Origin of the sequence: Gilvibacter sediminis (genome assembly GCF_028561565.1) — a bacterium.
GTDB lineage: Bacteria > Bacteroidota > Bacteroidia > Flavobacteriales > Flavobacteriaceae > Gilvibacter > Gilvibacter sediminis.
Genome location: NZ_JAQQTE010000022.1, coordinates 230,724 through 276,298 on the forward strand (window position 1 = coordinate 230,724; position 45,575 = coordinate 276,298).

A 45,575-nucleotide genomic window follows, 5' to 3' on the forward strand; every position below is an offset into this window, starting at 1 on the left:
AATTACGACAAACCTTTCGTAAAAGAAAACCCTCGCCTTAGGCGGGGGTTTTTTTATTTGTCTTCGTCAATGCGATTCTCGTTAAAAGCGGAGGGGAGTAGTTTTGGAATAAACTTGATAAAGAGCGGCAGTAATAGGCTGCCTCCCGGTAAAAGAAAAATGGTTAGGGAAGGAATGCTTTTAAACATGTCCAAGAGTTGATCCTTAACCTTGTCCTTTTCTTTTGCATCTAATTCTCGAATGGTCGATTGCCCTAACAAAACAAGCAGCTCACCACTTTCACTGAGTTCTTTGAGTAAGCGCTTTTTATTGCGCAAGATCAAACGCTCCACAGTGCTACTGGTCTGCTTGTAAAAATGCTGAACGGGATGCGTATGATTAAAGAAGTGGATGGCATTCTCATGTTCTTCCATAAAGAGCTCAAGTTCGTCTAAGGCCACCAGGGCCTCTTCTTGATCTAGGCCTAACTGAATGGCCAAATGCAAGATATATTCACGCTCAGAGGGTTCTACTTTTAAATCGTCCTTGATGGCCATACAGCATAGGTCTAACAGATACGGAGCTGTTAAGGTCATATGCGTATCGCTAAAGAACATTTCTAAAGGAGCTGCTGTGGTGCTTAAGCCAGCCATTTCAAAGAGCTCCAAGAGCAGAATATCGTACTTGTCTTGTTTGGTCTTGGACTGCAAGGCTCCGAAGCAATAGGTAGCAATAGCCTTTTCCAAGGAGGTGGCATAATTCTTCGCCAACATGGGAGAATCACAATAGATCTGATAGGTCAACAGATCGGTAGCCAATAGCACATTAGAGAATTCATAGGTCTGCTCCTTTTTGAGCGTAGCATCACTCTCAAGAATACGCGCAGAGAGGATCTTCTCTAAATTCTTACTGACCGACTTTCCTAGAGATAGCTTAGAAAGCAAGCTCATACGGCCGCGGTCAATCTCACGATAAAAGCTAATGGCGTGTTCTAAGAACTTTTTGACATCCCGAATTTGCGTCTGCTTATAATAGATCACATAAAGACTGTGCAGTAGGTTGGCCTTGTTTAATTCCGCAACAGTAAGGTTGAGCTCGCTTATGGGCTTATTGACCAGAGCAGCAACAGAATTTCCATAGACAAAGCCTGTTTTGCGTAATTGCGTGTAGAAATGCCCCTTCTTTTCAAAAGGAACCAACAGGTCTTCTTGAGAAAACTCATGAAAAAATTTATCTATCCAACCAGCTGCAGAGGGATTCATTGATTCAAATGTATAAATAAAAAACTCCTGCCGCTAACGACAGGAGTCTTTCTGTGTTATTTTTTTGTTGCTATTCGATGATTCCGCCGCAGCTTACGCGAGCTCCAGCAGCACCAGAAGGTTGTGAAGTGAAGTCATCAGCACCTTGGTGCACAATGATGGCTTTACCTAAAATGTCTTTTTTCTCATCGCCACAACCCATGCACCACTCATCGGTATCAAAGCTAATGGTGGCTTTCCCTTCCGCGTCTGCGGTAAAGTTTCCTATATCGCCTTTGTGGTAACCGGTTTCATCACCCCATTTACCATGAGACTCAAAAGTAGGGTTCCAGTGGCCTCCTGTAGACTTTCCGTCTGGAGAGCTACAATCTGCCTTTTCGTGAATATGAATCGCGTGTTCTCCTTCTGATAGCCCTTCAAGCTCTGCCATCATAAAAACTTTCCCGTCTTTAGCGGTGAACTTAACAGCTCCAGAAGCTCCACTATCACTCTTGGGTTCCAGTTTGAACTTAAGCGCCATGACTTCCTGAGTCACTTCCACTTCTTTTTCTACTGCAGTCTCTTCAGTGGTTTCTGCCTCTTCTTTTTTGGCATCGCTCTTACAAGCAGTGAAAGCAAGAGCTAAAAGCAGAAAAGGTAAAATTGAAATGCGTTTCATAATCAATAGGATTGGTTTTGTTTAAAATTACGGCTTTCTGAAAGAAATTAAAAAATAAATGGAATCACCAGCTTTAAAAAGAGGAACAACAATCCGATCGCCAAAAGATTCAGAAAGAATCCCGCGCGGACCATATCCTTGATTTTGATGTACCCACTGGCAAAGACAATGGCGTTAGGCGGAGTGGCCATAGGCAGCATAAAAGCGCAGCTTGAGGCCATGGCTACGGGAATCAGCAAATGTTCCATAGGCATGTCCAGCCCAATGGCAATACCGGCTACCACAGGTGCAAAGATGGCAACCAGTGCCACATTACTCATCAGTTCGGTCATAAAGAGCATCACAGCAATGATCAAAATAGCGATGGTGGTTGTGCTTAAACCATCCATGGCTGCTATATAGTTGGCAATGGTAGTGATGATTCCTGCTTGTGAGAGTCCCGACGCCAGGGCCAAACCGCCACCAAAGAGAATTAAGATTCCCCAGGCCAGTCTGGAGGTGTCTTCCCATTGGAGTATGAATTGTCCTTTAGAAAATCGATTCGGGATCACAAAGAGGGCAATTGCGGCATACATACTGATCTCTGTGTCGGTCAGTCCTAAGCCTGGGAATTGGGCGTTGAGTACTCCTCTAAAGATCCAAAGGCTTATCGCGACGGCAAACACAGCCAGTACTTGTTTTTCCTTCCGACTGAGTCCACCTAATTTTTTTAATTCTGAATCGATCAGATCTTTAGACGCATCAAAGCGCTTGAGTCGGTTGGGAAAGGCAACATGAACTAAAATAAAATACACCAATGCAATCATGATGATGGAAAAGGGCAGCCCCATGACCATCCAATTCAAAAAGGAAATGGTAGTGTTGTATTCGTTTTCAAGAAAGCCAATAAGCACCGAATTTGGCGGTGTCCCTATTATAGTTGCTATTCCGCCTGAGTTCGCTGCATAGGCAATTCCCAACATGACGCTCAAGGCAAAGTTTCTGTCGTTCTTTGTGAAACCATCAGCATCATCAATCAACAAATTGATCACAGAGAGTCCAATAGGAAGCATGACCAGCGCGCTGGCCGTATTGCTGATCCACATACTCAAAAGGGCAGTGGCAAGCATAAAACCCAAAACAATTCGGTTGGGCGAGGTGCCTGTTATCTTAATGATGGATAAAGCAAGGCGTTTGTGCAGATTGACTTTTTCCAAGGCCAAGGCCATTACAAATCCTCCGAAGAACAAAAAAACTATACTGCTGCCGTAATGCGGAGCCACCTCTTTTATGGGCATCACATTGGTTAGCGGAAAGAGTATTAGCGGGAGCAAGGCCGTAACCGATATTGACACGGCCTCAGTGATCCACCAACAGATCATCCAAGCGGCTACTGCAATTACTGGATCTGCAGCCTCGCTGAGTAATTGTCCTTTAAAAAACCAAAGGATCAGAAATAAAACAGGCCCCATAATGAGGCCTGCTTTTTTTGTATTGGTATAGTTACGTTCCATCAAACAGACTTCTGTTCGAATTTAGACAAATTAATTCTGCAAACTAAATTGTTTCACTTCTTTAAAGGCTGAGGTGTTGATGGCCTCGATCGCTGCGCGATAACTTGGCCACTGTTCTGTAAAGAAAGTATTCGTAGCATCAAGTCCTTCTTTTAAAGCCGTACGTGCCTGAGTCATCAAACGCGTCTCTGTGGAAGTTGTTCCGTTTGGACGGCTGGTGGCGTATTGTCTTGCCAGCCCAATGCGCTGCATGATGGTCACCTCTGGATTACGTGTAATTCCTTGGCGCTCGTCCACTTTACCCAAATAAAGCGCAATGACCTCATCAATGGACTTAATGATCTCTTTGCTTTGGTCAATGGCCTCCTTATGCGCTTCTTTATCAAGTTTACTCAGTTTGGATTTATAATCCTCCGCAATATTTTTGCTTTCAACCAATTGCTTAACAGCATCTGCGGCTGTCTGTGTCATGGCTTCTAGCGTTTTACCATTTTGGTAAGCGTTTTCAATGGCTTGCGGCGGAACGTCTAATCTTGGATCCATCTTGACGGTGATCTGGCTGTTTGCCGTTTGATCTCCGTAGATCATTTCCAGACGATAGGTTCCCGGTTTTACTTCAACGCCTCCAGGCTCACCAAAGTTGCGCGTTCTAATGCGTCGGCTTGGTCTGTCTACACCTTTCTCGTTGAGATACCAAGTGAAATTGTTCACTTTATTGTCCTTAGGTGCTTTTTGCTTAAGGGTTCTGATCAAACGCTGTCCGTCATAGATATTCAGTGTAATAGAATCCCATTTTACGGCCATCTCATCTTCTTCAGCATCCTCGGCCTTTTCTTCTTGCTCTGGCTTGTTGATCAAATAACGGATCTGCGCCCCAAAATCACGGTTCTCTCCATTGTAAAGAGCATCTCCACCAAAACGACTTCCCGTTGGTTGTTGATACGCCGCTAAGTAAGCAGTAGCAGGATCAAAAAGGGCCAAGGTAGATTTAGACTTGCTCGCATCCGCAGCTAGAGCTCTTAACGGACGAATATCGTCCAATACCCATGCTGCACGCCCAAAAGTACCGATCACCAAATCGTGCTCTCTTGGGTGAATCACTAAGTCCTTTACAGGAACCGTTGGGAATCCGTTGGTCCATTTTACCCAATCGCCTCCAGCGTTGATAGAAACATAAAGACCGTCATCCGTTCCCATAAAGAGCAGGTTATCTTCCTCAGGGTCTTCAACTATACACAAAGTATAACTGATCACATCATTGTCATCTACGATACGCTGCCAAGTCTTTCCGTAGTCCTTGGTGCGGTATACATAAGCACTGTAGTTGTATCTTCTGTAGTCATTGGCAACCAACAGCGCTTCTCCTTTACGCTTGTTAGAAGCTTTGATCTGAACGATCCAGCTTCCTGCTGGTAGGCCTTTGATATTTTTTGAAACGTCTGTCCAACTGCCGCCACCGTTAGTGGTGTAGTGCACACGTCCGTCATCTGTTCCTGCCCAAAGCATGTTCTGCTCTAGCGGAGAAGGTTCAATGACCAATACCGTAGTGTGGTTTTCAGCGCCGGTAGCATCCATCGTAAGTCCGCCACTTTCGCCTTGTTTCTGTTTCTCCGGATCATTAGTGGTCAAGTCTGGAGATATGATCTCCCAAGTCAAACCTTTGTCTGTGGATTTGTGTACAAATTGAGATCCAAAGTAAATCGTACCGTTGTCAAAAGGATCAATATTGATCGCAGAATTCCAATTAAAACGGAGTTGTACGTCTGGGTCTGGATGCGTAGGACGCACCGAATAGTTATTTCCAGTTTGCCAGTCGTAACGCGATACATAGCCTTGCTGACTCATAGACCAACCAAAGCGGGAATCATCGCGGTCTGGAACCACGTCAAATCCGTCTCCAAAGCTGATCTCTTGCCAATAAGAATTACGGATCCCTTGAGCACGCCATACATAAGCTGGGCCTCTCCAAGAACCGTTGTCTTGCATTCCTCCGTATACGTTATACGGGAACTCATTATCTACTGCGATGTGGTAGAATTGCGCCACAGGGATATTCCCCACAAAGCGCCAGTTCTTTCCACCGTCATGAGTAATGTTTAGTCCTCCGTCATTACCGTCTATCATAAAGTTGCCGTTCTCTGGGTGAATCCACCAGGCATGGTGGTCTGGGTGTACTCCGTTAGAGACTCCATAGGCCGGCATAAGCTGGTTGAAGTTCTTTCCGCCGTCTTCAGAGACATTGACATAAGTAAAGATGCTGTAAACGCGGTTCTCGTTCTGCGGATCCACATAGATCTCAGAATAGTAGAACGGACGGTTACCAATATCGCTCTTATTGTTGATCATAGTCCAAGACTCTCCACCGTCGGTACTTTTGTACAAGGCGTTCTTTTTGGCTTCCACTAAGGCGTAAACCACATTCGGCTTATTTCTGGCAATAGCAATACCAATACGGCCTAAATCTCCCGCAGGCAGGCCGTCTTCGTCTGTTTTTTCAGTCCAGTTTTCTCCACCGTCATAGGTGATGAAAAGGCCAGACCCTTCCCCTCCAGATTTAAAGAACCAAGGGTCACGCTTGTGTTCCCAAAGCGCTACGATCAATTTATTGGGATTGGACGGATCCATAACCATATCGGCTACTCCCGTCTTATTATTCGCACTCAATACCTTTTCCCAAGACTTTCCGCCATCAGTCGTTTTGAAAACGCCTCGCTGCGGATGCTCTCCCCAAGGACTTCCAATGGCACCGACATAAACAGTGTTTGGATCGTCTGGGTGAATGATGATGCGGTGAATGTGACGCGTTTCTTCCAAGCCCATGGATTCCCAGCTCTTTCCGCCGTCTAGGGAACGATACACTCCAAATCCGCCGTTGAGACTGTTTCTAGGGTTTCCTTCTCCGGTTCCTACCCAGATCACACTTGGGTTGGATTGCTGGATGGCTACGGCTCCAATAGAAGCGGTGGGCTGATCGTCAAAGATCGGTTCCCAATCAATCCCTCCGGAATCAGACATCCAAAGGCCACCGGAAGCGGTTCCGGCATACATCATTTGCGGATTGTCGTGTACAACATCAATGGCAGTTACACGCCCGCTCATACCCCCCGGTCCGATGTTTCGGGGTTCCATGTTTTCAAATTGTTCTAAGTCTACTGTTTGGCTCCATCCTCCGAGTGAGAATAGGATGGCAACGCCTAATAAAAGGTGTTTCATGGTCAGGTTGGTTTTCAGAAAGCTTAAAGGTACTACATAAGATGTATACAATTCTTAAAGCAGTGTTAACACCTAGCTATTGGCCTGAGAATGTCTTAATTTTATACAATGAAGAATCCAAAGCGTTCCATAGGGTTTGCTTTTACCCGTCACGAAGCAGAAGAGCAGTCTCCCTTTGACCGATTGTTCGAAGTTTTCCAAGAGTTGATCACTCATACTTCTGGGGATTTTGACGAGGCCATGGATTGGCTCGAGCAACTCGATCAAGAATACCAACTCACCACAGAGGATTACACCTTAGACGATTTTGTTGAAGACCTCAAGAAGAAGGGGTACATCCGCGAGGAGATCAAACCAGATGGTTCCGGAGGAGTTGCACTTACAGAAAAGACCGAGCGCGCGCTTCGCAAAAGAGCCTTAGAGCAGATCTTTGGTCGCTTAAAAAGAAGCGGAGCAGGAAACCACAAAACAAAATATACCGGCAACGGCGATGAAATGGCCGGAGAATTCCGCAACTATCAATTTGGAGATGCCTTGGATCGTATTTCCATGACGGAAAGCCTGCGCAATGCACAGATCAATAATGGTTTGGATGGATTCCACTTAACAGAGAATGATTTAGTGGTGGAAGAGTCCATGTATAAGGCGCAGATGAGCACGGTACTTATGATCGATATTAGCCACAGCATGATTCTTTACGGAGAGGATAGAATCACTCCAGCTAAGAAAGTGGCCATGGCGCTTTCTGAACTCATCATGACCCGCTATCCAAAAGACACCTTAGATATTTTAGTGTTTGGTAATGATGCTTGGCCCATCAAGGTCAAAGATTTGCCTTATCTGCAAGTAGGGCCTTATCATACCAACACAGTAGCTGGGCTACAGCTCGCTATGGATATGCTCCGCAGAAAAAGAAATACCAACAAACAGATCTTTATGATCACCGATGGGAAGCCAAGTTGTCTGCAATTGCCTGACGGACGTTACTACAAGAACAGTAATGGATTGGATCCGCATATTGTGAGCAAATGCTACACTATGGCGGCACAGGCCCGAAAGTTGCATATTCCCATCACCACTTTTATGATCGCTCAAGACCCCTATTTAATGCAGTTTGTAGATCATTTTACGGCTGCTAATCAAGGAAAGGCCTTCTACACAGGGCTTAAAGGTTTGGGCGAGATGATTTTTACCGATTACGAAGCCAATCGCAAAAAGCGAATTAAAGGATAAAAGAGCTATGAATACAGAGAAGATTAAAACGCTTAAAGAACTCAAGGCTGCAGGATATACCTATCAGTCTGTCAAAGATGAATTGCGCAAGAACTTAATAGCCAAATTACAGGCCAAAGAAACCGTTTTTGAAGGCATCCATGGTTATGAATATTCCGTGATCCCAGAACTGGAGCGCGCCATCTTAAGTAAACACAACATAAATTTATTAGGCCTAAGAGGGCAGGCTAAAACGCGTTTGGCGCGTCAAATGATCAGCCTTTTGGATGAATACATTCCTGTAGTTGCTGGTAGTGAGATCAATGATGATCCTTTTGCGCCAGTTTCGCGCTATGCTCGTGAATTATTAGCTGAGAAAGGAGATGATACTCCGATCAGCTGGTTGCACCGAGAGGATCGCTTTGCAGAGAAGCTTGCCACTCCAGACGTGACTGTTGCAGATCTTATTGGTGATGTGGATCCAATAAAAGCGGCCAATCTAAAATTGACCTATGCAGATGATCGCGTGATCCACTTTGGGATGATCCCAAGAGCCAATCGTTGCATCTTTGTGATCAACGAATTGCCGGATCTTCAAGCGCGAATTCAAGTGGCGCTGTTCAATATCCTTCAGGAAGGAGATGTACAGATCCGCGGCTTCAAACTGCGTTTGCCACTAGACATACAATTTGTCTTTACCGCAAACCCGGAGGATTATACCAATCGCGGGAGCATAGTCACGCCGCTTAAGGACCGTATTGGTTCGCAGATCTTAACGCACTATCCAGACAGTTTGGAGATCGCCAGAAAGATCACTCAGCAAGAAACAGAGGCTGCCGCTGCAGAAAAGGCCAATATCTATGTGCCAGATTTGGCCAAAGATATTTTGGAACAGATCAGTTTTGAAGCGCGGAAAAGCGAGTTCATTGATGCCAAGAGTGGCGTTAGTGCGCGTATGAGTATTACGGCTTATCAAAACCTACTCAGTACTGCAGAGCGCCGTGCCTTGATCAATAATGAATCGGAGACCACGGTGCGTTTGGGAGACTTTATGGGAGTGATTCCTGCCATTACTGGTAAAGTAGAACTCGTTTATGAAGGCGAACAAGAAGGAGCGGCTCAAGTGGCTCAACAACTCATAGCTGATGCCGTTTTGGCCAGCTTTGAAAAGCATTTCCCTAAAGTAGAAAAGCTGCAACGAGACGGAGACAAAGATCCTTATGCTGAGGTTGTCGCTTGGTTCTTTGAAGAACCTGGATTTGAACTCTTAGATAATCTCTCTGATGCTGAATACACCAGCGCGTTGAATCGAATTCATCCGCTAGACGATTTGGTACGTGAATACACGCCAGATCTGGCCAAGGAAGATCGCGCCTTCTATAAAGAGAGCATCTTATGGGCGCTAGCCGAGTATAAAAAGCTCAGCAAACACCCAATGGGAGATGGTCTACACTTTAAAGATCTCTACGGAAGCTATATCAGCGGACTTTAAGAGCGCGGTTCAAATACCCAATAGGCTTTTCCACTTTGTGGGTTGAAGCTTACTTTATGAATTCCAAGAGGGCTGTAGATCAAATATTTTCCTTTGATCTCCAGCTCTTTTCCGTTTAAGGTCGCCTTGTAATCTCCATCCATATAGGTGAAAACAACACCATTGCTAAAGTTTAGGGTTACATTTTGCAAGCCGTAATTACGCTTGGAAGCACTCAAGGTCTTGGTGACCGAAATACCGTTAGAGGTGTAACCCCAATTGCTATCGGATTGTGTTACCTGTAACCTTTTTGCCGGATTTAAGGTGAGTTTACCGCTGGTTAAAGTATAGGTTTCGGGTTTGTCTCTATAGCTTGGATAGAGAGTAAGCTCATAAGTGGAACGGATCTCAAATTGTTTAGCATCACTTTTATCTGAAAAAACAACGGCTCCGGTCTCATCCGTGAGTTCAAAAGGAGTATTGGGCGGATAGCTGATTTGATCAGAAGATTGGCCTGAGCGATAGATCGTCAGATATTCATCTTGAGCTTGAGATAACCAAGCACTGAGTAAAAGACTTATGGTAAGTATAGTTTTCATAATTCTGTATTGGATTTAATTTTTGAGGTTTATTTTAAGATTTTCCCGCCTTTGATTTTTAAATGGATCTTTTTATCAAAATCTCTATCGTTATAAGGATTAGTCCCGATCACTAAAAAATCGGCATCAAATGATTCGGTTATACTCCCGATTTTTCTTTCGGGATAGATATACTGCGGGGTATAAATTGCTAATATTCTGAATATCTCGTGAGCGCGAAAATCCGTCCAATCTCTGAGCGCTTCAATTTCTGGTGCTAAGGTCTTATTGAATCGATCTGAACCGATCAAGACCTTACCACCAGCTTCATAATAGCGTCTCAAAAAGTCTGATGTCATTGCCTTACGCGCTTCCATCTCAGCGCCTGCAGCGCCGTCCATGTGCCATTGTATGGTTGTGATCACTGCAAGGTCTGCAGCCACAGCTTTTGTGATCAATTCGTCAGAAACGTAATAATTTTGCTGTTCTCCAGGATCTCCAGTAAAGCCTATGCTCGGTTGATGTGCAACGGCATCCACGCCAATAGATACAGCTAATTCAAAATCGCTTTTGTTCTCAATATGTGCGAAGACGCGTTTGCCTTTTTTATGTGCTTCTTTCACAACGTAAGCAGCGACTTCTGGACTTAATCCACTATTGCCAGCAATAGTATCTGAGGCGTTTTGCTCATAATTCGCTGCGTCTAAAAGAAAGATCTTGACCACGTAAGGTTGGCCCTCAAAGAAGAACGGGAGTTTCTCTTCTGCATCTTTTATATTGTCCATGAATATATAACTGTTGTTCTCGTCCAATCGACTGGACTTGATCTCCTTTTCTTTGGATTTCCAAGTGCTGGCATCACTGAGGCCCATAGCAAAGGGCTCATAGGCCATAAAGGGATGACCTAATGTACTGGTGAGTCCCTGAAGCGAGAACTTTACCTCCGGTGTATCATAAGTAGTGTACTTATCGCCAATTTTTTCAACGAGGTCTTTTTTGCTCGTAAGATTCAAGACGTAATAGCAACCTTCATTTAAATATTGCTGTGGTAGGAATCCCAGCTGCCATTCACGATCCAAATTATGAGTATGGGCATCTGCGAAGGCTGGGATTACAAATTTGCCACTGATATCAATAATGGAGTCTATCCGAGCAGGTTCTTCAAAGGTTATTTTACCATTGACGGTGAAGAAGTTTAACTCCAGAAAGGTGTTGTAACGCTGTTGGTCTTCTGCTTTAAATACTTTTCCTCCTTGGAATAGATAGTTTTGTGCACACACCGTAAGGACGCTGGTCAGAAAGGTGAGTATGAGTAATGGTAGTTTCATGATTTTTAATTTTCGATTCGGCCGGATTCGTCTTCTATGGCCGTTTTTCTTTTTCGTGCTTTTTTCACCTCGTCAGATCCGAAGTTGTAATTCAAACTCATTCGGAACTGTCTGCTGTCGGATCCACCGCTTCCGTCAATGATCAGATCACCGAACTCCGTAACTCCTTGCCAGGGCGAGGTAAAAAGGATATCACTCCCTGCTAAGCGTAAGGTGAGTTTGTCGTTAAAGAATTTTTTCTGCAGCGCCACATCTAGGGATCCAAGACTTTGGGTCTGATAGGTTCCTCCCCAAATAGAAGGCGATTGGAACCAACCCGAGACCTCAAAGGTGAAATCCGCAGGCAACTTAAAAGTATTCTGTCCGTAGAAACTCAGAGTGTTTTGACTCACGGCCAAGAAATCTTCTGAGGTGGCTTCATATTCGCTTCTAAAGGCATTAATACTGAAGTAAATGCTCCACCAGTCGTTGATACGCGTCGGGTAGGACACTCCCAGATTATACACTCTTTGGTTGGCCACGTTGCGTTGATTGATGAAGTTTTGATCTTCCCCAAGGGCCTCGGTAACCTGAGCAAAAAAGTCAGAGATATAGGTATAGGTAAAAGAGGTGGTCAAACGGTAATTATAGGTGTGTGATAGTTTGATGTTGTTGGTGTACTGTGGTTGTAGAAAAGGATTTCCTTGTCTAAAGGTCAGCTCGTCAATTTTGAATTGGAAAGGATTCAAACTCTGATAGGTTGGGCGTTGAATCCTGCGACTGTAGGTCAAGGCCAAGCTGTTCTTTCTGTTGAGTTGGTAGGTCAATCCACCACTGGGAAACCAATCGGTATAGTTGCGCTCCACCAGGTCATTGGCGTTGTCTTGGGCTGAGGTCAAATCTCCTTCAGAGATGGTTTGTTCTACTCTTAGCCCTAATTGCAAGTTCCATTTGTCCCAACGGATGTTGTAATTCAAATAAGCGGCGTTGATCTGCTCGGTATAATCAAAGGTGTTCGTTTGCTCTAGGTTGAGGATCTCTTGTCCATCCACCACATCAAAGAAGTCAAAGACATTATTGGTCTTTACGTAAGAATAGCGAATTCCAGCGGCGAGTTTTCCGCTCATCAGCGGTTGTTCGTAATCTACCTGTCCTGCAATGATATCGATCTGAATCGGAGTGATGAATCGAGCAATGGATTCGCTCAGGGTGTCTTCTTCAGCGCCGTTGAGGTAGAAGTTAGGCTGAAAGTTGTTGCGGTCGCTGTAAAAGTTTCCGTAGTTGAGATCTACTGTAAATTCTCTGCCAATGGTGTCTTTGTATTTGTAGTTGAGGTTTCCGTTGAGGTTTGATGAGACGTTGTCTGAGTTGCTCTGAGCGATCAATACCTCTACGGGCGTGGTTTCGCCTCCAGGGATAATAGGGGTACGGCTGTTGGTTCTGTTGATCACATTACTGAAGTTGGCATTGAAAAGTGCCCCCAGGGTATGTTTATCGTTGATGTAGTAGTCAAAACCTGTTTTGATGTTGTGATTGTTGATGTCTAGAACCGTAGTGCTCCGCTGATCAAAGGTGGTTCCGTTTTGACGTCTAAACAGATCAATAAAACCAAAACCGTCTCCAAAGCGGTTGCTGTAAGTTCCGTAGAGGTTGGTCTTTTTACCGCGGTTGTTCAGATTGATGGAACTGTTCACCCGTGGAAATTTACCTTGGATATATCCTAGGGTCAAAGAACCGTTGGTTCCCAAGCTCTTGTTGCGCTTAAGAATGATATTGATGATCCCAGCGTTTCCAGCAGCCTCGTATTTAGAGGAGGGTTGGGTGATGATTTCTATAGATTCAATATCTGTGGATTGCAGCGTCTCTAAGTAGTTGATCAAATCCTGACCAGCAAGCACAGAAGGTCTTCCATCAATATAGATTTGCACGCCAGCTTTCCCTTCTACTATAATACTGTTGTTATTATCTATAAGTACGCCCGGGGCTTTTCTGAGCAATTCAAAACCAGTACTTCCTGTAGCATTGATGGTCTTATCTACATTAAAGACCGTTTTATCCGCTAAGACTTCTACAATCGGTTTTTCTGCAATGATGGTAACCTCATCTAAGGCTTCGGCAGCCTCTTTTAAAGTAATTGTAGGAAGCTTCAAGTTCTCAGTTAGCGTAAAGGCTTCGGACTCGTAGGGAGCAAAACCCAAACTGTTCAGCGCAATATAATAACGGTCACTTTGCAGTTCTTTGATCACAAAGTATCCATTATCATCACTAATTGTTGCTTTGACCAAGGTGCTGTCTTGTACCTTGTATAAATAGGTGGTGGCAAAGGCGACGGGTTGATTGTTAGGATCTACCAATTGCCCACTGAGCTCTAAGTTTTGGGCCGTTATTAAACTACTGCTGAGCAGCAGTATTAATAAACTGATTCGTATTTTGATTGCAATGTTCATAAAGCTGATGTTTGATTGATAAGGCAAATATGAAACGGCTTTAAGACATATAAAAGAACTATCCGACCAGTGGCCCTATGAGCCGATGAACGTGCCCGGACCATTCATCGGGCTATAGGCCCATTCGTCTGATGGAGCTATTCGAATCAAATTCAGGTTCTTAAATTTGAGTAAATTTCATCATCATGACTAAACGAACACAGATTTTCCTAAGCCTTTTTTTAACGGTTACAAGCCTTTTCCACGCCCAGCAAATTGACCAATCGGCCTTAAAATCCTTAATAGATCAACAGATCGGTGATGACACCCCTGGTGTAGCCGTAGGTGTTGTATATAAAGGGGATGTGGTTTTTGAGCACTATGCGGGCTTTGCGAATTTGGAGTACCAAATTCCCGTTGACGATAAGTCGGTTTTCAATATTGCTTCGGTAGCCAAACAATTCACTGCAGCCATGGTTGTAGATCTTAGTTTGCAAGGTAAAATCAACCTTCAAGACGATCTGAGAACCTACTTGCCGGACTTATACACGGCTATTAAAGAACCCATTACACTAGAACAAATTCTAACACATACTAGTGGCATTAGAGATTATTGTGATCTGATGGCTGTACAGCGCAATCCTTGGTGGAGGCGTGAAGGTTTGAGCAATAAGACGGTTTTGAAGATCCTTCAAAAACAACAAACGCTCAACTTTGAACCGGGCACGGATTATACCTACAGCAATAGTGGATATATCGTTTTAGCCGCGGTCATCGCAAAGGTTACCGGAGAATCCTTTGCAGACTATTCCAAAAGCTGGTTCAAATCCATAGGACTCAATCACACCCAATTCTCTGACAACTATATGGAAGTGATTCCTAATAAGACCACGGCCTACGCCAATTGGGGAGACGGTCGCTGGCAGATCTATCCTATGATCACAGATCTACACGGAGACGGTTTTCTATATACCACACTAGCCGATATGCTCAATTATGAGAAGCAGATCCAGGCGGCCGTGCTTGCAGATCAAGATTCTTGGCAAGCTAAAACGCAACAAGCGTTAAATTTATCTCCAACAGGATACAGTTATGGTTTGGAGCAAGGTAGTTTTAGCGGACAACCCATGATCTATCATTCTGGAGCAACGGGAGCTTACGGAGCTCATGTAGCGCGTTTGCCACAAGATGAAATAGCTGTGTTTGTCATGAACAACGGTATTGTAGATGCCAGTTATTTGGCAACGCAAGTATTAGAAACCATTTACGGAGCGCAAGAGCAAGGTGTAGCTTCACCAAGTATGCCAGAGACTTTAGGGCCTAAACCAAAGGAAAGTTCAATTTTAGGCACCTATTTGCTGGAATCGAGCACGGAAGTTGCTATTGTAAAACGTAACGACACTTTGTTTAGAGAGATCAAAGGCGCCAACCCGGTGGCCCTGGAACACTTTAAAGGCAATGTCTACAAGTACACTAACGGTTCGGGATTAGCCTTGGCCTTTGTGCCGAGTGAAAAGAGCCCAGGTAAAATGGACTTTGAAATGTATCATCCGCAGATACCCACGCGCAAGGCAGGCTGGCTGCCACCGCTTGAGATCATCCCAGAAGAACTTCAGAAGCTGTCAGGAGATTTTTCCAACACAGAATTGGATTCTGATATGCTAGTGCGTTATCTAGGCGAAAATCAGTTTACGGTGCAATTAAAGGACAGACCTTTAGATGCGGAACTCATACGGGCCAATACCATTAGGGTCAATGGCGGCTATATTTTGACTCCGCAGTTCAACGCAGACAACAGCCTTAAAGGATTTTCACTAAATTATGGTCGCGTGCAAAATGTGATCTACACGCCATCAGCTAAAAACTAATTATGGAAACCAACAAAACAGCCTGGCATGACAGAACCATAGCCAGTGTGCGGATCAAAGACATCTTGATCACCTTTGGGCTTTATATGCTCTTTGCGCTGATGTACCATATTACCCTTTGGGTGAATCGCGCGGGTTATAACGATCCAGAAGACGCCATTTTTCAATTGGTGCCTTTCATTCGCCGCGGAGGGATGCAGTACACGATTTTCTTTTTATTAACGATTCCCGTATGGCTGCTGATCTTTAGAGGACTCAAGGACTGGAAACTCTATCAACGCCTACTGGTACATCTTGTAACACTGCCCATCTTTGTGTTTGGGTCTAAGTTTATATACTACGAGCTCAGCGAAGCCTGGGGCATGTGGCATTTGCAAGGAGGCGCTGAAGTCTGGGATGTGTATATTCCAGCGCTGTTCTATATGATTCAATTCGGATTCTTTCATGCTTATGAATACTTTAGAAAGAATCAGGAGAAACTAAAATTAGAGGGGGAATTGCGTCAAGCTGCTTTAAAGAGTGAGCTCTCCGCGATCAAAGCGCAATTGAATCCACACTTCTTATACAACGTATTCAATACCATCAACGCCTCAGTCCCACCAGGACAAGAGAAGACGCGAACCATGATCGCGCAGCTGTCTGATTTGTTTAGATATCAACTCCGCGCTTCTCAAGAAGAACTGGTGACTTTAGGGGAGGAGCTGGAATTTGTAACCAAATACCTCGACTTAGAAAAGGCGCGTTACGGTGAACGTTTGTCTTTGAATTTTAATGTCGATGAGGCATTGTACGATGAAAAGATTCCGCCCATGCTCTTGCAACCTTTGGTTGAGAATTCCATAAAACACGGCCTTTCTAGCATTATTGAAGGGGGTTCCATCAGCATCAGCATCTTTAAAAAAGGAGAGAAACTCATGTTTGAGGTAGCCGATACCGGCGTGGGAATAGCAGACAAAGAAGCCGCTTTTACCAAAGGAATTGGATTAGCCAATACACATCTGCGCTTACAAAAGATGTATCAATCGCAATTGGAGATCTTTGACAATCAGCCTCAAGGAGCCATCATAAAATTTGCCATTTAATGCAGAAGGTTATTATTGTTGATGACGAGCAGGCAGGACGCTCATTGATTCGGGAGTACTTGGAGGACTATCCAGAGCTTATCGTAATGGCAGAAGTCAACAACGGCGTAGATGCGGTAAAAGAGATCAATCGCTTTAAACCTGACTTAGTTTTTCTAGACATTCAAATGCCCGGTTTGACCGGTTTTGAAGTGATCACTCGCTTGGATGAGCTGCCACAGATCATTTTCTCCACCGCCTACGACAAATACGCTTTAAAAGCCTTTGAGGTGCATGCGGTGGATTATTTATTGAAGCCGTATACCAAAGACCGTTTTCGAGTTGCAGTAGAACGCCTGAGTAAGTCAGATTCGCAGCAAGCCTTGGCACCATTGACCAATACCTTATTGATGGACACGGCACATTATCCCGAGCGGGTCTTGGTTTCCTCCAACAAAAAGCTCATTACCATTGAGGTGGCGCAAATTCAGTGGATTGAAGCCTATGGTGATTATTCCAAATTGCATACCGCAGCTGGAAGTTTTGTGAGTAATTACGGAATCAGTGCTTTGGCAGATAAGTTGGATCCCAAGCTATTCTTGCGCGTCCACCGATCTTCTTTGGTCAATCTTCAAGCCATTAAAGAAGTAACTAAATACGGCAAAACCTATAATATCACCGTGAGTAGCGGAGATAGCGTTCGGGTAAGTCGCGGTTATGTTGAGGCCGTTAAAAAGCTCATCGTATAGCAATAAAAAAACCGCCAATTGGCGGTTTTTTAAGTTTTCAAGTGTCAATTACAGGTTAGGGATAACCAATTCTTGTCCTGGGTGGATCATATCAGGATTCTTAAGGATGTCTGTATTGGCCTCAAAAATGGCTTGATACTTCATCGGGTCCTTGTAGTAGTGCTTAGCGATCTTGCTTAAAGATTCTCCACTGGCTACAGTATGACGGTGGTAAACAGAATCATCAGCTACTTTGATGTCGGCCATAATGTCTGCAGGGCTTTCTCCGCCTACTTTTTTGATCTCATCCCACAAGAGGTTTTTCTCATAAGGAGTCGCTGCTGTACCCCATACTTTGAGTTGTCCGCCTTCTTCACGAACGTCTCCGTCCTGAATGTTTAGTTTTTCCCCTAAATCCAGTACACTTTGATATTTTGCTTTGATCATGTCTCTTAATGTTTAGTATTACTTGTTTAAAGATACGAATCAATGACAATACCTGATAGTCGCTAAGCTAAATTTAATGACTGATTCCGTTTAAAGACGATTTTTGCATCTTATCGGATGTAGCCCAAACGTTTAAGATCTTCTTCTGTGCTGGTCTCATAAAGTTTTCCCTGCTGCAAAACTTTGATCTCACTGCAAAGCTCCATGACATCGTGGTAGTAGTGGTCGGTGATCAGCACCGCTTTGTGTTTGGCCGTTTCTTCTAACAGGATTTTGATCTGTTCTATGGTCTTTGGATCGGTCATGGAAAAGGGTTCGTCCAGAAGTAAAACCGAATGCGGCATATAACATGATAGCACTACACCCAAATACGTCCGTTGACCTTCAGAAAGCGAACTTACCCATTTCTTAGTGAGCTCATGAATACCCGGGGTATAGAAGATACGGTCTTGAACAGCTCCTTCCGGGCAAGCCATAGGAATTAGATCCTTTACTTTGAGTTGCCGCGGATACATGCCGTCTTGGGCCAAATAGGCGACCTTTTGCTGCCTAAAATTGTGATAGGGTTCGTAAGTCTCTTGATTGAGGTAGAAGGAGCCTGTATCGGCTTTAAGACTTCCAAAGAGTATTTTTAAAAGCGTGGACTTTCCGCAGCCATTGCGACCCAACAATCCAAAAATGCCACCGGCATTGATCTGTAGGGAAACGTCCTCTAGTATTTTATTGGCGCCATATGACTTGGTGATATTGAGTCCGACAAGTTTCAAAACAACACCCACAGAATTAATGATATCAGTGCTGCCAAAACCAACAAAAGCAACAGGTTGATATAAAAGACGTTCAGCAGTAAGCGTCCTGTGGTAAAACCCAGATTATTATAGAAATTGAGCTGTTCCGCGTAGAAGGACCTAAACGCGAGATAGCCTACCACATGCGCTAAGAGGATGTAAATACCCATAGCCCAAATCAGATCAATAAAGGCCCAACTCAAAAAGAATAAGGCCAATCCCGGGATCAGTTGACTCAAATAATAGTGGAGTAGGGCTCTCCAGTATTTCATGTGCTCCTCTTAGTTTGTTTGATGTCCAATATGGCAACCACAGCCAGGCCTTAAGAAGCTGTTACTTTCTTGATGCCAAGGAAACGCCTGATTGTAGCCTGGTTGTTCCCAGTAGAACGGCAATCTCTTTTTAGGGGAATTACCAACTTCATCCATAGTTGAGGTGTCGTACAAACGGCCGTTAACCATAGTGTACAATACGCTGTTGGTATTTTGAATGTCCTCCAAAGGATTTTTATCCAGAATAACCAGATCCGCAAGCTTTCCAACTTTCAATGAGCCTATATCATTCCCAGCACCGATATATTCCGCGCCGTTAATTGTTGCCGACTGTAAGGCTTGTAAAGGAGTCATTCCTCCTTGAGCCAGCATCCAGGTTTCCCAATGAGCTCCCATTCCTTGTAATTGTCCATGAGCACCCATATTTACTTTGACTCCAGCGTTTGCCAAGGCGGTCGTGGTCTGTGAATTCAAGATATGTCCATTGGTATACTCTTCCATAGGAATCATAGTACGGTGTCTGGAACGCGCGTCAATGACACTTCTCGGGGTGTATTTCAGCAGTTTTTCATTCTCCCAAACGTTGGTGGTTTGATACCAGTAGTATTCACCGCTCATACTGGAATAGTTTACAATATGTGTTGGGGTGTATCCCGTTCCTGAATTCTTCCAAAGCTCAATGACATCTTTGTAAACTGGAGCAATAGGAATGTTGTGTTCTACACCGGTATGCCCGTCCATCACCATAGTAAGGTTATGGAAAAAGGTGGATCCGCCTTCTGGAACTACATTGATGCCCAACTCACGTGCCGCTTGCATGACCTGCTGTCGCTGTTCACGTCTGGGTTGGTTGTAACTCTTCACAGAAGTGGCTCCAAAAGCTTTAGTTCTTTTTATGGCCGATCTGGCATCGTCTAAACTGTTGATCACTGCCTTAAAATCTCCATCGGCTCCATAAAGGATAAAACCGGTGGAGTAGATGCGTGGTCCAACAAGATTACCCGCTTTTACCATTTCAGATAAGGTAAAGACCGTCTCCGTATTTGCTGAAGGGTCATGCGCTGTGGTTACACCAAAGGCCAAGTTGGCTGTTAGTTGCCAGTTTTGTTGCGTAGTGAGTCCGTAACGGAAGGCTCCCAAATGGGCGTGTGCATCAACCATTCCTGGCATTATGGTCTTGCCACTCATATCCATGACCTTAGAGCCGCTTGGAACGCTTATATCATCAGCCGCTCCAACAGCAGCAATACGATTGGCCTTGATGACTATGGTTCCATTTTCTATGACCTCGTCTCCTTCCATGGTAATAATACGAGCATTGGTAAAGGCAATAACACCGCTGGGTTTATCCACGGCCGGTTGTAAACCAATTTTTATGCCCGATTCACTCATGTCGGTAGCCTCATCTTTTCCGCCAGGAATAAAGCCAAACTTATCGGTCAGATCGTTTTTAAAATATTCATCACCAAGCGTCCACATCATGGCTTTGCTATCTGAAGACCAATGTATATTGATCCCAGCATCCTTGCTTACTTGAACTACAGGGACATTTGTGCTGCTTGGAGTCAGGTCTTGCGTTTTTCCATTGAGCACCAAAGGGGCAATATAAGCGCGGTGCAAGTTGCTAAACCCGATCCATTGGTCGTCGGGACTCGGCACCAAGCGGTTGGCGTATTTTGAGCTCACGTGGGTATGTTTGTCCTGCCCGTTGAGATCAACACTGTGCAAGCTTTTGGTATTGTTTCCAAAGTAGGTACCTCCAGTTTGGTAATAGATCCGGCTGTCTGTGCTGTTGTAGCTTGGATATTCACCTTCTGTGGTGAGTTTCTTCATTCCGCTTCCATCGGCATTCATACTGTAAAGACCACTGTCTTTGGTGTAAGTAAAGCCTTGATCAGTATTTCCACCTTCTCGTCTAAAAGCGATCTGTGTTCCAGCTCTGTTGTAAGCCGGGGTTCTATAAATGGCTTTTTCTGAGGTCAATTTGGTCGCTGATCCACCTGTGGTTGGGATGGAAAAAACGGCACCTTTTTCTAAGTCGTTCCAAGTAACGAAAACGATCCTGTTTCCGTTTGGGGAGAAGCTTGGCTCAAACTCGAAATCGGTGCCTTGAGTTAATCTCTTTGGTGTGCCGTTGGGTAAGGACTTGGTCCATAAATATCCTAAGGCGTGGAAAACAAGCGTTTTGCCATCGGGTGAGGTCACGGCTTGTCGAATAGCTTTACTGGTAAAGTCAGTATCAGAAATGGGCGTATTGAAATGCACGGTTTCTGCAAGTTCAACTTTTACATCCGCCTCAAAAGGAATCACAGAAAGGCTTAGGTCTGCAATATTGAGCTTGTGGATCTTTCCTTGCGCCCAAAAGACCAAATGCTTGTTGTCTGGCATCCAGTCAAAGTTTGGATAAACGCCAAAGATGGCCCAAGCCTCTTGCTGGTCTTTGTTCAGCGCATCAAATACAGGGTATTCTACTCCGGTCTCTAAGTTGTGGATGTATAAGGTTGATTTAGTGCGGACCCGTTTTACAAAGGCCATCATAGTTCCATCCGGAGAAAGCTGCGGACGCGCCGCTCCACCAGGACCTCCGGTCAATTGTGTGGTTTTCCCTGTAGCACACTCATATCGTTTTATGACGTAGATCTGCTTGTTCGGGTCTTTATTGTATTGAAAGAAGCCTCCAGGATAAACGTCCTCGCTGTAGTAGAGGTACTTTCCGTCAGGACTGATCACTGGCTCATTCACGTCTTGCTGATCGTTCTTGCGTTTGGTCAATTGAATTCCGCTTCCACCAGTAATGTGGTATTGCCACATTTCTCCAGCGCCTAAGGAACGCCCAGAAGTAAAGTGTTTACGAGCTACAAATGAAAATCCGTCTGGCATCCAAGCGGCATTGTTGAGCAGTCTAAAATTCTCTTTGGTGATCTGTTTGGCGTTGGAACCATCCGCATCCATAACCCAAATATTATCACCGCCACCAGCGTCACTGGTAAAGAGAATCTTGGTGCCGTCTGGGCTGAATCGGGGTTGAATTTCAAAAGGAATACCACTGCGCAACACTTTGGCCTTCCCGCCACTGGTTGAGAGGCTGTAAATATCACCCAGCATATCAAAGACAATGGTCTTGCCATCAGGACTCACGTCCAGATTCATCCAAGTACCTTCGGTAGTCGTAAAGCGGTGGGTTTTGTAGTTGAAATCGTCTCCGGGAGCGGTAACGTCCCATGAAGCATCCTCTTTTTGTGCAAAGGTGAATGATACGCACAAGAGGCAAATTAGCGTGAATGATCGCGTCATGTTAGTGAATTTTATTAAAGATACTCTTTTAGCGGGATTTTATGTTGGATGCGCACAATTCAATGATCTCCGCAATGCGCTTTTGTCGCGTTTCTTCGCGTTTGGCACTGTGCAGCCAACTTAGATAACTCTTCCTATACCCACGGCTAAAGTTGTTGTAATTCTCAAAGGCCTGGGGATTGGCGTCAAATGCCTTTTGCAGATCAGGGGGGATGATGCCGTTTTCCACATCGTCCATGGCGGTCCAGGTGCCGGTCTCTTTAGCCAGATTGATCATTTTATAACCTGCTTCATGAATGAGGCCAACCGCTTCTAGTTCCGCAATGTATTTTTTATTCAGTGCAGACCAGTTGCTTTTAGGATTGCGCGGACAAAAGTATTGCCGTCGTTTACCGCCGCCAAGACTCTTTACAGTAGAATCGATCCAGCCATAGCACAAGGCCACACGCACGGCTTCTTCCCAACGCATGGTGGGAATGTTGTTCTCCAGCTTATAAAAGATGAGGTAGATGCCCTTGGGATACTGTCCGTGATTGATCTCCAGCCAATCGCGCCATTCCACATCGCGTGGAAAATACAACTCTGGGCGTTCTTCCATCAGTCTTCTACCATTACCGGTTCTACATAAAAGTCGCGCTTAACACCTACAAAGTTGATAGTGTCCGTCCATTTTTCTGACTGCCAGTCTTTATTGGGGAAGATCCACTTTTCTTGATCATTCAGCATCATGATCACTGGCATGTCAAAACCATCCACAATATTGGTGTAGCGATACTTCAATTGATTCCCGTCTATGGCCAATTCCAGATTTGGAATCATGGTGGTGCGCAAATACTGATTGAAGAAGGCTGAAAAGTCTTTGCCAGTGGCTTTGCTAATATAATCTTCTACCTGCTTACTGCTCACGGTTTGATGTCTGAAATCTTCATTCAAACCTCTGAGGATCTCACGCCAGAGTTCATCATCTTCTATAAGCATACGCAAATTGTGAAGCATATTGGCACCTTTGTAGTACATATCACTACTACCTTCATTACGCACGCCGTAATCGCCTATAATTGGGATATCATTGTAAATGTTTTTTCGACATCCGATCACATAGTCTGCTGCTGCCTTGGTTCCAAAATGATAGTCCAGATATAAATTCTCACTATAATTGGTAAACCCTTCGTGCACCCACAAATCCGCTACATCAGAGTGGGTAATGTTGTTGGCAAACCATTCGTGTCCCGCCTCATGGATGATAATGAAATCGAATTTCAGGCCCCAACCTGTACCTGAAAGGTCAGATCCTCTAAACCCATTCTTATAGCCGTTCCCATAGGTGACCGAACTTTGATGTTCCATCCCCAAGTAAGGAGCTTCCACCAGCTTGAATCCGTCTTCATAAAAAGGGTAGGGGCCAAACCAATGTTCAAAAGCCTCTAGCATGCCTGTGGTTTGCTCAAACTGCTTACGAGCCTTAGCTTCATTTTCTCTGAGGACATAGTAGTCTATATCCAATTTGCCAGCTTCTCCGGCATAGTCTTCTCCAAAATGAACATAATCTCCAATATTGATGTTGATTCCGTAGTTGTTGATAGGATTCACCACTTGCCAAGTCCAGGTCTTGGTTGTCGCTGTGCTGTCCACTTTGATCAATCGGCCGTTAGAAACGTCCATAAGGTCTTTAGGTGTAATGACACTGATCACGGTTCCTTGATCGGGCTCATCATAAGGGTGATCCTTATTGGGCCACCAAATACTGGCGCCAATTCCTTGATTGGCGTTGGCCACAAAAGGCTTTCCGTTGCTGTCTTGGGTAAAGACAAAACCGCCGTCCCAGGGTGCATTTTTGGCGATTCTTGGTTTACCGCTAAAGTAAACGGTGAGCTTTTCCTCTTTGCCGGGCTTCATTTTCTTTTGAAGCTGAATGTAATGCGCAATACCTTCTGAGGTCCATTTGAGCTCTTTTCCATTTTGAACCACCTTATCGATGCGCATGGGTTCTTGCAGGTCAAGTTGTAATCGATCTGCGTTTTCCAACACTTTATACGTGATAGTATTGGAGCCCGAAAGGCTTTTATTGTCAATGTCTACGGTGACATCTAGCTGGTAATGCTGTAAGTCCCACCAAGCGCGCTCGGCAGTGATCTGTCCTCTTAGAGAATCTTGACGGGTATAATTTTGAGCAAAAGAAATGCTGCAGATCAGCAGTAAAAAAAGAAACCGATACTTCATCTAACGAATGATTTTATTTGGAAATACAACCTCACTTTCATGCCCATCGGCACCCACGGCTGCAACTCCGAAGAAATAATTGTCAATAACAATGCCATCTAAGGTTGCACTGTTGCCATCTGTAACAATTCGGGCGTTGTCCCATGTCGGTGAGGTAGTGTCTCGCCAATAGATCTTATAGGCCACAGCGCCTTCTACTGCAGACCATTCCAAACGCGCACTGGCCTCTACAATACCGCCAATACCTACTTCTTTAGGCGCAGGAGGCGCCCATGCTAGGTTGGCCAAAGTAATTGCGTTCACTGCAGTGAGTTTTTTAGCGTAAGGGAAGTTCACATGCTCAAAGGTATCGCCATAGGCAATGCCGTCTTCCACGCGAATGTCTTGGTGCTGTTGGGTGTAATTCTCATGCGCTTCCATGATACGGATACCCGCAAAGCCAGCGTCATTAAAGGGTCGGTGATGTCCACCACGGCCAAAACGATCCAAACGGTAGACCATCATCGGATTCATTTCTGGCATATAAGTCTTCGTGGTTTTATGTACGTATCGAGCAAGCTGACGAGAGATCCCATCAACTTCTCCACCGTAAAAACGCATAGCGCGTAATCGACGCGCGTCTGGCTCTGGTGGATAAGGTTCACTAAAGATTCTGAAGGTTCTATTGTCAACCACGCCGTCAACTCCAGTGATGTTTCCGATCATATCGTTATTGAGAATACCAATGATCTCCCAACCTTGCTTTTGAGCGTAAGCGGCCAGACCTTTTCCTCCGTAGAGGCCTTGTTCTTCTCCGCTTAAACCGACATAGATAATACTGTTTTCAAATTGGTATTTGGAAAGCACGCGCGCCGCTTCCAAGGCTCCAGCCATCCCAGTGGCATTGTCATTGGCTCCAGGAGAGTCTGAGGTATAGTCAGTAGGGTCGCTTACACGAGAATCGATATCACCACTCATAATGATGAAACGGTTAGGGTATTTAGTACCGCGTTGAATCGCTACCACATTAACCACGTTGACGTCTTTTACAATGCGTTGATTGTCTCCTTTGGGGACAAAATCGCTCTGATAAAATACTTCTAAACAACCGCTACAACCCGCAGAAGTTTTTTCAAACTCGCTTTTGATCCAGCGCCTGGCAGCACCAATCCCGCGCGTATCAGAAAGAGTGTCGCTCAGGGTGTGACGTGTGCCAAAACCGGCTAGGGTTTTGACATCTTGCCGTATTCTGTCTTCAGATACAGCGTCAATGATATCATAAATTCTTGGGTCCGTTTGGGCGTGAGAAATGCTGCCTATCAGCAGTAGTAAAAGAATAAAATTCCGCATGTTGGTCTTTTTGCCTAAAATTAGCCAAAAAGTTTCAGAAAAGATGTTAATACGGTTCTGCTCTGTACATAATTCCGCTGGTCAATCGGGTTGGGTTTGGGTCAGTATTTCTAAAGTTCACGGGAAGCCCAAGGTAGGGGAAGGTCCAACCTCCACCAGTGACAATGAAATGTAAATGTGGATAACCTGCTAAACCCGTGGATCCGCTAAAGCCAATGGAGTCGCCTTGAACCACAAGATCATTCAGCTCTACAATAGCTCCATTTTGAGTGAGATGCATATACTGCGCAAAGGTGTTGTCACTGTGTTGAACCACCACCAAATTGTTAGGGAAATTGCCGTCTTTGCCACTTTCTTCTATGTGGATCACACGGCCGGCTCTGGCTGCGGTGACCAAGGTGCCAATATTCATATCAAAATCTACAGCAAACTGATCTGGTTCACCATCGGCATGAAAACTGCTGCTGCAATGCGTCAATCCAATATTATAGGACTTCCCCACAGGATAAGGCAGCACATAGGGTGATGTGGACCATTCCGGGTAATTGGCTTGGCCGCAAGAGGTGAGCTCAAAATCAACTTCTGGTATTCTGACCTCTCGTACAGGGTCTCTTTTGCTACAACTCAGCAGCAAAAGGCCTAAAAGTGAAAAGCTTAGTTTTTGGATCATTGTTAGTTAGTTTCTGATGAAACAAAGCTCAAACAATAACCGCAGTTGCTGGTTAACAGTTATAATTATTTACTATTTGGGAATTCCCACCAAAGCGATTCTTTTGCCAGAAGGGCTGATGGCGATTCGACTGATGTCTGTAATTACATTAGCGTCGAGATCCGCGAATTTTTCCCAATCCTTTTTATCAAAGGTGTCGTAAACAAATAAACTGCTGTTGCTACCTACGATCAACTCTGAGTCATTGAGCCAAGCATAATCATTCACGCCTATAGGTAGTTGGGTCACAAAAAAGCTTTCCAAACTGTCCATATCCAAGAGGTATACATCTTGTTGTCCTTGTTCATTGGTGGCGGTATAGCTGACCGAGTTTTGTCCAGGAACTTTATGGAAGCTACGGCCTACATCTTTGAGCAGGGTATAGGTCTTGGCCTCGTCCAATTTGTGCACAAACAGGTTTAAAGTTTCGTCTTCAATATAGCAGCCCACTATCTGATTGGCATCGTAAAAGGTAAAATAAGCCACCATGAGATCGGGGATCAAGACCGTGGACTTTCCGCTGCGCTCATAACGATACAAACGCTGCAGACCTGTGGTGTCTAGTCGTACTGCAGCAATACCGCTTTCATCGGGCATAAGCTGAGGTGAATACTCTCCACCAGCGAGTGAGCCCCCGGCACGCATTTTACGTCCCATTCGCGAGTGCATCTGGAAAATATCAGTTTGCCCGTCATTGTTACCGGCATAAAGCAATAGATTGTCCGTGCCAAAGCTCGGCTGATTGTCATAACCCGGATCGTTAGAAAGGTTTTGTAAACCACTGATGGTGGTGCCTTCTTCATCAGTATCAATACTGGCAATAAAAACGTCCGGATTGGTTTGTCCAAAGGCCAGACTTCCGCAGAGTAGTGTGAGTAGGTATAGTAAGCGATTCATGAGTGTTGTTTGCATAAAGATAGCAAAAACGAAGCCAAAAAAAAGCCGCCCCAACAGGGCGGCTCTATCACAATAATTAAAACCCTAATTTAAAAACTGTAATCGTTATCCTTGGCAACGCGAGCAGCGATCTGCTTGCGCAAAGCCACTACGTTAGGATTGTTTTGGTATTTAGTGAAACGTTTAAGTCCCATAAGCATCATGCGTTGTTCGTCGCCTTCTGCAAAAGAGATGATTCCCTCTTTGGCCTTATCGTTAACAATGTTCACGGCATCGTATAAATACAATTGCGTCATTGCGATCTGTTCCGCTTGAGAATCCAAACCAAAACGCTCAATGTTCTTCTCGGTGCGCAATACAGCAGATTCTGCCATATAGATCTCGATCAAGATATCTGCAGCAGCCATTAACAGTTGTTGATGCTCTTCGAGTTGCGGTCCAAATTTTTGAACAGCGCTTCCAGCGACCATCAGGAATACTTTTTTCAACTTCGCGATCATGGCTTTTTCCTCGCTCATTGGCGCGCTGTAGTCTGGCGTTTCAAAAGATGGAATTCCAGTCAGCTCATTAGCCACAGCCATAGCTGGGTTTAGTAGGTCTACATGTCCTTTCATGGCCTTTTTGACCAACATTCCAACAGCCAACATACGGTTGATCTCGTTAGTTCCCTCATAAATTCTAGAGATACGAGCGTCTCTCCAAGCAGATTCCATAGGAGTATCGGCGCTAAAGCCCATTCCCCCAAAGACTTGGATGCCTTCATCCGTACAGTTCTGAACATCCTCAGAAACGGCAACTTTCAAAATAGAACACTCAATGGCAAATTCTTCCACACCTTTAAGCTCAGCTTCTTGGTGCGTATTCCCGTCTTCTAGGCGGATGTTGATTCGGTTTTCAATATCCTTGGCAGCACGGTAACTTGCAGACTCTCCAACATAACAGCTGGTAGCCATATTAGCGATCTTAGCTTGAATAGCTCCGAAGTTCATAATAGGAGTCTTGAACTGCACACGCTCGTTGGCGTATTTCACAGCTTCTCCAATCACACGACGTTGTGCATCCAAACAAGCAGCAGCCAATTTGATACGCCCTACGTTCAAGGCGTTCATGGCAATCTTGAAACCGTCGCCTCGGTTCGATAACATATTCTCAACAGGCACCTTGGTCTCGTTAAAGAAAACCTGACGGGTAGAGGAGGAGTGGATTCCGAGTTTGTGCTCTTCTTCACCCAAGGTCATTCCGTTTGGATTCTCCGGATCGTATTCTACGATGAAACCAGTAATGTTTTTATCGTCTTCAATTCTAGCAAACACAATAAAGGTAGAAGCAAAGCCAGCGTTGGAGATCCACATCTTTTGTCCAGAGATCAAATAGTGTGATCCGTCTTCTGAAAGTACAGCTTTGGTTTTACCCGAGTTGGCATCAGAACCCGCTCCTGGCTCGGTCAAACAGTACGCACCAAAAACTTCTCCCATGGCCAATTGCGGCACATATTTTTGTTTTTGCTCTTCGGTTCCGTAAAGGGTAATTGGCATAGTCCCGATTCCGGTATGCGCTCCAAAGGCAGTTGCAATGGATCCTGTAGCTCCTGAGATATAATCACAAACCAGCATGGTAGACACAAATCCCATCCCTAAGCCGCCGTACTCTTCTGGTACTGCTACTCCAAGGAAACCGAGTTCTCCCGCTTTACGCATGATCTCTTCGGTAAGAGCGTAGTCTTTCTTCTCAAACTTTTCTTTCTTTGGCCAGATCTCACGATCCACAAATTCCTTTACAGATTCTTTCATCATCTGTTGCTCCTCAGAAAAATCCTCTGGAGTGAACACGTCCTGGCTGGCGGTCTCTTTTACGATAAACTGACCTCCTCGAATAATATCTTGCTTGTCTACTGTTTCCATGCCTTCTTAGTTTAAAAATTCGTAAATACCTGCAGCACCTTGTCCGGTTCCCACACACATGGTTACCATTCCGTACTTGCCTTTCATATCGCGTTTGCGCATCTCATCAAAGAGTTGCACACTCAGTTTAGCTCCTGTACATCCAAGTGGGTGTCCTAGAGAGATAGCTCCACCGTTCACATTGATGATCTCTTGATTCAATCCCAGCTCGCGAATCACAGCCAAAGATTGTGAAGCAAAGGCTTCATTGAGTTCAATGAGATCAATGTCTTCTTGCTTTAAGCCTGCTTGCTTTAAAGCCTTTGGAATGGCCTTAACCGGGCCAATTCCCATAATTCTCGGTTCCACACCCGCAGCGGCAAAATTCACCATGCGCGCAATCGGTTCCAAGTTTAATTCCTTCACCATTTCCTCGCTCATCACCATTACAAAAGCGGCACCGTCACTCATTTGCGAAGAGTTACCAGCAGTAACGCTTCCTCCGTCCGCAAATACAGGGCGCAGTTTGTTCAATACCGCTAAAGAAGTATCAGCACGCGGCCCTTCGTCCTTATTTACCGTATAACTTTTTGTTTCTTTTTTACCAGCAGCGTTCACAAAAGTGTGATTCACTTCTATGGGAACGATCTGATCGTCAAAACGCCCTTCAGCTTGTGCTTTCAAAGCTTTCTGATGCGAATTGTAAGCAAACTCATCCTGATCCTCTCGAGATACTTTAAACTGATCGGCCACAGCCTCAGCAGTCAATCCCATACCCCAATAGTAATCTTCGTTTCCGTTTTTAGCCAGACCGTAATCTGGAGTGGGTTTGTATCCGCCCATTGGAATATAGCTCATGCTTTCCGCTCCACCGGCAATGATGCAATCGGCCATGCCACTTTGGATCTTAGCCGTAGCCATGGCAATGGTTTCAATTCCAGAAGCACAGTAACGGTTTACGGTCACTCCAGGAACATCTTCTACTTTCAATCCCATCAAAGAGATCAGACGCGCCATGTTCAAGCCTTGTTCTGCCTCTGGCATCGCGTTCCCGACAATTACGTCGTCAATGCGGGTTTTGTCCAGTTCCGGCAGCTCCTTCATCATGTACTCAATCGTTTCTGCTGCCAGCTCGTCCGGACGCTTAAATCGGAACAGTCCGCGAGGCGCTTTCCCCACGGCGGTTCTATATGCTTTTACTATATATGCTGTTTTCATCTTCTAGTTTCTTAATGGTTTACCCTTTTTCAACATATGCTCAATACGCTCCAACGTTTTGCGCTCAGTACAAAGAGATAGGAAGGCTTCACGTTCTAGATCGAGCAGGTATTGCTCGCTAACACGTTGTGGTTCCGAAAGATCTCCACCGGCCATCACATAGGCCAATTTGTTGGCGATCTTCTTATCGTGCTCACTGATGTAACGTCCTGCTTCCATAGAATCCGTACCAACCAAGAACATACCTAAGGCTTGTTTTCCAAGTACTTTTACATCTGTGCGTTGGATCGGCTTGGTATAACCGCGATCTGCCATAATACGGGCATAAGCTTTAGCGGTTGCCAATTGACGGTCTTTGTTAACCACTACAATATCCTTTCCTTTTTGAAGGATTCCGGTATCGTAGGCTTCATAAGCAGAGGTTGCCACTTTAGCCATACCGATGGTTAAGAAGTATTCTTGCAGTACGTTAAGCTCCACGTCATTTTTGTGGAAGGTATCTGCTGCGCGAAGCGCCATTTCTTTACTACCACCACCTCCAGGGATCACACCAACACCAAACTCAACGAGTCCAATATAGGTTTCTGCAGCTGCCACGACCATATCAGCGTGCAAGGACAATTCACAACCTCCACCAAGGGTCATTCCGTGAGGAGCAACTACCGTTGGGATAGAAGAATAGCGCATGCGCATCACCGTGTCTTGGAAGTATTTAATAGCAGCGTTGAGCTCGTCATATTCCTGCTCTACGGCCATCATAAAGATCATTCCAATGTTGGCTCCAACAGAGAAGTTTGCCGCTTGGTTTCCAACTACCAAACCGTCAAAATCCTTTTCTGCAATGTCTACGGCCTTGTTTAGTCCGGCTAGAACATCACCACCAATGGTGTTCATCTTGCTTTGGAATTCTACGTTCAGGATTCCATCGCCTAGATCTTCAACAACAACACCGCTGTTTTTAAAGACCTCTTTAGATTTTCTGATGTTGTCCAAGATGATAAAGGCATCTTGTCCAGGAATTTTTTGCTGTGACTTTTGGTCACGATCATAGCTGTAGGTAGCTCCGTCAACTACGGAGTAGAAGCTGTCACTACCGCTATCTCGCATTTCTTGAACCCAAGCAGCTGCTTCTAATCCTTCTGCTGCGATGAATTCTAAACCTTTGTCTACACCAATGGCATCCCAGATCTGGAAAGGACCGTGTTCCCATCCGAATCCTGCCTTCATGGCGTCATCAATTTTATAAAGCTGATCGGTGATCTCTGGTACGCGGTGAGAAACATAGGCAAAAAGTGCCGCCAAGGTCCTGCGGTAAAACTCACCGGCCTTGTCCTTTCCACCGACCAATACTGGCCAACGATCAATTACTTTATCAATGCTTTTAGTCAACTCTAGCGTACCAAAGGAAGCGCGTTTTTTAGCGCGGTACTCCAAAGAATTTAGATCCAAAGAAAGAATCTCACTAGAACCGTCTTCTTTCTTTACTTTTTTATAGAAGCCTTGTCCGGACTTGCTTCCTAGCCACTGATTCTCCATCATAGTATTGATGAAATCTGGCAAAACGAATAGTGGTTTGCGCTCATCATCCGGGCAGTTGTCTGCAATTCCGTTGGCTACGTGTACCAAAGTATCCAGCCCTACAACGTCTACAGTTCTAAAAGTGGCAGACTTTGGACGACCAATGACCGGTCCACTCAATTTGTCCACTTCTTCAATGGTCAGGTCCATTTCCTTAACCATATGGAACAAGCTCATAATGCTGAAGATCCCAATACGGTTCCCGATAAAGGCTGGGGTGTCTTTAGCAATTACTGATGTCTTTCCTAAATACTGTTCTCCATATCCGTTCAGGAATTCCAAAACCTCTGGATTGGTCTTTGGCCCAGGAATGATCTCAAAGAGTTTCAAGTAACGGGCAGGGTTAAAGAAGTGCGTTCCACAAAAGTGTGCTTGGAAGTCTTCACTGCGTCCTTCACTCATGAATTTGATCGGGATACCTGAAGTATTTGATGTAATCAGCGTTCCTGGTTTTCTGTATTTCTCCAGATTCTCAAAAACTTGCTTTTTGATGTCCAGACGTTCTACAACCACCTCAATGATCCAATCGACCTCGCTTACTTTAGCGATATCGTCTTCCAGGTTACCGGTGGTGATTCTGCTGGCGAAGCTTTTGTGGTAAAGCGGAGCTGGTTTAGACTTGATAGCCTTAGTCAAGGCATCATTAACCATGCGGTTTCTAACTACCTTGTCTTCTAGGGTTAGGCCTTTGGCTTGTTCTTTTTCGGTGAGTTCACGAGGAACTATGTCTAAAAGCAGAACCTCAACTCCGATGTTGGCAAAATGACAAGCGATTCCGCTTCCCATGATCCCGGAGCCAATGACTGCTACTTTATTAATGGTACGTTTTGCCATTTAGGATACAATTTTTTTGTCGTTGTATATTTTCTTTGATTGAATGAGTTCTAGGATGTTATTGGCCACGCGCATGAAGGTTGCAAAGTCTTCCTTGTTCACCGTTTCTTTTACAGCCTCATCAAAAGTGATCACAACTTGTTTTGAGTAATCGCGCATTTCGCGTCCAAAATCCGTCAAATGAATTAAAACACCACGGCCGTCCAATGGGTTGGGTCTGCGTTCTATCAAACCTTTTTCTTCCATGGTTTTTAAGGTGCGAGAAAGGCTAGTGGCTTCCATGCCCATCTTAGGCCCTAGGGCCGTAGAGGGAGTTCCTTCTTCAGGATCAATGCTGATTAGCGCAAATCCTGTGGCCATAGTCGAACCCTTTTTTCCGGCTTCTTCATTATACATTTTGGCAACCGCCATCCAGGTGGCACGCAAAATATAGTCAATGGTCTTTTCCTTCATTTGGATATAATTTCATTCCAAAGATAAGGAAAAATACTATGCATGCATAATAAATATTTCTAAAAGTATTTGAGCAAGCCGTTGGTCAAGCTTACAAGGAGTATATGCGCTTTAGGTCGAGGAATTCTGTTTTGAAAGAATTTTCAGATCGATTCTCTTTGGCGATGGTTTTGTTTTTAATAAGCTCTAACCAACGTTCCTGCGAAGGGCTTAAGATATAGGTGGGATCTACTCCTTGCCCAATTAAGCTGTTGATCTTGGTGCGCTGTACTTCACTTAAAGGCAAATAACGATACAAAGAACGTTGCAAATAATAGTCTTCATCATTGAGCGCTGCGCGGAATTTGGCATTTCCAATGATTGGGCTAATGCTGTTGCGTTGGGCAAAAGCGTCAATGGTTTCTTTGGAGATCTCGTCCTTATTATAGGTAACCTTTACCACCTCACGTCCGCCTGAAAATCCGGCCTCGGTCTTTACCACTCCGGCTAAAGATCCAAGAGCTTTTTCTCCAGACCAAAAGCAATACATACTGTAAACCGCTTGTTTGGTATTGTCTGGGCGCAGTTGTAATTCTTCTGCTAGGATCTCCATATATGCTGGCGGTGTAATTTGTTCTTTAAGCAATGCTTTTTGCATTCCTTGATACAGCCCCAAAGCTGTATAATTCCCAGCAATACGATTTACTAGATTCTCTCCGCTCGCATTTACAATACGAACCACCGGATTGTTCCAACTGGGTTCGCGGTATTTTTTAAGCACGGCAGCATCTTTTCCGCCTTTGTTATTAAAGATGGCTAAAGGAATGAATTCATTTTCTATAGCTTCTGAAAGCAGCGGATGAGAAAGCACATTATTGCCATAGTTTCTGCAGGTGGTACAACCAGGTACTTCTTGGAATAGTATTAAAACCGGCTTGTGCTCTGCTTTGGACGCGGCCAGTGCTTCATCGTAATCGCGGTACCAGCTGATGGCGCCGAGTTCTACATTCTGATTAAAGGCTTCGGTTCGAGTTTGACTAAAGCTATAGGGGAGACTGCTCAGACTCATCAGCAGTACAAAAAAGATCTTTCTCATAGTTAAAAAAATAAAGGTGCAGAACGTTCTACACCTTTATTGAGTCTTTAATAAGGAGCAAGTCCTTACACGACAATTTAAATTTATGCTTTGTCGTAGATCTTATTATATAGGTCCATATATTTTTCTTTGATCACTTTTCGGCGCATTTTCATGGTAGGCGTAAGGTGACCTTCTTCGATACTCCAAACTTCTGGGGTAAGCTCGAACTTCTTTATCATCTCCCATTTCCCAAAGCGTTGGTTGTATTTGTCTACTTCTTTTTGGATGCGCTTGATCAGTTTTGGATCTTTAATGAGTTCAGCCGGGTCAGACGATAGGCCTTTTTCTTTGCGCTCGTTCCAATCGGCAATGAATTCAAAATTCGGCTGAATGAAGGCAGCAGGCATCTTCTCTCCGTCACCAATAACCATGATCTGCTCAATGAAGCGGGATTGCTTCATCACATTTTCAATTAGCTGAGGCGCAATGTATTTTCCTCCGGATGTTTTGAACATTTCCTTTTTACGATCCGTGATCTTTAGGAATCCGTCTGCATCTACTTCTCCGATATCACCGGTGTGGAAGTAGCCGTTTTTCAAAACTTCTGCAGATTTCTCTGGGTCCTTATAATATCCCATCATCACCTGAGGTCCTTTAACCAGTATCTCTCCGTCTTCTGCGATCTTCACTTCAGTGTCTGGCAATACTTTACCAACGGTTCCTATTCTAAGTCCGCCGTTGCGCATATCGTTCACGGAAACTACTGGAGAGGTCTCAGTAAGTCCGTAGCCTTCAAAAACAGGGCAGCCGGCAGCGTTGAACACACGTGCTAAACGCGGTTGCAAAGCGGCAGAACCTGAGGCAATGGCTTGCAAGTTTCCTCCAAGAGCTTCTTGCCATTTACTGAAGATGAGTTTGCGGGCAATTCCCAATTTAAACTCATACCATCCGCCGTTAGCGCGATAAGGCTTCCATTGAAGACCCAGTGAAACGGCCCAGAAGAACAATTTCTTCTTCACTCCAGTAAGGTCGGTTCCTTTAGCAATGATCTTGTCGTATACTTTTTCTAACAGACGCGGAACGGCAGACATTACTTGTGGCTGCACTTCCTTTAAATTATCACTGATGGTTTCCAGCGACTCTGCAAAATAAATTCCCGTACCCGTGTACTGATACATATACATGAGCATACGCTCGTAGATGTGACAAACCGGTAGAAAACTCAAGGCTTTAGCAGATCCTTGAACTATCGGTAAGCGGGTTGAACTATTGATGGCGTTGCTCACAATATTGCTGTGACTCAACATCACTCCCTTAGGTTTTCCGGTAGTTCCTGAAGTATAAATTAAGGTGGCCAAATCTGATTCTTTTACCGCATCCATACGTTTTTGTACTTCTGCCTGATTCGAATCATCAGCACCGAGTTCTAAAACTTGGGTCCAATTGTCACAACCGTCAATGCTGTCAAAAGAGTAAACTCCTTTTAGGGTAGGGACTTGATCTTTGATCTTATTGATCTTCTCCAAAACCTCTTGACAAGAGACAAAACAGTATTTGGATTCACTGTGATTGAGTACGTACGCGTAATCTTCTTCTGAGATGGTTGGGTAGATCGGTACATCCTGAGCCCCGAGTTGTAAGATTCCAATATCGCAAATATTCCATTCAGTTCGATTGGTCATGGAGATGAGTGCGACTTTATCACCACTGTCTACTCCCAAACGCAGCAAACCGCGGCTTATCGCATTGGCTTGATCTACGTATTTTTGGGTTGATGTTTTTGTCCAGTTGCCGGCTTTTTTGGTCACTAGCGCATCCTCGCGCGGCAGGTTTTCCAGTTGGTAATAGGGGAAGTCAAAGAGTCTCTTAATTTCTGTCATAGTTCGTTTCTGCTAGATTTCTCGCAAATTACAAAAAAATACAGCCATTTTTTGCCATACCCTCAAATGCGCCTTTCTAAGGCGTGGGTAAATTGACGATCCTCTAAAAACTAGGGAATTAGCCCTCCATATTTTGCTCCAACCACTCGTGAGCATTCACAAAGGCTTGTAGCCATGGAGTCACTTTGTCGTCTCTATCTGCAGGGTAGTGCCCCCAGTTCCACGGGAAGGTTGAGCGTTCCAAGTGAGGCATCATCACTAAGTGGCGTCCGCTGTCATCGCACATCATGGCCGTGTTATAATCAGAGCCGTTTGGATTTGCAGGGAGTCCTTCATAAGCGTATTTGGCAACGATATTGTAGGCGGACTCTGCTTTAGGCAAAGCAAATTTACCTTCACCGTGAGCCGCCCAGATTCCTAAAGTACTACCTGCAAGTCCTGCAAGCATCACGGATGGGTTTTCCTGAATGGTTACCGAAGTAAAGCTACATTCAAACTTACCCGTCTCATTGTGAAGCATCTTAGGTTTTTCATCGTGGTCTGGATTGATCACGCCGAGTTCCACGAATAACTGGCATCCGTTACACACTCCTAAAGACAAGGTGTCTTTTCTGGCGAAGAAGTTATCTAAAGCAGCTTTGGCCTTTTCGTTGTAAAGGAAGGCACCGGCCCATCCTTTGGCAGAACCTAATACGTCACTGTTAGAGAAGCCTCCTACTGCGCCAATGAATTGAATGTCTTCTAAGGTTTCGCGGCCGCTAATCAAGTCGGTCATGTGAACGTCCTTTACGTCAAAACCTGCCAAGTACATGGCATTGGCCATTTCACGCTCACTGTTGGAACCTTTTTCACGAATGATGGCTGCTTTGATTCTAGGCTTCGTCGGATCGATCTCAGGAAGCGCTCCGGTGTAATCCACTGGGAATTTAAAATTCAGCGGTTGATTTTTATAATTGTCAAAACGTGCCTTAGCGTTGTCTGCACCACTTTGTTTACGGTCTAAAAGGTAAGAGGTTTCATACCAAGCATCGCGTAATTCGTCTACCTTAAAACTTAAGTAATCTCCCTTAAATTTCACGTCCAATTCTGCAGTTTGACGAACTGACCCAAGATTCACAAAAGAAACGCCAGCTGCATTCAAGGCGCTCTCAACAGCGTCGTCCTGTGCAGCTTGGATAACAACCCCGCAGTTTTCAGCAAAGAGAGCTGTGGCAAAATCAGCAGCGTTTAAACCGCTCAAGTCTAGATCAGCTCCCAAATCACGATCGGCAAAACACATTTCTGCCAGCGTTGTGATCAATCCACCAGAACCAATATCGTGGCCCGCAGCAATCTGGTTCGCTCTAATCAACTCTTGTAGGGTGTTGAAGGCTGTTTTTACATAAGCCGCGTCGGCTACATCAGCAGGAGTGTTTCCTAAAGCAGAACGTGTCTGAGCAAAGGAAGAACCGCCCAAGGCAGCCGCAGTTTTAGAAAAGTCGATATAATACACACTGCCCCCATTTTTTTGCAAGACAGGCTCCACAACTTTAGTAATATCATCACAATGACCCGCGGCAGAGATGATCACCGTTCCTGGTGACAATACTTCGCGGTCTTTGTATTTCTGTTTCATGGAAAGGGAGTCCTTTCCAGTAGGTACGTTGATTCCCAATTCAATGGCAAAATCAGAAACCGCTTTAACGGCTTCATACAAGCGTGCATCTTCGCCCGGGTTGTTACATGGCCACATCCAGTTTGCGGAAAGTGATACTCCGCTAAGACCATCTTGGATAGGCGCCCAAAGTATGTTGGTCAATGACTCAGTAATGGAGTTGCGGCTTCCTGCAGCAGGGTTTAATAAACCACTCACTGGGGAATGTCCAATAGCAGTAGCTACACCTTCTTTGCCTTTGTAGTCTAAGGCCATAACTCCGCAGTTGTTCAAAGGCAGCTGCAAAGGACCTGCACATTGCTGTTTGGCTACGCGTCCGCTTACACAGCGGTCTACTTTATTGGTTAGCCAATCTTTACAAGCAACCGCTTCTAAGCGCATTAGCTCAAAGACGTATTGTTTTAAAGCCGACGGGTCATAGGTGATCGCGTTGAAATCTTGATCGATGCGTTGATCTTCCATAATGGTCTTTGGTGAGCTTCCAAACATATCGCTCAGCATGAAGTCCATCGGTTTTTGGCCCGACTTACTGCCTTCAAATTTAAAGCGATGGTCGTCGGTAACTTTCCCCACCTTATACATTGGAGATCGCTCGCGATCCGCAACTTGTTTTAGTATATCGGCATCTTCACTACCAATCACCAAGCCCATACGTTCTTGAGACTCGTTTCCGATGAGTTCCTTAGCCGATAGGGTAGGGTCTCCTACAGGCAGTGCGTCAAGATCAATATGACCTCCAGTTTCTTCTACCAATTCAGAGAGACAGTTCAGGTGTCCACCAGCTCCGTGATCGTGAATAGATACGATCGGATTGTCTTTGCTTTCGATCATACCGCGAATGGCATTAGCCGCCCGCTTTTGCATTTCTGGGTTAGAGCGTTGAATGGCGTTGAGTTCAATACCACTGCTAAAGGCTCCGGTGTCTGCAGATGAAACTGCCGCACCTCCCATACCAATGCGGTAATTCTCTCCTCCTAGAATAACGATCTCGTCGTCTTTAGACGGAGTGGCTTTTATGGCCTGTGATTTCTTTCCATACCCGATACCACCGGCTAGCATGATCACTTTGTCAAAACCGAGAATGTGAGCATCTTCTTCATGCTCAAAAGTCAGGACAGACCCGGCGATAAGGGGTTGACCAAACTTATTTCCAAAGTCTGAAGCTCCGTTAGAAGCTTTGATCAAAATATCCAATGGCGTTTGATACAACCAGTTTCTGGCATCAATCTCTTGCTCCCAAGGGCGTGTTTCATTCAGGCGAGAGTAAGCCGTCATATAAACTGCGGTTCCAGCTAATGGCAATGATCCTTGCCCTCCGGCCAAACGGTCGCGAATCTCTCCACCAGAACCTGTAGCAGCTCCGTTAAAAGGCTCTACTGTAGTTGGGAAGTTGTGCGTCTCGGCTTTCAGCGAGATCACAGATTCAAAATCTTCCTGTTGGTAAAAAGAAGGTACCTCTGGACGCTCTGGCGCAAATTGGGTGACTTTTGGTCCCTCAATAAAGGCCACGTTGTCCTTGTAAGCAGAAACGATCTTGTTTGGATGCGTTTCTGAAGTCTTTTTGATCAGTTTGAATAAACTGCTGTCTTGCTCTTGGCCGTCAATTACAAAAGTACCGTTAAAGATCTTGTGGCGGCAGTGTTCACTGTTTACTTGTGAGAACCCAAAGACCTCGCTGTCAGTAAGCGGTCTGCCCAAACGATCAGCCAATTCTTCTAAGTATTGGATCTCGTCATCACTCAAGGCCAAACCTTCGCTGGCATTGAAAGCAGCTATGTCTGTGATCTCTTTGATGGATTCCGGTTGGATGTCAATGGTAAAAAGCTCTTGATCCAAACTGTTGAACTTTTGACTCAGCATAGGGTCAAAGTCTTCAAAATTGTCTGCTACCGCTTCATATTGTTCAATGCGAATGATGCCTGAGAGGCCCATATTTTGGGTGATCTCTACAGCGTTGGTGCTCCACGGGCTTACCATGGCAGCTCTTGGACCAATAAAATTACCGCTAACGGCAGCACCCTCGATACGAGATCGGTTGCCAAAAAGCCAGGTTAATTTTTGCAGGTCAGATTCTTGAAAGTCAGAAGTAGCTTGAACGGCGAAAACGGTGGTAGCATCGCCAAAAAAATGAATCATAATACGGCCGGATTAACGTACAATTGCAATGCAAAGGTACGTCAATTCCCGAAAATTTTTCGTCTCTAAACCCAGAAGATTTAGTGAATAATTAACCGTTTTACTAACTGTTTTTCAGCTTCGGTCAATCGTACCAAATAGACACCAGAATTAAGGGCAGAAACATCTAATGTGCTTCCTTGAAAATCATCTTGAGATAACACCAATTGCCCGCTTACAGAATACACCTGAATTGCAGTTACAGGCAGTGTACTGCTGATGTTCAAGGTTCCGTTGTAATTCGGGTTCGGGTAGAACGCCAAAGGATCGGTGCTCAATTCTGCAGTGCTCAGCAATCCCCAACGATCTTCTGCGGTATCACCACCCCAAATGATCGTTGCCAAGACTGGGTTGTCAATAAAAGGGTTTCTGTTGCCATATGCAGACTCTAAAAAGTCATTGCGCTGATCTTCATAAAAGCTCACTGGGTCTTCAATATTCCACTGCAAATAGAGTTGCAGCATTTGAGTGCTGCCTTCTGTAGGACCGGTACCCATTAAAGAAGGTAAACATCTACTGCCGTAACGCGTGTACATATACATCATCATACGGGCTACATCACCTTTCCATTCGTCTCCAGGATACCAATTTCCGCCGCTGATCACCCCAGCGTTTCCGCTGCCATCTCCAAAACGACGGTTGCCTTTGTTGTTATTCATTTGCTGATCGGAAGCGCGCAGGTTGTGCGGGTCAGCACCAATTCCAGTAGTGGTACTGCCTACGTCTCCCATGGTGGGGTCGGCATTAGAACGTGCAAAAACGTGCTCGCGATTGTATTCACAAGACATACCCCCAAAGAGACTCTTATTTCTGGTTCGATCCGTAGTACAGCTACCGTCAGAATCATTGTATCCATAAACCAACAAAACTTGGCTACTGTTGGACGGGTTCTCATCAGTATCTAACAAAGCGTCACGCGCATCGGAATAATCAAAGGTGCTGCTGGCATTGCTGATCTTGGTTTGTAACTCATTGTATAAAGCCGTTCCCGTTAAAGTCAGATTTACATCGTCATAATAGGGTTGCTGTGCAATTGCAAGATGGGCTACAAATAAAAAGGCTAGGCTTAAAATGGATCTCATTTTAGTTCGATTTGGTAAGCAGGCACATATAAAAACCATCGAAACCGGTTTTGCTTGGCCATAAAGTTTTGTCTTCTACTTTTTTGAAATCAGCACCCGCCTCAGAAGCGAGGAATTTTTCAATTTGCAACTGATTTTCTGCAGGCAAGATGGAACAAGTGGCATAAACCAATTTTCCTCCAGGCTTTACAATACGTGAATAGCGGCTCAGAATATCTGCCTGCAACTCTTGGACCTCCTCCATAAATTCTGGAGACAGTTTCCACTTGCTGTCCGGGTTGCGTTTGAGTACTCCCAATCCACTACAGGGTGCATCAATAAGCACGCGATCGGCTTTACCGTAAAGCTTTTTGATCACTTTTGGCGAGTCAATAAGACGCGTCTCAATATTGTGAGCTCCCGCTCTGCGAGCGCGACGTTTGAGTTCCGCCAATTTAAAATCGTATATATCCGTAGCAATGATCTGCCCTTTGTTCTCCATCAAGGCTGCTAGGTGCAAGGTTTTTCCACCAGCCCCAGCACAGGCGTCAACCACACGCATTCCTGGTTTTACATCCAATAGTGGAGCTACTTGTTGGGAAGAAATATCTTGTACCTCAAACCAACCGTCTTTAAAGATCGGTAAGGAGAACACATTGGTGCGCTCTTCTAAAACTAAAGCGTCTGCTGCTATTTTTTTAGATTGAGTGCGGATCTCTGCATCCTCTAAAGCGTCTTTGAGTTTGTTTTTATTCGTCTTTAATGTATTGGTACGTAAGACCACATCAGCTTGCTGATTGAGTGCCTTGATCTCCTCTTCCCATTGTCCTCCTAATTGGTCAAGGCCCATAGCGTCTAACCAATCCGGGATGGATTCGCGGTAAACGCGTTCGTTTTTGAGTTCGTCAAACTTCCCACGGATCCTGCGTACAGGCGTACCTTCCAACTGAGGCCAATTAGGTAAGGAATGTCCTTTATGCACAGCCCATACCGCAAAGAGTCTAAAGAGGTCTTCACGGGAATAAGGCGCTTTAACATCGGCTGCCTTGGCATACAAACGCTGCCAACGCACAATGTCATAAGTTGTTTCTGCGATAAACCCTCGGTCTCGCGACCCCCAACGCTTGTCGCGCTTCAAGGTTTGCTTGAGGACTTTATCGGCTTGTTTTTGCTCGTTGAAGATCAGCTTTAAGCTGTCTAAGGTGGCGAAAACCAGATTTCTATGGAATCGTACTTCTGTATTCATTATCGCTGCAAAAGTAGCCTTATTTATGAACAAGCCTACTACAGCATCGCTTAAATTATCATTATTAATCGTGCAATGCATTCTTCTATATTTGCACTTAAATCCTTTTGATCCATGATTAGAACCTTGCTCAGCCTGTCAATCTTTTGTATTGTGTTTATTTCATGTACAGATTCCAGCGCGCCAGAATTTACCAGTGTTCAAGCCAGCGCTGTTTTTAGAGACAGTATAAGTATTCGAGCCATTGCCGCGGTTAATGATTCTACAGTTTGGTTTGCGGCCAATAATGGGAAGATCGGGGTGGTGGAAGGGCAGGTGCCCAAATTGGCGACAGTGAGCTATCAGGATTCGCTTTTAGCCTTTAGATCCATTGCTAAGACGAGTGATGCTGTGTTTGTGCTTTCTATTGCAAACCCAGCAGTTTTGTATAAGATCGGCTTAGAAGGAACCAATCCCACTTTTATTGAAGATGTTTACACAGAAACGCATCCAAAAGTATTCTATGACGCTATGGCCTTTTGGGATGATCAAAACGGGATTGCTATGGGAGACCCAACAGAGGGTTGTTTGTCTGTAATATTAACGACAGACGGAGGCAATACTTGGAATAAAATACCATGTGATAACCTGCCAGAGACTGCAGAAGGAGAAGCGGCCTTTGCTGCGAGCAATACCAATATAGCGGTATATGGTGACACCGCTTGGTTGGTCTCTGGAGGCAAGCGCGCCCGTGTTTTTAAAACTACAGATCGAGGAAATTCTTGGGAGGTCTATGAAACGCCTATTGTGGAAGGGCAGGCCATGACGGGAATTTATTCGGTCTCATTTTTAGATGAGAAAAACGGAATTATTTTCGGAGGGAATTGGGAAGCCAAAACTGAGAACGGAGGCAATAAAGCGGTTACTACGGACGGGGGAAAGACCTGGAAACTGATCAGTGATCAAGCGGGACCGGGTTACCGTTCATGCGTGCGTTATGTGCCCAACACCAAAGGGCAGGGGATAGTGGCCGTTGGAATTCCAGGGATATCGTATTCTAATGACGGTGGCGATTCTTGGATCGACCTCACTGACGAATCCTACTACAACATTCAGTTTGTCAACGATACCACGGCTTTTGCCAGTGGTTACGGCAAGATCGATAAGCTCGTTTTCAAATAAAAAAAAAGCGAACCGTTGAGGTCCACTTTTGTTTTAATTCTTTCTACGATTTTGCATGGCTTGCAAGAGGCGTCTTTTAAATTCTTCTTCAGCGCGCTTCAGGCGAAGGATCTGTTGAGGCGAGACCACTCCTTTTAAATTAGCCACGAGTTTTTTGCGTTCATTGAGCATCTCTTGTTCCCAATTCATCAAATTCTCGATCAAGGCATAGGCATCATCGTCTGAAATAGATCCGCCACCAAGCCTAACTTGACGCAGGGCTTCTCTTTGTTGGCGTCTGATGTTTTCCATGGCCTTTTCGGACTGATTGTAGATGGGCCAAAATTTTTGAGCCTGTTCTGCACTCAAGTCTAATGCATTGGTGATAAAAGCTGTTTTCTGCGCTTCAATCTCCCCGGGATTGGGCCGTTGCCGCTGCGCATCGGCAGAGAAACTGCTCAGCAGTAAACAAAAGATAAATATGTAGTATAGTTTTTTCATAGTGTCTGTCTTCAAAAACGGAAACAATTATTCCTCGTAGGTGGTTATTAAATCAATATCGTCTAAGTTGTCCAAGAGATAGGTCTCTATAGTTTCATCGGTAAGGGATTCATCACTGAACAAGCTGCTTTCTAGATCGGCTTCAGAAACAAAATCCATAAGCTCGTCATCTGTAAAAGCAATAGCGTCACTGTTCACGTAAGCCTCAAGAGTATCTGTATCTATAGTGTCAAAGGCGAGCGTATCTGTAGCGCTGCCGCCACCGTTGTTGACCAAACTTACAATAAGTAGAACTGCTGCAGCAACCGAAGCAACGGCGTACAAGGTGCGTCTGCTAAAGATCGAAATGACCTTAGGTGCAGACCTATTGAGTTGCGCGCTGACCTTGGGTTCCACCGTTTCAAAATAAGCCTCTGGAGCCACAAAGCCTGAATCAGAAACCAACTCCCGAAGCTCTTCTTCTGCGATACGGGCTTGCACGCTGGCTTCAAAGCCTTCAAAATAGCCTTCTGGGATTCCGTAGGGATTTGAGTTGTTATGTGCGTTTTCCAAATTCATGATACTGCTCTTATGACTGTTTTTGTCACTAAAGGTTTAATCGGCTTTCAATTGGGCGGTTATTTTTTTAACGGCGATGTGATAGGAACTCTTTAAGGCCCCCACAGAGGTGCCTAAGATCTGTGACATATCGTCGTATTTCATGTCGTCAAAATACTTCATATTAAAAACCAATTGCTGCTTTTGCGGCAACTGGGCAATTGCTTCTTGTAATTTAAGCTGAATTTCATTGCCTTCAAAATAAGGATCGGCAGCTAAGTTGGCCACAGCCTGCTGCTGAACTTCTTCATTGCCGGTCTCCATACGCTTGGCTTTTTTGTTGAGAAAAGTAATGGCCTCATTGGTTGCAATACGATACATCCACGTGTAGAGCTTACTCTCTTCTTTAAAGGAGTCTATGCTTCGGTATACTTTAATGAAGGTGTTTTGTAGTACGTCGTCCGTATCATCATGAGAATAAACCATTTTGCGAATGTGCCAATACAAGCGCTCCTTATATTGTTTCATAAGGGTGCTGAAGGCGGCCTCCCGGGTTTCGGGAGCTTTTAATTCCGATACTAAAGTAGATTCAGCGATCAATGGTAGTGGTTTACCCTTAAGACTACAAGGTATCAAAAAGGTTTAATCTGAGGTTTAAAATATCTTTTCGGGACCTTAAATGATCCTTAAAAGAGGTGAATGCTGTAGTCACAATTAAGGGAAACACATAAAAAAGCAGATAAAACGTTAAAAAACATCGATAAAATGCATTAAAAATTTTTTTGTAGGAAAAATATTTCTACATTAGCCCTCAAGAACATTCTTCTGTTCACTAAATGTAGCCCCAACTACTTTAGTTATTTTACGAAAACGGGCTTACCGCGGGGGTTTGCCCGTTTTTATTTGCGCATTATCCAGCTGTCTCTTTTAATTTTTACTGCATAGTAAATTGTAGGAAATTCATCTTTGTTAAAACTAAAACATCGATGAAATGCATAAAAAACAAGATAAAATGCAATATTTTTTTGGAAAATTAAATACAGCTTCCTACATTTACACTGTTGTTAATTAAATCATACTGCTGTTGTGAGCCCCAAATACGGCAGCAGTTAAAAAAAAGAGCAGATCGTAGGATCTGCTTTTTTTTTT

General features: G+C 44.7%; 35 protein-coding genes (1 of these 35 only partly in view). 7 read left to right on the forward strand and 28 right to left on the reverse strand.

What is annotated here, in order from left to right:
- Window positions 1-2 carry a 2-nt sliver of a M36 family metallopeptidase gene (locus POW22_RS13325; RefSeq protein ID WP_272833246.1) on the forward strand. 3,457 nt of this gene lie to the left of the window's left edge, so a 2-nt sliver of its 3,459-nt coding sequence is all that appears in the window; its start codon lies off the left edge, out of view; only part of the stop codon is in view: it crosses the left edge, with 2 bases visible at window positions 1-2.
- 51 nt (window positions 3-53) lie between these two features.
- Here POW22_RS13325 and POW22_RS13330 read toward each other — a convergent pair whose 3' ends face one another.
- The 4 genes from POW22_RS13330 to POW22_RS13345 all read right to left on the reverse strand — a co-directional run bounded on the left by POW22_RS13330 (window position 54) and on the right by POW22_RS13345 (window position 6,605).
- On the reverse strand, window positions 54-1,241 hold the full coding sequence (locus POW22_RS13330; protein WP_272833247.1) for an LETM1-related biofilm-associated protein: 1,188 nt from the start codon (window positions 1,239-1,241) through the stop codon (window positions 54-56).
- A 70-nt stretch (window positions 1,242-1,311) separates the two neighbouring features.
- Window positions 1,312-1,899, reverse strand: coding sequence for a superoxide dismutase family protein (locus tag POW22_RS13335; RefSeq protein WP_272833248.1), 588 nt, complete (start codon window positions 1,897-1,899; stop codon window positions 1,312-1,314).
- Between the two features lie 47 nt (window positions 1,900-1,946).
- Complete coding sequence (locus POW22_RS13340) at window positions 1,947-3,392, reverse strand: SLC13 family permease (protein WP_272833249.1); 1,446 nt, start codon at window positions 3,390-3,392, stop codon at window positions 1,947-1,949.
- A 30-nt stretch (window positions 3,393-3,422) separates the two neighbouring features.
- Complete coding sequence (locus POW22_RS13345; RefSeq protein WP_272833250.1) at window positions 3,423-6,605, reverse strand: WD40/YVTN/BNR-like repeat-containing protein; 3,183 nt, start codon at window positions 6,603-6,605, stop codon at window positions 3,423-3,425.
- A gap of 108 nt (window positions 6,606-6,713) precedes the next feature.
- Here POW22_RS13345 and POW22_RS13350 point away from each other — a divergent pair, with 108 nt between their 5' ends.
- Window positions 6,714-7,838 (forward strand): vWA domain-containing protein, encoded by a 1,125-nt coding sequence (locus POW22_RS13350; RefSeq protein WP_272833251.1) that lies wholly within the window; start codon window positions 6,714-6,716, stop codon window positions 7,836-7,838.
- 7 nt (window positions 7,839-7,845) lie between these two features.
- A complete protein-coding gene (locus POW22_RS13355) occupies window positions 7,846-9,309 on the forward strand; it encodes a magnesium chelatase (protein ID WP_272833252.1) in 1,464 nt (487 codons plus the stop codon).
- Here the strand turns inward: POW22_RS13355 and POW22_RS13360 are convergent.
- Genes POW22_RS13360 through POW22_RS13370 form a run of 3 tightly spaced genes read right to left on the reverse strand, consistent with a single transcriptional unit; the run spans window position 9,306 to window position 13,620 of the window.
- Entirely contained in the window at window positions 9,306-9,887 is a 582-nt protein-coding gene (locus tag POW22_RS13360; RefSeq protein WP_272833253.1) for a hypothetical protein, read from the reverse strand. The genes POW22_RS13355 and POW22_RS13360 overlap by 4 nt on opposite strands.
- Before the next feature lie 29 nt (window positions 9,888-9,916).
- On the reverse strand, window positions 9,917-11,194 hold the full coding sequence (locus tag POW22_RS13365; protein WP_272833254.1) for an amidohydrolase family protein: 1,278 nt from the start codon (window positions 11,192-11,194) through the stop codon (window positions 9,917-9,919).
- Between the two features lie 5 nt (window positions 11,195-11,199).
- Entirely contained in the window at window positions 11,200-13,620 is a 2,421-nt protein-coding gene (locus POW22_RS13370; RefSeq protein ID WP_272833255.1) for a TonB-dependent receptor, read from the reverse strand.
- A 185-nt stretch (window positions 13,621-13,805) separates the two neighbouring features.
- Between POW22_RS13370 and POW22_RS13375 the strand changes: the two genes are divergently transcribed.
- Genes POW22_RS13375 through POW22_RS13385 form a run of 3 tightly spaced genes read left to right on the forward strand, consistent with a single transcriptional unit; the run spans window position 13,806 to window position 17,277 of the window.
- A complete protein-coding gene (locus POW22_RS13375) occupies window positions 13,806-15,467 on the forward strand; it encodes a serine hydrolase domain-containing protein (RefSeq protein ID WP_272833256.1) in 1,662 nt (553 codons plus the stop codon).
- Between the two features lie 2 nt (window positions 15,468-15,469).
- Window positions 15,470-16,549: a sensor histidine kinase gene (locus tag POW22_RS13380; RefSeq protein ID WP_272833257.1), complete on the forward strand. Its 1,080-nt coding sequence runs from the start codon at window positions 15,470-15,472 to the stop codon at window positions 16,547-16,549.
- A complete protein-coding gene (locus tag POW22_RS13385; RefSeq protein WP_272833258.1) occupies window positions 16,549-17,277 on the forward strand; it encodes a LytR/AlgR family response regulator transcription factor in 729 nt (242 codons plus the stop codon). Before POW22_RS13380 ends, POW22_RS13385 begins: the two co-directional genes overlap by 1 nt.
- 48 nt (window positions 17,278-17,325) lie before the next feature.
- On the opposite strand, the gene POW22_RS13390 is transcribed toward POW22_RS13385, so the two are convergent.
- The 18 genes from POW22_RS13390 to POW22_RS13475 form a co-directional block, all read right to left on the reverse strand.
- Window positions 17,326-17,703, reverse strand: a complete 378-nt coding sequence (locus tag POW22_RS13390; protein ID WP_272833260.1) for a LysM peptidoglycan-binding domain-containing protein — start codon at window positions 17,701-17,703, stop codon at window positions 17,326-17,328.
- Between the two features lie 110 nt (window positions 17,704-17,813).
- Window positions 17,814-18,470: an ATP-binding cassette domain-containing protein gene (locus POW22_RS13395; RefSeq protein ID WP_272833262.1), complete on the reverse strand. Its 657-nt coding sequence runs from the start codon at window positions 18,468-18,470 to the stop codon at window positions 17,814-17,816.
- The gene (locus tag POW22_RS13400; RefSeq protein WP_272833263.1) at window positions 18,467-18,763 is read right to left on the reverse strand and encodes a hypothetical protein; all 297 of its coding nucleotides are present in this window, start codon (window positions 18,761-18,763) and stop codon (window positions 18,467-18,469) included. The genes POW22_RS13395 and POW22_RS13400 overlap by 4 nt, the downstream gene beginning before the upstream one ends.
- 9 nt (window positions 18,764-18,772) lie before the next feature.
- Window positions 18,773-22,057, reverse strand: a complete 3,285-nt coding sequence (locus POW22_RS13405; RefSeq protein ID WP_272833264.1) for an amidohydrolase family protein — start codon at window positions 22,055-22,057, stop codon at window positions 18,773-18,775.
- 28 nt (window positions 22,058-22,085) lie between these two features.
- Window positions 22,086-22,655, reverse strand: coding sequence for a YdeI/OmpD-associated family protein (locus POW22_RS13410; RefSeq protein ID WP_272833267.1), 570 nt, complete (start codon window positions 22,653-22,655; stop codon window positions 22,086-22,088).
- Window positions 22,655-24,277, reverse strand: a complete 1,623-nt coding sequence (locus POW22_RS13415; RefSeq protein ID WP_272833269.1) for a M1 family metallopeptidase — start codon at window positions 24,275-24,277, stop codon at window positions 22,655-22,657. Before POW22_RS13415 ends, POW22_RS13410 begins: the two co-directional genes overlap by 1 nt.
- Window positions 24,278-25,606 (reverse strand): M28 family metallopeptidase, encoded by a 1,329-nt coding sequence (locus POW22_RS13420; protein WP_272833271.1) that lies wholly within the window; start codon window positions 25,604-25,606, stop codon window positions 24,278-24,280.
- Between the two features lie 46 nt (window positions 25,607-25,652).
- A complete protein-coding gene (locus POW22_RS13425) occupies window positions 25,653-26,276 on the reverse strand; it encodes a M23 family metallopeptidase (RefSeq protein WP_272833272.1) in 624 nt (207 codons plus the stop codon).
- Window positions 26,277-26,348: 72 nt separating this feature from the next.
- On the reverse strand, window positions 26,349-27,212 hold the full coding sequence (locus tag POW22_RS13430) for a TolB family protein (protein WP_272833273.1): 864 nt from the start codon (window positions 27,210-27,212) through the stop codon (window positions 26,349-26,351).
- Between the two features lie 89 nt (window positions 27,213-27,301).
- Entirely contained in the window at window positions 27,302-29,113 is a 1,812-nt protein-coding gene (locus POW22_RS13435) for an acyl-CoA dehydrogenase family protein (RefSeq protein ID WP_272833274.1), read from the reverse strand.
- Window positions 29,114-29,119: 6 nt separating this feature from the next.
- Complete coding sequence (locus POW22_RS13440) at window positions 29,120-30,310, reverse strand: acetyl-CoA C-acyltransferase (protein ID WP_272833275.1); 1,191 nt, start codon at window positions 30,308-30,310, stop codon at window positions 29,120-29,122.
- Window positions 30,311-30,313: 3 nt separating this feature from the next.
- Window positions 30,314-32,722 (reverse strand): 3-hydroxyacyl-CoA dehydrogenase/enoyl-CoA hydratase family protein, encoded by a 2,409-nt coding sequence (locus POW22_RS13445; protein ID WP_272833276.1) that lies wholly within the window; start codon window positions 32,720-32,722, stop codon window positions 30,314-30,316.
- A complete protein-coding gene (locus POW22_RS13450) occupies window positions 32,723-33,175 on the reverse strand; it encodes a MarR family winged helix-turn-helix transcriptional regulator (RefSeq protein ID WP_272833277.1) in 453 nt (150 codons plus the stop codon).
- 91 nt (window positions 33,176-33,266) lie between these two features.
- The gene (locus POW22_RS13455; RefSeq protein ID WP_272833278.1) at window positions 33,267-34,250 is read right to left on the reverse strand and encodes a VPGUxxT family thioredoxin-like (seleno)protein, type 2; all 984 of its coding nucleotides are present in this window, start codon (window positions 34,248-34,250) and stop codon (window positions 33,267-33,269) included.
- Window positions 34,251-34,333: 83 nt separating this feature from the next.
- Window positions 34,334-36,112 (reverse strand): AMP-dependent synthetase/ligase, encoded by a 1,779-nt coding sequence (locus POW22_RS13460; RefSeq protein ID WP_272833279.1) that lies wholly within the window; start codon window positions 36,110-36,112, stop codon window positions 34,334-34,336.
- 118 nt (window positions 36,113-36,230) lie between these two features.
- On the reverse strand, window positions 36,231-39,902 hold the full coding sequence (purL, locus tag POW22_RS13465; protein ID WP_272833280.1) for a phosphoribosylformylglycinamidine synthase: 3,672 nt from the start codon (window positions 39,900-39,902) through the stop codon (window positions 36,231-36,233).
- Window positions 39,903-39,982: 80 nt separating this feature from the next.
- Window positions 39,983-41,023 carry an endonuclease gene (locus tag POW22_RS13470; protein WP_272833281.1) on the reverse strand — a complete coding sequence of 347 codons (1,041 nt, stop codon included), beginning with the start codon at window positions 41,021-41,023 and terminating at the stop codon, window positions 39,983-39,985.
- 1 nt (window position 41,024) lies between these two features.
- Window positions 41,025-42,248, reverse strand: a complete 1,224-nt coding sequence (locus tag POW22_RS13475; RefSeq protein WP_272833424.1) for an RsmB/NOP family class I SAM-dependent RNA methyltransferase — start codon at window positions 42,246-42,248, stop codon at window positions 41,025-41,027.
- Window positions 42,249-42,362: 114 nt separating this feature from the next.
- Here POW22_RS13475 and POW22_RS13480 point away from each other — a divergent pair, with 114 nt between their 5' ends.
- The gene (locus tag POW22_RS13480) at window positions 42,363-43,409 is read left to right on the forward strand and encodes a WD40/YVTN/BNR-like repeat-containing protein (RefSeq protein ID WP_272833282.1); all 1,047 of its coding nucleotides are present in this window, start codon (window positions 42,363-42,365) and stop codon (window positions 43,407-43,409) included.
- A gap of 33 nt (window positions 43,410-43,442) precedes the next feature.
- On the opposite strand, the gene POW22_RS13485 is transcribed toward POW22_RS13480, so the two are convergent.
- From POW22_RS13485 to POW22_RS13495, 3 genes are read right to left on the reverse strand one after another with little or no spacing between them, the layout of a single operon-like run.
- Window positions 43,443-43,889: a Spy/CpxP family protein refolding chaperone gene (locus POW22_RS13485; RefSeq protein ID WP_272833283.1), complete on the reverse strand. Its 447-nt coding sequence runs from the start codon at window positions 43,887-43,889 to the stop codon at window positions 43,443-43,445.
- A gap of 27 nt (window positions 43,890-43,916) precedes the next feature.
- Window positions 43,917-44,447: a hypothetical protein gene (locus POW22_RS13490; protein WP_272833284.1), complete on the reverse strand. Its 531-nt coding sequence runs from the start codon at window positions 44,445-44,447 to the stop codon at window positions 43,917-43,919.
- A gap of 36 nt (window positions 44,448-44,483) precedes the next feature.
- Window positions 44,484-45,026, reverse strand: coding sequence for an RNA polymerase sigma factor (locus tag POW22_RS13495; protein ID WP_272833285.1), 543 nt, complete (start codon window positions 45,024-45,026; stop codon window positions 44,484-44,486).
- Between the last annotated feature and the right edge of the window lie 549 nt (window positions 45,027-45,575).

Excerpts from the sequence above, each read along its gene's own strand:
- POW22_RS13410 (WP_272833267.1), bottom strand. The coding sequence starts at position 22,655 with ATGGAAGAACGCCCAGAGTTGTATTTTCCACGCGATGTGGAATGGCGC.
- POW22_RS13435 (WP_272833274.1), bottom strand. The coding sequence starts at position 29,113 with ATGGAAACAGTAGACAAGCAAGATATTATTCGAGGAGGTCAGTTTATC.
- POW22_RS13380 (WP_272833257.1), top strand. The coding sequence starts at position 15,470 with ATGGAAACCAACAAAACAGCCTGGCATGACAGAACCATAGCCAGTGTG.
- purL (WP_272833280.1), bottom strand. The coding sequence starts at position 39,902 with ATGATTCATTTTTTTGGCGATGCTACCACCGTTTTCGCCGTTCAAGCT.
- POW22_RS13485 (WP_272833283.1), bottom strand. The coding sequence starts at position 43,889 with ATGAAAAAACTATACTACATATTTATCTTTTGTTTACTGCTGAGCAGT.
- POW22_RS13480 (WP_272833282.1), top strand. The coding sequence starts at position 42,363 with ATGATTAGAACCTTGCTCAGCCTGTCAATCTTTTGTATTGTGTTTATT.
- POW22_RS13445 (WP_272833276.1), bottom strand. The coding sequence starts at position 32,722 with ATGGCAAAACGTACCATTAATAAAGTAGCAGTCATTGGCTCCGGGATC.
- POW22_RS13420 (WP_272833271.1), bottom strand. The coding sequence starts at position 25,606 with ATGCGGAATTTTATTCTTTTACTACTGCTGATAGGCAGCATTTCTCAC.
- POW22_RS13430 (WP_272833273.1), bottom strand. The coding sequence starts at position 27,212 with ATGAATCGCTTACTATACCTACTCACACTACTCTGCGGAAGTCTGGCC.
- POW22_RS13460 (WP_272833279.1), bottom strand. The coding sequence starts at position 36,112 with ATGACAGAAATTAAGAGACTCTTTGACTTCCCCTATTACCAACTGGAA.
- POW22_RS13360 (WP_272833253.1), bottom strand. The coding sequence starts at position 9,887 with ATGAAAACTATACTTACCATAAGTCTTTTACTCAGTGCTTGGTTATCT.
- POW22_RS13350 (WP_272833251.1), top strand. The coding sequence starts at position 6,714 with ATGAAGAATCCAAAGCGTTCCATAGGGTTTGCTTTTACCCGTCACGAA.
- POW22_RS13425 (WP_272833272.1), bottom strand. The coding sequence starts at position 26,276 with ATGATCCAAAAACTAAGCTTTTCACTTTTAGGCCTTTTGCTGCTGAGT.
- POW22_RS13455 (WP_272833278.1), bottom strand. The coding sequence starts at position 34,250 with ATGAGAAAGATCTTTTTTGTACTGCTGATGAGTCTGAGCAGTCTCCCC.
- POW22_RS13345 (WP_272833250.1), bottom strand. The coding sequence starts at position 6,605 with ATGAAACACCTTTTATTAGGCGTTGCCATCCTATTCTCACTCGGAGGA.
- POW22_RS13490 (WP_272833284.1), bottom strand. The coding sequence starts at position 44,447 with ATGAATTTGGAAAACGCACATAACAACTCAAATCCCTACGGAATCCCA.
- POW22_RS13390 (WP_272833260.1), bottom strand. The coding sequence starts at position 17,703 with ATGATCAAAGCAAAATATCAAAGTGTACTGGATTTAGGGGAAAAACTA.
- POW22_RS13475 (WP_272833424.1), bottom strand. The coding sequence starts at position 42,248 with ATGAATACAGAAGTACGATTCCATAGAAATCTGGTTTTCGCCACCTTA.
- POW22_RS13450 (WP_272833277.1), bottom strand. The coding sequence starts at position 33,175 with ATGAAGGAAAAGACCATTGACTATATTTTGCGTGCCACCTGGATGGCG.
- POW22_RS13375 (WP_272833256.1), top strand. The coding sequence starts at position 13,806 with ATGACTAAACGAACACAGATTTTCCTAAGCCTTTTTTTAACGGTTACA.
- POW22_RS13355 (WP_272833252.1), top strand. The coding sequence starts at position 7,846 with ATGAATACAGAGAAGATTAAAACGCTTAAAGAACTCAAGGCTGCAGGA.
- POW22_RS13405 (WP_272833264.1), bottom strand. The coding sequence starts at position 22,057 with ATGACGCGATCATTCACGCTAATTTGCCTCTTGTGCGTATCATTCACC.
- POW22_RS13365 (WP_272833254.1), bottom strand. The coding sequence starts at position 11,194 with ATGAAACTACCATTACTCATACTCACCTTTCTGACCAGCGTCCTTACG.
- POW22_RS13330 (WP_272833247.1), bottom strand. The coding sequence starts at position 1,241 with ATGAATCCCTCTGCAGCTGGTTGGATAGATAAATTTTTTCATGAGTTT.
- POW22_RS13335 (WP_272833248.1), bottom strand. The coding sequence starts at position 1,899 with ATGAAACGCATTTCAATTTTACCTTTTCTGCTTTTAGCTCTTGCTTTC.
- POW22_RS13415 (WP_272833269.1), bottom strand. The coding sequence starts at position 24,277 with ATGAAGTATCGGTTTCTTTTTTTACTGCTGATCTGCAGCATTTCTTTT.
- POW22_RS13370 (WP_272833255.1), bottom strand. The coding sequence starts at position 13,620 with ATGAACATTGCAATCAAAATACGAATCAGTTTATTAATACTGCTGCTC.
- POW22_RS13340 (WP_272833249.1), bottom strand. The coding sequence starts at position 3,392 with ATGGAACGTAACTATACCAATACAAAAAAAGCAGGCCTCATTATGGGG.
- POW22_RS13400 (WP_272833263.1), bottom strand. The coding sequence starts at position 18,763 with ATGAAATACTGGAGAGCCCTACTCCACTATTATTTGAGTCAACTGATC.
- POW22_RS13440 (WP_272833275.1), bottom strand. The coding sequence starts at position 30,310 with ATGAAAACAGCATATATAGTAAAAGCATATAGAACCGCCGTGGGGAAA.
- POW22_RS13385 (WP_272833258.1), top strand. The coding sequence starts at position 16,549 with ATGCAGAAGGTTATTATTGTTGATGACGAGCAGGCAGGACGCTCATTG.
- POW22_RS13470 (WP_272833281.1), bottom strand. The coding sequence starts at position 41,023 with ATGAGATCCATTTTAAGCCTAGCCTTTTTATTTGTAGCCCATCTTGCA.